General features: G+C 63.8%; 56 protein-coding genes and 1 pseudogene (2 of these 57 running past the window's edge). 30 read left to right on the top strand and 27 right to left on the bottom strand.

Going from position 1 to position 55,444, the window contains the following annotated elements:
• The 8 genes from AC1D1L_RS19295 to pcaQ all read right to left on the bottom strand — a co-directional run.
• On the bottom strand, positions 1 to 801 hold the 5' portion of the coding sequence (locus AC1D1L_RS19295; protein ID WP_477343046.1) for an aldehyde dehydrogenase. The gene continues 645 nt to the left of window position 1, outside the view; the window shows 801 of its 1,446 coding nt (coding positions 1-801); its start codon is at positions 799 to 801; its stop codon lies off the left edge, out of view.
• A 37-nt stretch (positions 802 to 838) separates the two neighbouring features.
• Entirely contained in the window at positions 839 to 1,624 is a 786-nt protein-coding gene (locus AC1D1L_RS19290) for a coniferyl-alcohol dehydrogenase (RefSeq protein WP_477343125.1), read from the bottom strand.
• A gap of 2 nt (positions 1,625 to 1,626) precedes the next feature.
• The gene (locus tag AC1D1L_RS19285; RefSeq protein ID WP_477343045.1) at positions 1,627 to 2,691 is read right to left on the bottom strand and encodes a branched-chain amino acid ABC transporter permease; all 1,065 of its coding nucleotides are present in this window, start codon (positions 2,689 to 2,691) and stop codon (positions 1,627 to 1,629) included.
• The gene (locus tag AC1D1L_RS19280; RefSeq protein WP_477343044.1) at positions 2,688 to 3,584 is read right to left on the bottom strand and encodes a branched-chain amino acid ABC transporter permease; all 897 of its coding nucleotides are present in this window, start codon (positions 3,582 to 3,584) and stop codon (positions 2,688 to 2,690) included. The genes AC1D1L_RS19285 and AC1D1L_RS19280 overlap by 4 nt, the downstream gene beginning before the upstream one ends.
• On the bottom strand, positions 3,581 to 4,309 hold the full coding sequence (locus tag AC1D1L_RS19275; protein ID WP_477343043.1) for an ABC transporter ATP-binding protein: 729 nt from the start codon (positions 4,307 to 4,309) through the stop codon (positions 3,581 to 3,583). Before AC1D1L_RS19275 ends, AC1D1L_RS19280 begins: the two co-directional genes overlap by 4 nt.
• Positions 4,306 to 4,980 carry an ABC transporter ATP-binding protein gene (locus AC1D1L_RS19270; protein ID WP_477343124.1) on the bottom strand — a complete coding sequence of 225 codons (675 nt, stop codon included), beginning with the start codon at positions 4,978 to 4,980 and terminating at the stop codon, positions 4,306 to 4,308. The genes AC1D1L_RS19275 and AC1D1L_RS19270 overlap by 4 nt, the downstream gene beginning before the upstream one ends.
• An 86-nt stretch (positions 4,981 to 5,066) precedes the next feature.
• A complete protein-coding gene (locus AC1D1L_RS19265; RefSeq protein ID WP_477343042.1) occupies positions 5,067 to 6,365 on the bottom strand; it encodes an ABC transporter substrate-binding protein in 1,299 nt (432 codons plus the stop codon).
• 298 nt (positions 6,366 to 6,663) lie between these two features.
• Entirely contained in the window at positions 6,664 to 7,581 is a 918-nt protein-coding gene (pcaQ, locus tag AC1D1L_RS19260) for a pca operon transcription factor PcaQ (protein ID WP_192259466.1), read from the bottom strand.
• Between the two features lie 93 nt (positions 7,582 to 7,674).
• On the opposite strand from pcaQ, the gene pcaD reads away from it, so the two are divergent.
• The 6 genes and pseudogenes from pcaD to pobA all read left to right on the top strand — a co-directional run bounded on the left by pcaD (position 7,675) and on the right by pobA (position 12,552).
• Positions 7,675 to 8,484, top strand: coding sequence for a 3-oxoadipate enol-lactonase (gene pcaD / locus AC1D1L_RS19255; RefSeq protein ID WP_112562046.1), 810 nt, complete (start codon positions 7,675 to 7,677; stop codon positions 8,482 to 8,484).
• Complete coding sequence (gene pcaC / locus AC1D1L_RS19250) at positions 8,477 to 8,890, top strand: 4-carboxymuconolactone decarboxylase (RefSeq protein WP_112562045.1); 414 nt, start codon at positions 8,477 to 8,479, stop codon at positions 8,888 to 8,890. Before pcaD ends, pcaC begins: the two co-directional genes overlap by 8 nt.
• Positions 8,880 to 9,632 carry a protocatechuate 3,4-dioxygenase subunit beta gene (gene pcaH / locus AC1D1L_RS19245; RefSeq protein WP_477343123.1) on the top strand — a complete coding sequence of 251 codons (753 nt, stop codon included), beginning with the start codon at positions 8,880 to 8,882 and terminating at the stop codon, positions 9,630 to 9,632. Before pcaC ends, pcaH begins: the two co-directional genes overlap by 11 nt.
• Positions 9,632 to 10,189 (top strand): annotated as a pseudogene (gene pcaG / locus AC1D1L_RS19240) (protocatechuate 3,4-dioxygenase subunit alpha); the annotation flags it as partial. The gene pcaH and the pseudogene pcaG, both read left to right, overlap by 1 nt.
• A gap of 138 nt (positions 10,190 to 10,327) precedes the next feature.
• Entirely contained in the window at positions 10,328 to 11,380 is a 1,053-nt protein-coding gene (locus AC1D1L_RS19235; protein WP_477343121.1) for a 3-carboxy-cis,cis-muconate cycloisomerase, read from the top strand.
• Positions 11,380 to 12,552 (top strand): 4-hydroxybenzoate 3-monooxygenase, encoded by a 1,173-nt coding sequence (gene pobA, locus AC1D1L_RS19230; RefSeq protein WP_477343041.1) that lies wholly within the window; start codon positions 11,380 to 11,382, stop codon positions 12,550 to 12,552. Before AC1D1L_RS19235 ends, pobA begins: the two co-directional genes overlap by 1 nt.
• 13 nt (positions 12,553 to 12,565) lie before the next feature.
• On the opposite strand, the gene pcaF is transcribed toward pobA, so the two are convergent.
• From pcaF to AC1D1L_RS19215, 3 genes are read right to left on the bottom strand one after another with little or no spacing between them, the layout of a single operon-like run.
• Positions 12,566 to 13,771 (bottom strand): 3-oxoadipyl-CoA thiolase, encoded by a 1,206-nt coding sequence (gene pcaF, locus AC1D1L_RS19225; protein ID WP_477343120.1) that lies wholly within the window; start codon positions 13,769 to 13,771, stop codon positions 12,566 to 12,568.
• Position 13,772: 1 nt separating this feature from the next.
• Entirely contained in the window at positions 13,773 to 14,561 is a 789-nt protein-coding gene (locus tag AC1D1L_RS19220) for a CoA-transferase subunit beta (protein WP_477343040.1), read from the bottom strand.
• Entirely contained in the window at positions 14,558 to 15,415 is an 858-nt protein-coding gene (locus AC1D1L_RS19215) for a CoA transferase subunit A (RefSeq protein ID WP_352583674.1), read from the bottom strand. The genes AC1D1L_RS19220 and AC1D1L_RS19215 overlap by 4 nt, the downstream gene beginning before the upstream one ends.
• Positions 15,416 to 15,524: 109 nt before the next feature.
• Between AC1D1L_RS19215 and AC1D1L_RS19210 the strand changes: the two genes are divergently transcribed.
• The 8 genes from AC1D1L_RS19210 (at position 15,525) to AC1D1L_RS19175 (ending at position 23,195) form a co-directional block, all read left to right on the top strand.
• Positions 15,525 to 16,295, top strand: coding sequence for an IclR family transcriptional regulator domain-containing protein (locus AC1D1L_RS19210; protein ID WP_477343039.1), 771 nt, complete (start codon positions 15,525 to 15,527; stop codon positions 16,293 to 16,295).
• A gap of 283 nt (positions 16,296 to 16,578) precedes the next feature.
• Positions 16,579 to 17,304, top strand: coding sequence for a GntR family transcriptional regulator (locus AC1D1L_RS19205; RefSeq protein ID WP_023815836.1), 726 nt, complete (start codon positions 16,579 to 16,581; stop codon positions 17,302 to 17,304).
• 3 nt (positions 17,305 to 17,307) lie between these two features.
• The gene (locus AC1D1L_RS19200) at positions 17,308 to 18,348 is read left to right on the top strand and encodes an ADP-ribosylglycohydrolase family protein (protein WP_477343038.1); all 1,041 of its coding nucleotides are present in this window, start codon (positions 17,308 to 17,310) and stop codon (positions 18,346 to 18,348) included.
• Positions 18,345 to 19,319: a PfkB family carbohydrate kinase gene (locus AC1D1L_RS19195; protein WP_477343037.1), complete on the top strand. Its 975-nt coding sequence runs from the start codon at positions 18,345 to 18,347 to the stop codon at positions 19,317 to 19,319. Before AC1D1L_RS19200 ends, AC1D1L_RS19195 begins: the two co-directional genes overlap by 4 nt.
• A 38-nt stretch (positions 19,320 to 19,357) precedes the next feature.
• Complete coding sequence (locus AC1D1L_RS19190; RefSeq protein ID WP_477343035.1) at positions 19,358 to 20,413, top strand: ABC transporter substrate-binding protein; 1,056 nt, start codon at positions 19,358 to 19,360, stop codon at positions 20,411 to 20,413.
• Positions 20,414 to 20,479: 66 nt separating this feature from the next.
• Complete coding sequence (locus AC1D1L_RS19185) at positions 20,480 to 21,343, top strand: ABC transporter permease (protein WP_112560252.1); 864 nt, start codon at positions 20,480 to 20,482, stop codon at positions 21,341 to 21,343.
• Positions 21,343 to 22,131 (top strand): ABC transporter permease, encoded by a 789-nt coding sequence (locus AC1D1L_RS19180; RefSeq protein WP_477343034.1) that lies wholly within the window; start codon positions 21,343 to 21,345, stop codon positions 22,129 to 22,131. The genes AC1D1L_RS19185 and AC1D1L_RS19180 overlap by 1 nt, the downstream gene beginning before the upstream one ends.
• Complete coding sequence (locus tag AC1D1L_RS19175) at positions 22,131 to 23,195, top strand: ABC transporter ATP-binding protein (protein WP_477343033.1); 1,065 nt, start codon at positions 22,131 to 22,133, stop codon at positions 23,193 to 23,195. The genes AC1D1L_RS19180 and AC1D1L_RS19175 overlap by 1 nt, the downstream gene beginning before the upstream one ends.
• Before the next feature lie 23 nt (positions 23,196 to 23,218).
• Here AC1D1L_RS19175 and AC1D1L_RS19170 read toward each other — a convergent pair whose 3' ends face one another.
• Positions 23,219 to 24,250: a LacI family DNA-binding transcriptional regulator gene (locus AC1D1L_RS19170; RefSeq protein WP_112560255.1), complete on the bottom strand. Its 1,032-nt coding sequence runs from the start codon at positions 24,248 to 24,250 to the stop codon at positions 23,219 to 23,221.
• A gap of 351 nt (positions 24,251 to 24,601) precedes the next feature.
• Between AC1D1L_RS19170 and AC1D1L_RS19165 the strand changes: the two genes are divergently transcribed.
• The 11 genes from AC1D1L_RS19165 (at position 24,602) to AC1D1L_RS19115 (ending at position 35,903) form a co-directional block, all read left to right on the top strand.
• Entirely contained in the window at positions 24,602 to 26,215 is a 1,614-nt protein-coding gene (locus AC1D1L_RS19165) for an extracellular solute-binding protein (protein WP_352583686.1), read from the top strand.
• Between the two features lie 75 nt (positions 26,216 to 26,290).
• On the top strand, positions 26,291 to 27,151 hold the full coding sequence (locus AC1D1L_RS19160) for a carbohydrate ABC transporter permease (RefSeq protein WP_112560257.1): 861 nt from the start codon (positions 26,291 to 26,293) through the stop codon (positions 27,149 to 27,151).
• Entirely contained in the window at positions 27,148 to 28,107 is a 960-nt protein-coding gene (locus tag AC1D1L_RS19155) for a carbohydrate ABC transporter permease (RefSeq protein ID WP_477343031.1), read from the top strand. Before AC1D1L_RS19160 ends, AC1D1L_RS19155 begins: the two co-directional genes overlap by 4 nt.
• Complete coding sequence (locus AC1D1L_RS19150) at positions 28,104 to 29,195, top strand: ABC transporter ATP-binding protein (RefSeq protein ID WP_477343030.1); 1,092 nt, start codon at positions 28,104 to 28,106, stop codon at positions 29,193 to 29,195. Before AC1D1L_RS19155 ends, AC1D1L_RS19150 begins: the two co-directional genes overlap by 4 nt.
• A gap of 4 nt (positions 29,196 to 29,199) precedes the next feature.
• Positions 29,200 to 30,261, top strand: a complete 1,062-nt coding sequence (locus AC1D1L_RS19145; RefSeq protein ID WP_477343029.1) for an ABC transporter ATP-binding protein — start codon at positions 29,200 to 29,202, stop codon at positions 30,259 to 30,261.
• A gap of 35 nt (positions 30,262 to 30,296) precedes the next feature.
• Complete coding sequence (locus AC1D1L_RS19140) at positions 30,297 to 31,385, top strand: Gfo/Idh/MocA family protein (RefSeq protein ID WP_477343028.1); 1,089 nt, start codon at positions 30,297 to 30,299, stop codon at positions 31,383 to 31,385.
• 35 nt (positions 31,386 to 31,420) lie between these two features.
• Positions 31,421 to 32,335 carry a sugar phosphate isomerase/epimerase family protein gene (locus tag AC1D1L_RS19135; RefSeq protein ID WP_112560262.1) on the top strand — a complete coding sequence of 305 codons (915 nt, stop codon included), beginning with the start codon at positions 31,421 to 31,423 and terminating at the stop codon, positions 32,333 to 32,335.
• Positions 32,336 to 32,406: 71 nt separating this feature from the next.
• Entirely contained in the window at positions 32,407 to 33,588 is a 1,182-nt protein-coding gene (locus AC1D1L_RS19130) for an aldose 1-epimerase family protein (protein ID WP_477343027.1), read from the top strand.
• Positions 33,589 to 33,634: 46 nt separating this feature from the next.
• Positions 33,635 to 34,720 (top strand): fatty acid desaturase family protein, encoded by a 1,086-nt coding sequence (locus AC1D1L_RS19125; RefSeq protein ID WP_112560264.1) that lies wholly within the window; start codon positions 33,635 to 33,637, stop codon positions 34,718 to 34,720.
• Positions 34,721 to 34,746: 26 nt separating this feature from the next.
• Entirely contained in the window at positions 34,747 to 35,061 is a 315-nt protein-coding gene (locus AC1D1L_RS19120) for a MocE family 2Fe-2S type ferredoxin (RefSeq protein ID WP_112560265.1), read from the top strand.
• A gap of 38 nt (positions 35,062 to 35,099) precedes the next feature.
• On the top strand, positions 35,100 to 35,903 hold the full coding sequence (locus AC1D1L_RS19115) for a 3-methyl-2-oxobutanoate hydroxymethyltransferase (RefSeq protein WP_477343026.1): 804 nt from the start codon (positions 35,100 to 35,102) through the stop codon (positions 35,901 to 35,903).
• A gap of 25 nt (positions 35,904 to 35,928) precedes the next feature.
• Here the strand turns inward: AC1D1L_RS19115 and AC1D1L_RS19110 are convergent, their stop codons facing one another.
• Both AC1D1L_RS19110 and AC1D1L_RS19105 read right to left on the bottom strand, forming a co-directional pair.
• Positions 35,929 to 37,410, bottom strand: a complete 1,482-nt coding sequence (locus tag AC1D1L_RS19110; protein ID WP_477343025.1) for an HAL/PAL/TAL family ammonia-lyase — start codon at positions 37,408 to 37,410, stop codon at positions 35,929 to 35,931.
• The gene (locus tag AC1D1L_RS19105; RefSeq protein WP_477343024.1) at positions 37,407 to 38,408 is read right to left on the bottom strand and encodes an ornithine cyclodeaminase family protein; all 1,002 of its coding nucleotides are present in this window, start codon (positions 38,406 to 38,408) and stop codon (positions 37,407 to 37,409) included. Before AC1D1L_RS19105 ends, AC1D1L_RS19110 begins: the two co-directional genes overlap by 4 nt.
• Before the next feature lie 119 nt (positions 38,409 to 38,527).
• On the opposite strand from AC1D1L_RS19105, the gene AC1D1L_RS19100 reads away from it, so the two are divergent.
• Together AC1D1L_RS19100 and AC1D1L_RS19095 are read left to right on the top strand one after the other, a co-directional pair.
• On the top strand, positions 38,528 to 39,961 hold the full coding sequence (locus AC1D1L_RS19100) for a DHA2 family efflux MFS transporter permease subunit (protein ID WP_477343023.1): 1,434 nt from the start codon (positions 38,528 to 38,530) through the stop codon (positions 39,959 to 39,961).
• Between the two features lie 132 nt (positions 39,962 to 40,093).
• On the top strand, positions 40,094 to 40,501 hold the full coding sequence (locus tag AC1D1L_RS19095; RefSeq protein ID WP_477343022.1) for a carboxymuconolactone decarboxylase family protein: 408 nt from the start codon (positions 40,094 to 40,096) through the stop codon (positions 40,499 to 40,501).
• A 215-nt stretch (positions 40,502 to 40,716) separates the two neighbouring features.
• Here the strand turns inward: AC1D1L_RS19095 and AC1D1L_RS19090 are convergent, their stop codons facing one another.
• The 12 genes from AC1D1L_RS19090 to AC1D1L_RS19035 form a co-directional block, all read right to left on the bottom strand.
• Positions 40,717 to 41,604, bottom strand: a complete 888-nt coding sequence (locus AC1D1L_RS19090) for an amidohydrolase family protein (protein ID WP_477343021.1) — start codon at positions 41,602 to 41,604, stop codon at positions 40,717 to 40,719.
• The gene (locus AC1D1L_RS19085) at positions 41,604 to 42,599 is read right to left on the bottom strand and encodes a VWA domain-containing protein (protein ID WP_477343119.1); all 996 of its coding nucleotides are present in this window, start codon (positions 42,597 to 42,599) and stop codon (positions 41,604 to 41,606) included. The genes AC1D1L_RS19090 and AC1D1L_RS19085 overlap by 1 nt, the downstream gene beginning before the upstream one ends.
• 272 nt (positions 42,600 to 42,871) lie before the next feature.
• Positions 42,872 to 43,753, bottom strand: a complete 882-nt coding sequence (locus AC1D1L_RS19080; RefSeq protein WP_477343019.1) for an AAA family ATPase — start codon at positions 43,751 to 43,753, stop codon at positions 42,872 to 42,874.
• 9 nt (positions 43,754 to 43,762) lie between these two features.
• Entirely contained in the window at positions 43,763 to 44,767 is a 1,005-nt protein-coding gene (locus tag AC1D1L_RS19075; RefSeq protein WP_477343018.1) for a xanthine dehydrogenase family protein molybdopterin-binding subunit, read from the bottom strand.
• 1 nt (position 44,768) lies between these two features.
• Positions 44,769 to 46,136, bottom strand: a complete 1,368-nt coding sequence (locus AC1D1L_RS19070; protein ID WP_477343017.1) for a xanthine dehydrogenase family protein molybdopterin-binding subunit — start codon at positions 46,134 to 46,136, stop codon at positions 44,769 to 44,771.
• A 127-nt stretch (positions 46,137 to 46,263) separates the two neighbouring features.
• Positions 46,264 to 46,746, bottom strand: a complete 483-nt coding sequence (locus AC1D1L_RS19065) for a (2Fe-2S)-binding protein (RefSeq protein WP_477343016.1) — start codon at positions 46,744 to 46,746, stop codon at positions 46,264 to 46,266.
• A 60-nt stretch (positions 46,747 to 46,806) separates the two neighbouring features.
• Positions 46,807 to 47,601 carry an FAD binding domain-containing protein gene (locus AC1D1L_RS19060; protein ID WP_477343015.1) on the bottom strand — a complete coding sequence of 265 codons (795 nt, stop codon included), beginning with the start codon at positions 47,599 to 47,601 and terminating at the stop codon, positions 46,807 to 46,809.
• A gap of 15 nt (positions 47,602 to 47,616) precedes the next feature.
• Positions 47,617 to 48,060, bottom strand: coding sequence for an SRPBCC family protein (locus AC1D1L_RS19055; RefSeq protein WP_477343014.1), 444 nt, complete (start codon positions 48,058 to 48,060; stop codon positions 47,617 to 47,619).
• A gap of 113 nt (positions 48,061 to 48,173) precedes the next feature.
• Positions 48,174 to 49,001, bottom strand: a complete 828-nt coding sequence (locus tag AC1D1L_RS19050) for a helix-turn-helix domain-containing protein (protein WP_477343012.1) — start codon at positions 48,999 to 49,001, stop codon at positions 48,174 to 48,176.
• A gap of 161 nt (positions 49,002 to 49,162) precedes the next feature.
• Positions 49,163 to 49,933, bottom strand: a complete 771-nt coding sequence (locus tag AC1D1L_RS19045) for an SDR family oxidoreductase (protein ID WP_435053222.1) — start codon at positions 49,931 to 49,933, stop codon at positions 49,163 to 49,165.
• 23 nt (positions 49,934 to 49,956) lie between these two features.
• Positions 49,957 to 50,955: an ABC transporter permease gene (locus AC1D1L_RS19040; protein WP_112560280.1), complete on the bottom strand. Its 999-nt coding sequence runs from the start codon at positions 50,953 to 50,955 to the stop codon at positions 49,957 to 49,959.
• Positions 50,956 to 50,975: 20 nt separating this feature from the next.
• Positions 50,976 to 51,716 (bottom strand): ATP-binding cassette domain-containing protein, encoded by a 741-nt coding sequence (locus tag AC1D1L_RS19035; protein ID WP_477343011.1) that lies wholly within the window; start codon positions 51,714 to 51,716, stop codon positions 50,976 to 50,978.
• Between the two features lie 522 nt (positions 51,717 to 52,238).
• Between AC1D1L_RS19035 and AC1D1L_RS19030 the strand changes: the two genes are divergently transcribed.
• Positions 52,239 to 53,228, top strand: coding sequence for a sugar-binding protein (locus tag AC1D1L_RS19030; protein ID WP_352583732.1), 990 nt, complete (start codon positions 52,239 to 52,241; stop codon positions 53,226 to 53,228).
• Positions 53,229 to 53,401: 173 nt separating this feature from the next.
• The gene (locus tag AC1D1L_RS19025) at positions 53,402 to 54,184 is read left to right on the top strand and encodes a FadR/GntR family transcriptional regulator (protein ID WP_352584325.1); all 783 of its coding nucleotides are present in this window, start codon (positions 53,402 to 53,404) and stop codon (positions 54,182 to 54,184) included.
• 39 nt (positions 54,185 to 54,223) lie between these two features.
• Here AC1D1L_RS19025 and AC1D1L_RS19020 read toward each other — a convergent pair whose 3' ends face one another.
• Entirely contained in the window at positions 54,224 to 55,162 is a 939-nt protein-coding gene (locus AC1D1L_RS19020; protein ID WP_477343010.1) for an NAD(P)-dependent oxidoreductase, read from the bottom strand.
• A gap of 117 nt (positions 55,163 to 55,279) precedes the next feature.
• Between AC1D1L_RS19020 and AC1D1L_RS19015 the strand changes: the two genes are divergently transcribed.
• Positions 55,280 to 55,444 carry the 5' portion of an NAD-dependent epimerase/dehydratase family protein gene (locus AC1D1L_RS19015; protein ID WP_477343009.1) on the top strand. The gene runs 726 nt beyond the window's last position, so the window shows 165 of its 891 coding nt (coding positions 1-165); the start codon lies at positions 55,280 to 55,282; the stop codon falls past the right edge of the window.

Below are 55,444 nucleotides of genomic sequence, written 5' to 3'. Positions count from 1 at the left end.
GGCGTCGATGTCGGCATCGTCGAGCACGACCAGCGGCGCCTTGCCGCCGAGCTCGAGCAATGCCGGTTTCAAATGCCTGCCGGCAAGTTCCGCGATGATCCGGCCAACCTTGGTCGAGCCGGTGAAATTGACGCGCCTGACCGCGGGATGCGCGACAAGCGCCTCGACGATTGCCGCCGCATCCTTGGGATCGTTGGTGACGACATTGATGACGCCCTTGGGCAGGCCGGCCTCGACCAGCACCTGGCCGATCAGCCGGTGCGTGCCCGGACACATTTCGGAGGCCTTCAGCACCACCGTATTGCCGCAGGCGATCGGCATGGCGATGGCGCGGGTGCCGAGAATGACCGGCGCGTTCCACGGTGCAATGCCGAGGCACACACCGGCCGGCTGGCGGATCGCCATAGCCAGCGTGCCGGGCTTGTCGGAGGGGATGACCTCGCCCGAAATCTGCGTCGTCATGGCGGCCGCCTCGCGCAGCATCTTGGCGGCCAGCATGACGTTGAAGCCGGCCCAGGGACCGGTGGCGCCGGTCTCTTCCATCATCAATTTGGTGAATTCGCCGACCTTGGCATCCATCACATCGGCCGCCTTGGCGAGCAGTGCGCGGCGCTCGCCCGGACCGGTCTTCGACCAGGTCTTGAAGGCAGTGGCTGCAGCTTCGACCGCGGCATTGGCGTCGGTGACACTTGCTGCGGCGGCGCGCGTTGCCAGCTTGCCGGTGAACGGGTCCATCCGCTCGTAGGAGGCAGCACCCGACGCATCCCGTTTGTTGCCGTCGATCAGAAGTCCGATGTCCATTGTTTTCTCCTTAGCTCGCCGTCGAGCGTCGCAAAATTTAAAAGCCGAGCACCTCGGCGTTGATCGATGCTTCAAGGCCGCCATCAACCGGCACGTTGGCGCCGTTGACCCAACGTGCGCCGTCCGAGCACAGAAACAGCACGACAGGCGCGATGTCGCCCGAGGTGCCGGCGCGTCCGACACGGGCGATGTCGCTGTCGACGCGGGCATCGCCGAGCACAGTGCGGAACTGTTTCAGGATCGGCGTCTCGACCGGGCCGGGGCTGACCGCATTGACGCGGATGCCGCGGCTCCTGAACAGGTCCTGATGTGCGGCGCGCATCGTCCACAGAAGGAGCAGTTCCTTGGAGACGGGGTAGCCTTCCTCGTTCTTCACCTGATGGTCGGCGACCACTTTGGCGACATCGGGAAAACCTTCGATGCCGACCATCGACGCCGCGCGGTTGAGGTTGGCGCGCCAGCCATAGCCGGCGATCGAGGCGACGTTGACGATGGCGCCGCCTTCGCGAAGCTTTGGCGCGAGACCTTCCGAAAGTGCGCGCAGACCGTAGAAGTTGACCGCCAGCGTCGACACCGCGCCGGTGTTGCCGGAGAGGCCGGCGACGTTGCAGAGCGCGTCGATGCGCTGCGGCAGGGATGCGACGAGATCATCGACGCCGGCCTTGGACGAGATGTCGGCCTTGACGAAACTGCCGACTGTTGCTGCCGGCTCGCGTACGTCGACGCCGATCACATCTGCGCCAAGTTGGCCGGCGAGCTCCGCCGTACGCGCGCCGATGCCGGACGCGACACCGGTGATGAGAATGGTCTTGCCGAAAAGCATGGTCACGCTTTCTCCCGATGTGCTGTTGCCTGTTGCGATGTTGGCGCGGTGTCGCCGTCGTCGGCATTTGCGGGCAGTCTGACGCGATAGCCGACCGGCAGCAGGCGCAGGCCAAAGCGCTCCTCCAGCGTCCCCCACAGGCCGCGCGGCAGGAACAGCGAAAACAGCACGGCGGTGGCGCCGAGGCCGATCAGATACCAGACGCCGGTGCCGCCAAACCAGGTCTCGATGAGGAAGAACAGTAGTGCACCGAGAATTGCTCCTTCGAAGGTGCCGATGCCGCCGACCAGCACCATGAAGATCATGTAGGCGGTCCACTGGACATTGAAGTAAGTCTTCGGCTGGAAGGTGATCGAAGTCGCCAGCCACAGCGCACCGGCAATGCCGATGCCGAAGGCGGCGAGCACGAACAACAGCCGCTTGGTGCCGGTGACGCGCACGCCGACCGAGGCCGCGGCATCCTCATTGTCCCTGATGGCGCGGATGGCGGCACCCGTGCTGCCGCGCAACAAGCCGAACAGGATGGCGAGCAGCGCGGTCATCGCGGCCAGTGCCAGCCAGTAGATCGTCGCCCGCCTGGCGCCGGCATCGTAGACGTTGAGCGAGATCAGTGACGTCCCGGTTTCGCCTTGCACCAGCCGGTCGAGGTTGACCAGGAGATGGGTGAGCGCGGCGATCACCCACATGCCGATGGCGAACTCGCCATTCCTGAGCCGCAGCATGAACAGCGACATCGGCCAGGAGATCGCGCCGACAATGATCGCCGAGACGAACAGCGAGGCGAACGGGTTGAGGCCGGCATCGGCGAGGCGAATGGCGAAGTAAGCGCCGAGGCCGAAGAACACTTGTTGTCCCACAGAGACCAGGCCGCCGAAGCCGGCCAGCGCATTCCACATCGCAGCCAGGATCACATAGATGAACAAGGCCGTCATGCGGTCAACCGCGCCGGCTGACAGGAAGTGCGGCGCAACGGCGAGCAGCGCGATGATCACGACGACCGCGATCGCCGAGATACGCGAAGCAGGTGTGCCGCGCTCGATCACGGGGGAGGTCGAAACTGCCCTCATGTCGTCTTCCTCGCGGGCAGGCGCAGCAGGCCACGCAGGCCGAGGCCGGACGTGGAGAGCCGGATGAACAACACGATCAGGAAGGCGACATGGCCGCCGATGAGGAAGCCTTGCGGATGCACCTGCGCGCCGAGCGTCTGGGCAAGCGCCAGCACGATGCCGCCGAGAAGTGTGCCCCACAGCGAGCCGGCGCCGCCGATCACCGCCGCCTCGAAAGCGAACAGCAATTGCGGTGGGCCGGTATAGGGATCGAAGGTGGCGCGCATGCCGAGAAAGGCGCCGGCAAGACCGACGGTGACCATGGCGATGGCCGCTGCAAGCGCGCTGGCGCGGCGCGCATCGACGCCGACGAGGCCAGCGGTATCAGGATCTTCCGAGGTGGCGCGGATCGAACGGCCGAGCCTGGTGCGGGTCAGGAACAGCTGCAGCCCGCCAAGCATGACGACAGCTGCGGCGAACATGATCACGGCAAGCTTGCCGACATAGATGCTGCCCGGCCATTCCCAGGAATCGTAGGACAGGCTGCCGATATAGGGCGCCAGCGAACGCGTGTCGGCGCCGAATTGCTCGAACAGCGCATTGTCGATGACGATGGCGAGGCCGAAGGTGGTGAGGATCGGCAGCAGCGCGCCGCCGCGGGCGCTGCGCTCGAGCAGGAAGCGCTGCAGCGCCCAGCCGATCGCCGCCATCAGCGGCAGGACGATGAGCAGGCCGACGAAAGGCGAGATGTGGAATTGCGAGGCGAGCCACCACAGCGCATAGGCCGAAAACACGGCAAGACTGCCATGCGCCAGGTTGATGATGCGCATCACCGAAAACATGAAGGAGAGGCCGCAGGCGATCAGCGCGTAGTAGCCGCCGAGCAGGATGCCCTGGACGATCTGGTTGCTCATGCCGGCACGCCCCCGGCGCTTTTCCGGTGCAGGCCGAAATAGGCCTTCGTCACCTCGTCGCGCGAGACCCCCTTGCTCGAACCCTCGAGCGCCACGCGTCCTTCGAGCATGCAGATGACTTTGTCCGAGATCGAGAGCGCGCGGTTGAGATCCTGTTCGACCAGGATGATCGTCGTGCCGGAACTGATCAGTCCTTGCAGCGAAGCGTAGACGCGGTCGACCACCAGCGGTGACAGGCCGAGCGAGACCTCGTCGAGCAGCAGCAGTTCGGGATTGCTCATCAGCGCGCGGCCGATGGCCGTGGCCTGCTGCTCGCCGCCGGAGAGATGCCCGGTCTTGGCGTGGCGGCGCGGCTTCAGGTTGGGAAAGGTGTCGAGCACTCGTTCCACGCTCCATTCGCCGGGCCGGCCGGCGGTCTTGCCAAGCAGGAGGTTCTCTTCGACGGTCATCTGCACGAACAGCTTTCGTCCCTCGGGCACCAGTGCGACACCCATGCCGACGCGCTTGTGCGACGGCACGCCGGTGATATCGGCGCCATCCAGAAGCACGCGGCCGGCCGTCGGCTGATGCGCGCCGGCGATTGCTCTCAGCAGCGTCGTCTTGCCGGCGCCATTTGCGCCGACCAGCGCCAGCGTTTCGCCGCGCTCGATCGCAAAGCTCACACCGCGCACCGCCTGTAAGAGGCCGTGCCGGACAACAAGGTTCTCGACTGCGAGCAGGCTCATTTCGGGCCTCCACCAAGATAGGCGCGCACGACTTCCGGGTCGGCCATCACCGCCTGCGGCTCGCCGTCGGCGATGATCTTGCCGGCATCCATGCAGATCAGCCGCTCGGCCACCTGCAGCAGGATGTGGACAATGTGCTCGATCCAGACGATGCCGATCTTGCGCCGGCGCAATTCCTTGATGGTTTCGACAAGCTCGCTGGCTTCGCCATCGGTCAGTCCGCCGCCGATCTCGTCGAGCAGAAGCAGCGTCGGTCTTGCCGCAAGCGCGCGGGCGAGTTCCAGCCGCTTGCGGTCGAGCAGGCCGAGCGTCTCGGCGCGCCGGTTGGCGACGCCCAGCATGCCGCACAGTTTCAGTGACGCCAGCGCCTCCTCATAGGCTTCGTCGCGGCCGAGACCCGCGCCATGCGATGCGGCGACGAAGACGTTCTCGAACGTGGTCATGCCACTGAACGGCTTCGGCACCTGGTGCGTGCGCACAAGGCCGAGACGGCAGCGCTGCGTTGCCGGCATCGCAGTCACGTCGCCGCCCCTAAAGGCGACGGTGCCGGCACTTGGCGGAAAGGCGCCTGAAAGCACGCTGAGCAACGTTGTCTTGCCGGCGCCGTTCGGGCCGACAATGCCGACCGCCTCGTCGGCATTCATGGCGAAGTCGATATCGTCCAGCACCACCAGCGCGCCGAAGCGTTTGTGGATGCCGGCGGCGCTGAGGATCACGTTTGCTGAACCGTTCACGATGCGATCCCCGCAACCGTCGATCAGCCGTTGTACGGCTGGAGCTTGGCCTCGACCGGCACCTTCGGGTCGGTGGCGTTCTCGGTCACGACATAGTCGAGCGGGAACTTGGCTCCTTCCTTGGCGGCTACCCATTGCGTGCCGATGATCGGGCCGGGCGAGACATTGGCGACCGGGCCGCTGGTGAAGTCGACCTTGCCGATCATGGTCTCGGTGTTGAGCGTGCTCAGCGCCTTGGCGACCGCTGCCTTGTCCTTGGCGTCGGTGCTCATCTTCAGCGCTTCGAAGCCGGCGTCGAGCAGCGACATCGAAGCGCCGAGCTGCTGCGTCCATTGCTTGCCGCTGGCTGCCTCATAGCCGTCGGCAAGCTCGGCCCCCGAGACGCCGGTCAGCGGCGACTTGTAGGGGAAGGCCTTGTGCCAGTAAGCGGCACTCGAAATCTTGTTGCCGAGATCGCCAAGCGCCTCGATGTCGGACGGGAACAGCCCGGTCTTGGCGACCTGGCAGATCTTGATCTGCTTGATCAGGCCCTGCTGCGCCGCCTGGCGCCAGAAGGCGGCGAAGTCCGGCGGGATCGGGAAGGAGTTGAAGATCTCGACACCTTCCTGCTTGAACAGCGCGATCTGCGAGGAATAGTCGGTGGTGCCGGTCTCGTAGGCGCCGGGATCGACGATGGTGAAACCCTGCTTGGCCAGCAGCGGCGCCAGATGGGCGCGGATGGCGTTGCCGTCGGCATCGTTGGGATACATGACGCCGACCTTCTTGTTGGTCTCGATCAGGTTCCATTGCGAAACATAGGTCCGGAAGAACTCGTCGACGCCGAAGCCGAAATGATAGGTCCACTTGAACGGCGAGGGGGCGTCGGGCTTGGCGCCACGGCCGAAATACCAGGCTTCCCACGGCATGACGGTTGAGAGGCAAGGCACGCCGGCGGCTTCGCAGGCGTCGGCGACCGGATTGATCACCTCGGGCGTGGAGACGGCGAGCATCAGATCAATGGCCTGGTTGTTGATCAGGTCCTTGGCGAGCTGGCCTGCGCGGGAGGGGTCCGATTGCGTATCCTGATCGAGGATTTCCACACTGTACTTCTTGCCGCCGACATCGAGGCCGCCAGCGAGCGCCTTGCGGGCGAGGTCGAGCACATAGCCGTCGGTCTGGCCGAAGCCGGCAAGCGGGCCGGTGCGTGGACTGACAAAGCCGACCTTCAGCGTGTCGGCAGCTTGCGCGAAAGCCTTGCCGCGGCTGAGCGCAAGGGCTGCGCCGCCGGCGATCGATGTGGCGATGAACTGGCGCCGCGAGACGCCGGATTTGCTTGAGGTCATGCTGATATTCCTCCCTTTCCTGACGGTGCCTGGAGGCGACCGCCGGCCTGCTCAAAATCGATGCCGCCCGTTGTTCAGATCGGATATGTCCCGGCTGGCTCCAAGGCGGCAGCGGAACGCCGCCAATGCCGGCAAACGGCACGATTTCGATCCTCCCATTGCCACAGTGCCTTAGGTGTTTGGTTCGGTAAAATGATATTTTGCGGTTTTTTATTAACCCTGGGGTTATGAGAATTGCCCATTCACACAGATCTGTAGGACTGATCTGATCGCTATGCTCAACGCGAGGACGACTGCCTCAGCCGCCTCGGCTGGCTGCCTCGCGGATGGTTTTCAGCAGGATGGCGAAGGCCGGCGAGGGGGCCGTGTCGGTGCGCATCGTCAGCCCGACAGGTCCCTTGGTCTCTTCGGTGTTGACCGGCAGAGCGACGAAGGCGCCGCTGGAGATTTCATTGGCGACGACGCCGGTCGAGATGATCCAGACGGCATCGCTTTGCCGCAGGAAGGCACGGCCGAAGGAATCCGAGACGGTCTCGATTTCGGTCGCCGGCGCGGTCATGCCATTGGTGATGAACAGGCGGTCGACGAACGGGCGGATGACCGATTCCCGGGTCGGCATCAGCACCGGAAACTCATCGAGGCGGGCGAAGATGTCCTGGCCCGGCTGCGCCAAGGGGTGGCCGGCCCGCACCACGAACAGAACCTGTTCGGAATAGAGATGCTCGAAGAAGAAGCCGGTCATGTTTTCCGGTGCCGCCAGCCGGCCGACAACAAGATCGAGCGCGCCGACGCGCAACTGTTCGAGCAGCACGGCATTCTCACCGGTGACGATCTTGATCGCCGCTCCCGTATTTTCACTCAGGAACAGACTCATGGCGAGCGGCATGACCCTGGCCGACACTGTGGGCAGCGCGCCGATGCGGATCGGATGGCGGTTGATGGCGCCGTCCTGGCGGACGGAATCGACGCCACGCTTCAAGGCTGTGATCGCCGTGCCGGCATGACCGAGGAAGATTTCGCCGAGCCGTGTCACCCTTATGCCGCGGCCGTCGCGTTCGACGACTGCGATGCCAAGCGCCTCTTCCAGTTCGCGCAGCGTCTTGGTCACCGCCGGCGGACTGACGTGAAGAAAGTCGGCCGCCCTCGCCACGCTGCCTTGCCGCGCTACCTCAAGGAATGCCTGCAGGTGACGGAACCTTATGCGGCTTTCGGACATGGTTCTCGTAACCTCCCAGTTAATGAAACGGCGCAAAATATCATTTTACCAAACCAAATGCCTTGTGCAATGTGAACACGGAGGATCGAAATCGTGCCATTCGTCAACATTGGCGGCATCACGCTCCACCATCGCAACTTCAAGGCGAATGGGGACGCGCGGCCAGTCGTGTTTATCAATTCGCTCGGTACCGACTTCCGCATCTGGGACGAAGTGGTGTCTGACTTGAACGCTGACATGCCCTTGCTGGTTTACGACAAGCGCGGCCACGGTCTTTCCGACATTGGCGGCATCACCTCGATTGACGATCATGTCGATGATCTCTCCGGCCTCATCGATCATTTCGGGCTGACCAATGTCGTGCTTTGCGGCCTGTCGGTCGGCGGCCTGGTCGCGCAAGGGTTCTATGCAAGGCGCCCCGACATCGTCGAAGGTCTCATCCTGTGTGATACGGCGCACAAGATCGGCACCGCCGACAGCTGGAACACCCGCATAGCAACCGTCGAAAGCAAAGGCATCCAGGCCATCGCCGACGCCGTGCTTAAATTGTGGTTCACCCCGGCCTTCCACACCGACCGCGTCGCCGAGCTTGACGGCTACTGGAACATGATGACCCGGCAAGCCGTCGCCGGTTATATCGGCACCTGCGCCGCAGTGCGCGACGCCGATTTCACCGAGGTCGCTCAGGCTATCGCGGTGCCTACGCTTTGCGTCGTCGGTGACCAGGACGGCTCGACGCCGCCGGACCTGGTTCGCTGGCTGGCCGAACTCATTCCCGGCGCGCGCTTCGAGATCATCCGGGATGCCGGCCACATTCCTTGCGTCGAGCAGCCCGGTGCGCTGACCGCCCTGATCCGAGAATTTCTCGCGTCGCTTCCTCAGAGAAAGCAGACCCATGGATGAAGTGTCCAAGACCACGACCAGATACCGGGCCGGGCTGACGGTGCGGCGCTCGGTGCTCGGCGACCCGCATGTCGACCGCAGCGAGGATGCCGTCACCGATTTCGACCGGCCGTTCCAGGAGCTGATCACCGAGGCAGCCTGGGGGACGGTGTGGGCGCGGCCGGGTTTCAGCAAGCGCGAGCGCTCGATCGTGACGCTGGCCCTGCTCGCCGCACTCGGCCATGATGAAGAGGTCGCCATGCATGTGCGCGCCACCGCCAACACTGGCGCCTCGCGTGACGACATCTGCGAAGCGTTCTTGCATGTGGCGATCTACGCCGGCGTGCCGGCGGCCAACCGCGCCTTCAGGATCGCCAAGGAGGTGTTTTCGGAAATGGACGGAAGCAGGAATGGCCATGCCAGCTGATGCCGGCTCGAACAGGCCCGAGACCGGCGCCTTCTTCCAGCGCGACCGCAACTGGCATCCGCCGGCGCTGACGCCGGACTACAAGACGTCGGTGCTGCGCTCGCCTCAGAAGGCGCTGCTGGCCTTCGACAACACGGCGTCGGAAATCACCGGTCCGGTGTTCGGCCACGCCATTCTGGGCGAACTCGATGCCGACCTCATCCACAATTTCGCCAGGCCCGGCGAGAGCGCCATCGGCGAGCGCATCATCGTCTATGGGCGCGTGCTCGACGAGCGCGGCGTTGGCGTCTCGGGCGCGCTGCTCGAATTCTGGCAGGCCAATGCCGGCGGCCGCTACCGCCACAAGAAGGACGGGTATCTGGCGCCGCTCGATCCGAATTTCGGCGGCTGCGGCCGCACCATCACCGACGCCGATGGCAGCTATGCCTTTCGCACCGTCAAGCCCGGTCCCTATCCCTGGCCGAACGGCCCCAATGACTGGCGGCCGTCGCACATCCATTTCTCGGTGTTCCGCCACGGCTTTGCGCAACGTCTGATCACGCAGATGTATTTCGAGGGCGACCCGCTGATATGGCGCTGCCCGATCGTCGGCGGCATCCGCGACAAAGCCGCCATCGAAACGTTGATCGCCGCCCTCGATATGCAGGCAACGATCCCCTTCGACGCGCGCGCCTACAAGTTCGACATCGTGCTGCGCGGACGCCGCGCCTCGCTGTTCGAAAACCGGGCGGAGGGCAATTGATGGCGCAGGCTCTCACCCGGCTGAAGGAGAGCCCGTCGCAGACGGCGGGGCCTTATGTGCATATCGGGCTGACGCCGAATTTCGGCGGCATTGGCGGCGTCTATGCCACGGACCTTGGCGCGACCATGCTCAACAACAAGACCAAGGGCGAGCGCATTGGTTTGCGAATCCGCGTGCTCGACGGCACCAGCACGCCGCTCCGGGATGCGCTGATCGAAATCTGGCAGGCGGATGCGAATGGGCTTTACAATTCGTCAGCCGAATTACGTGGCGATGCCGATCCGGATTTTCAGGGCTGGGGCCGTCAGCCGACCGACATGGAAACCGGCCTGTGCAGCTTCGAGACGATCAAGCCGGGACGCGTGCCGTATGGCGACGGGCGGCTGATGGCGCCGCATATCAGCCTGTGGGTCGTGGCGCGGGGCATCAATATCGGCCTCCACACACGGCTCTATTTCTCCGACGAGGAGAAGGCCAATGCCGAAGACCCGATTCTCGCCCGCATCGAGCACAGGGTGCGCGTGCCGACGCTGATCGCCGAGCGGCAAGGCAAACGTAATCGGTCTTATTCGCCTGCTAGCGCGTTTCGTCGTTTCCCGCAAMCGCCCAACCGCTCTAGCTATTTTTTCTTGACGCAATTCCGGACGGAAAACCGCTTCACACTTTTCCTGGAATTGCTCTGCGAGACCAGAGACATGACCGTATCGCCCTTCGACCATCCGCTGCTGTCCGGCCTGCTCGGCGACGAGGAGGCGGCGCGGTATTTTTCCGCCGACGCGGAAATCGCCGCCATGCTCGATTTCGAGCGCGCGCTGGCGGAAGCGCAAGCCGAAAGCGGGATCATCGGCAAGGACGCCGCGGCCGCGATCGTGTCTGTCCTGTTGTCCTACAAGCCGGATACGGCGCGGCTACGGGCTGGGGTGGCCAAGGACGGCGTGATCGTGCCGGAACTGGTGCGCCAGTTGAAGGCAGCGGTCGGCGCGCCGCACGATGCAAGCGTGCATTTCGGTGCAACCAGCCAGGATGTCATCGACACTGGCCTGGCGCTTCGGCTGCGCCGCGTGATCGACCATCTCGATCTCTTGCTGATTGAAAACATCGTGCGGCTGACGGCGTTGGAAGAGCGTTTCGGGGGCAGGACATTGGCCGGGATGACACGGATGCAGGTGGCGATCCCAATAAAAGTGTCGGACCGTGTCGCAGCGTGGCGAGCACCGCTACAGCGGCATCAGCAGAGATTGTCGCAACAGTCGCCCCGTTTGCTCGTAGTGCAATTTGGCGGCGCCGCCGGCACGCTGGAAAAGCTCGGCGACAAGGGCCCTGCGGTGCGCGCTGCCCTTGCCGCAAAACTCGGCCTTGGCGACGCACCGCAATGGCACAGCCAGCGCGATGCGCTGGCCGAATTCGCCAGCTTGCTGTCGCTCATCACCGGCGGCCTCGGCAAGTTCGGCCAGGACATCGCGCTGATGGCGCAGGCCGGCACTGAGATCACACTGTCCGTCGGCGGCGGCTCGTCGGCCATGCCGCACAAGCAGAACCCGGTGAAGGCCGAAGCGCTGGTGGCGCTGGCGCGCTTCAACGCCACGCAGCTTTCCGGCGTGCACCAGGCGCTGGTGCACGAGCAGGAGCGCTCGGGCGCGGCGTGGACGCTGGAGTGGCTGCTTCTGCCGCAAATGGCGGTTGCAACCGCGGCTGCACTACGGCTCGCCGCGGAGCTCGCCGGAGAGATCGAAAGCCTGGGGCACTGATGCGCACGAAAATCGTCATTGTCGGCTCCGGTCCGTCTGGCCTGCTGCTCGGCCAACTGCTCAGCGGCATCGGCGTCGAGACGGTGATCCTCGAGCGTTCGAGCCGGGAGCACGTGCTTGGCCGTGTGCGGGCAGGGGTGCTCGAACAGGGCACGGTCGAATTGCTGGAGGAGGCGGGCGCGGCTGCAAGGCTGCATGCCGAAGGCCTGCCGCATGCCGGCATCTCGATTGCCTTCGGCGGCAGCCTGCACCGACTCGACCTGTCGGCGCTGACTGGTGGCAAGCACGTCACCGTCTATGGCCAGACAGAAGTGACGCACGACCTGATGGACAAGCGCGAGGCGGCGGGGCTCACCACGGTCTACGAGGCGGCCAATGTCGCGCTGCATGGTTTCGACGGCGAAGCGCCCTTCGTCACCTATGACAAGGATGGCGTCAGCCTCCGCATCGACTGCGATTTCATCGCCGGCTGTGATGGCTATCACGGCGTCAGCCGCAAATCGGCGCCCGAGCGCGTGTTGAAAACCTTTGAGCGGACCTATCCGTTCGGCTGGCTCGGCGTGCTGGCCGAAGTGCCGCCGGCCGATCACGAACTGGTCTACGCCAATCACGAGCGCGGCTTTGCGCTGTGCTCGATGCGCTCGACCCATCGCAGCCGCTACTATGTGCAGGTTCCGGCCGACGAGCGGGTCGAGGCGTGGAGCGACGACCGCTTCTGGGATGAGTTGCGCCGCCGCCTGCCGGGGCAGACGGCTGCCGCCGTCGTTACGGGCCCGTCCTTCGAAAAGTCGATCGCGCCGCTGCGCTCCTTCGTTGCCGAGCCGCTACGCTTTGGCCGGCTGTTCCTGGTCGGGGACGCCGCCCACATCGTGCCGCCGACCGGCGCCAAGGGGCTCAACCTCGCTGCCAGCGACGTGCGCTATCTCTTTGCCGGACTTCGCGAATTCTACCTGGACAAATCACTGGGTGGGCTCGACGCCTATTCGGCCAAGGCGCTGGCGCGAGTGTGGAAGGCGGTACGCTTTTCCTGGTGGATGACGACGATGCTGCATCGCTTTCCCGATACCGGTGAGTTCGGCCAGCGCATCCAGGAGGCCGAACTCGACTATCTCGTGCATTCGCAGGCGGCGTCGACCGCGCTGGCCGAGAACTATGTCGGTTTACCGTATTGAGGGCGGTGCGATCTCAAACGCGCTCGAGCGCCACTGCGATGCCTTGGCCGACGCCGATGCACATGGTGGCCAGCGCATAACGGCCGCCGCGCTCGCGCAGCTCCAGCGCCGCGGTACCGGTGATGCGCGCGCCCGACATGCCGAGCGGGTGGCCAAGTGCGATGGCGCCGCCATTGGGATTGACGTAGTCCGCGTCCTCGCCGATGCCGAGTTGGCGCAGCACGGCGATACCTTGCGAGGCGAAAGCTTCGTTGAGTTCGATGACATCGAATTGTTGCGGCGTCAGGCCGAGACGGGCACAGAGCTTTTTCGTCGCCGGCGCCGGGCCGATGCCCATGATGCGCGGCGCCACGCCGGCGGCGGCGCCGCCGAGGATCCGGGCGATCGGCGTCAGGCCGTATTTCTTTATTGCTGCTTCAGAGACGATGATCAGCGCCGCGGCGCCATCGTTGACGCCGGACGCATTGCCGGCGGTGACCGTCCCGCCTTGGCGGAACGGCGTCGGCAATTTGGCCAAGGAGTCGACCGTGGTTCCGGCGCGAGGATGCTCATCTTTGGAGACGATGACCGCATCGCCCTTTTTCTGCGGGATCGTCACCAGAGTGATCTCCTTCGCCAGCCGGCCATTGGCCTGCGCGGCGACGGCCTTGTCCTGGCTGCGCACGGCGAACGCATCTTGGTCGGCGCGCGACACCGAAAAATCCTCGGCGACGTTCTCGCCGGTCTCGGGCATGGAATCGACGCCGTACTGTTTCTTCATCAGCGGGTTGATAAAGCGCCAGCCGATGGTGGTGTCGTAAATCTCGGCATGGCGCGAAAAGGCGGTCTCGGCCTTGGGCATGACGAATGGCGCGCGGCTCATCGATTCGACGCCACCGGCAATCATCAATTCGGCCTCACCCGATTTGATGGCGCGGGCGGCGATGGTGACGGCATCCATGCCGGAACCGCAGAGGCGATTGACGGTCGAGCCGGAAACCTCCTTCGGCAAGCCGGCCAGCAGCAGCGACATCCTCGCCACATTGCGATTGTCCTCGCCAGCCTGGTTGGCGCAGCCATAGACGACATCGTCGACCGCCTGCCAGTCGATGCCGGCATTGCGCTCGATCAGCGCCTTCAGCGGGATGGCGCCGAGGTCGTCTGCGCGCACTGAGGAAAGCGAGCCGCCGAAGCGGCCAATCGGGGTGCGGATGTAGTCGCAGATGAAGGCCTCGGCCATGTCATGCAGCCTTTTGTTTTCCGCTTCCCTCATGCGCCGCCTTGGTGCGGGCCTGCAGGTCGCGCAATGTGGTCAGTTCGAGCGCTGTTGGCGCCGGCGTCTCTTCAAGCGCATCGGCAAATCTCACCGTCCAGCCGCAAGTGTCCTGCACCTGTTGGCGCGTCACGCCGGGATGCAGCGACACCACGGTGAATTCCTTGGTCACCGGGTCGGGCTTCCAGATGGCGAGGTCGGTGATCAGCAGCGTCGGCCCTGATGTGTCGATGCCGAGGTGCTGGCGATGGTCGCCGCCGTCGCCATGACCGAAGGAGGTGAAGAAGTCGATCTTTTCGACCATGCCGCGCTTCGATTGCGCCATGGTGATGTAGATCTCCTTCGACGAGGTGGCGATCTCCGGCGCACCGCCGCCGCCGGGCAGGCGGGTCTTGGGATGCGCATAGTCGCCGATGACGGTGGTGTTGATGTTGCCGAACTTGTCGAGCTGCGCCGCGCCGAGGAAGCCGATGGAGATGCGGCCGCCCTGCAGCCAGTAGCGGAACATTTCGGGCACCGAGACGGTGGTGACGGCGGTGTCGCAGAGTTCACCGTCGCCGATCGACAGCGGCAAAACATCGGGCGCGGTGCCGATGGTGCCGCTTTCATAAATTAGCGTGATGTCGGGCGCATGCGTCAGCCGCGCGACGTTGCAGGCGGCCGACGGCGCGCCGATGCCGACGAAGCAGACATCGTCGTTCTTCAAGGCGCGGCTGGCGGCGATGGTCATCATCTCATTGGGGGTGAAGCCGCTCATGCCGCGCTCCTCAGATGTTCGACTCGGGCCGCGAAATCATCGGCCGTGCGTTCGATGACATTGGCCTGCATCCAGGCCTGGAATTTTTCACGGTCGGCGGCGATCTCGTCCCATTCGAGATAGGCGGCGTTGTCACGCGCATAATAGCCGTGCGTGTAGGAGGGATGCGAGCCGCCGGGCACCACCGATATCGCAGCGATGGTCCAGCGCGGCAGCACGGTCAGATTGGGGTGCAGGTCGTCGAAATTGTCGACCACTTCCTCCACCGTCACCACGGCGCGTTTTGCTGCCAGCACCGCTTCCTTCTGGATGCCGACAATGCCTTCGACCAGCACATTGCCCTTTTTGTCGGCCTTCTGGGCGTGGATGAAGGTGACGTCCGGGCGGATCGAGGGAACCGCCGCCAGCACTTCGCCGGTGAACGGACAAGTGACCGACTTGATGTTCGGATTGACGGCGACAAGCCCAGCGCCGCGATAGCCGCGAAACACCGCACAGGGCAGTCCGGCCGCGCCCGCCTCATAAGCGTTGGCCATGCCGGCATGGCTGTGCTCCTCGATCTCGATCGCTCGGGGAAAGCTGTTCTCGATGGCGTCGCGGGCGCGCCGCAGCAGGCCGACGCCGGGATTGCCGACATAGGAGAAGATGATCTTCTTCGCCATGCCCATGCCGATCATCTGGTCGTAGATCAGGTCGGGGGTCATGCGGATCAGCGTGAGATCGCGAAAGCCCTGGCGGATCGCCTCATGCGCCGCCGCCGTCGGGATCAGATGGGTAAAACCCTCGAAAGCGACCGCGTCGCCATCATGCAGATTCTCGGCCACGGCCTCACTGAGCGGCAGGAATTTGACCATCGCAGGAAACTCCAAAAGTTCGTATTGCGAACATTTGTTTTGTATGCAATACATTTACATCAGGTCGCCGCGATGAGTCAATGGCGACGCATTGTTTCGCGGAGGTCGCATGGACGACGAGGGAACGACGCGCGACCATGTCGGTTCGCTGGAACGCGGCCTTGCGGTCATGGAGATCCTTGCCCGGCATCCGGCGGGCTTGACGCTGACCGAGATGGCGGAAGAGGCGGGGCTGACTCGCGCTGGCGCGCGCCGATTTCTGCTGACGCTGACCGCTACCGGTTATGCGACGCAATCCGGCCGGCTGTTTTCGCTTTCGCCGCGCCTGTTGACCATTGTGCGGACCTGGCTTGGCGGCGCTTCGCTGTGGAGCTTCGCGACGCCGATCCTGCGAGAGGTGGCAGGGCAGTTCAACGAGGCCTGCAATGCGGCGGTGCTGTCGGGCGAGGATGTCGTCTATGTCGCGCGCATCCCCGGCCGGCGCATCCTCAGCGTATCGCTCGATGTCGGCACCAGGCTGCCGGCGCATTGCACCTCGATGGGGCGGGTTCTGCTTGCGGGGCTCGCGCCGGACGAACTGAAGGCCTTCCTTGCCGAAGCAAGGATCGAGCGGCGGACGCCGAAGACGATCACCAGCCGCGCAGCCCTCAGCAAGGCGATCGACGCCGCGAGGGCGGGTGGCTTTGCCATCGTCGATGAGGAACTGGAGCTCGGCCTGCGCTCGATCGCCGTGCCGATCTGTGATCGCGCCGGCAAGACCGTCGCGGCGATCAACGTCTCGACCCAATCGGCGCGGTTTTCCGTCGAGGCGATGGAACGGGATGTCCTGCCGGAGCTGGGCAAGGCGAAACGGCGCATCGAAGAATTCTTCTTCGTTTAAGCAGCAGGCTAATCGCCTAAACGCGTACCGCCCTCATTGCCTTGCCGGGCATTTCTCCCCGTTTACGGGGAAGAAAGAGGCTGGCCCCCGCATTGCCGGCTTTATTTCTGAATGTTGGTGAAGTGGCGAAATCGTCGATGAGAGCGCCCCTCGCCCCGTTTGCGGGGAGAGTGCCGGCAGGCAGGTGAGGAGCAGCGCATGCACTCCCAACGAATCCCGTTGACCTCACGTCAAAACTCCAATATTGAACAGGACTATACAGGTTCACTGAACAGGTACCCATATGAAGCGGCGCGCAGTTCAACTGTCTCCCGGCACGGGCAAGCCCGAGCAGATCGCCACCGTTCTCGAACATGAAATCCGCTCCGGCGTGCTTGGCTTCGGCGACCGCCTGCAAAGCGAAAACGAGCTCGTCCAGCGCTTCTCCGTCAGCCGCAACACGGTTCGCAAAGGCCTTGAAGAACTGTCCAGCCGCGGGCTGATCACCACCAAGGTCGGCATTGGTTCCTTCGTCACCTTCGACGGCAAGCCAGTCGATGACAGCATCGGCTGGTCCCGGGCGCTGGCCAATGCCGGCGCCAATGCCGAGACGCGGACGCTGCGGCTGGAAGTGATCGAGGATGCCGATCTTGCCGCGCTACTTGGCATCGAAAGCCCGTTCTTCATCGCCGTCGACCGGGTGCGCACCAATGCCAGCGACGGCCATGCAATCTCCATCGAGCGCAGCCGGCTGCCGCTGTCGCCTGAACTCGAGGATGTGCCGCTGCGCGGCTTGCGCGAAGGCTCGTTGCACCAGACGCTGCGGGCCGCCGGGCTCATTCCCGACCATGGCGAGGAATGGGTCGGGATCGAGATGCTCAACGCCGAGGACGCGGCCATTCTCGGCTGCCCGCAAGGCACGCCCTTCCTGCGCGGGCGACGGCTGACGCGCGCCGCAGACGACCGGCCGATCGAATATGTCACCAGCCTGCTCAACCCGGCGCATTTTGCGCTGCATATGAGGTTTTGAGCGATGCCGGATGCAGCCGACAAGGTCGTTGATCGCGCGCTGGGCGCGCTTGTCGGTGGGGCGCTGGGCGATGCGCTCGGCATGCCGACGCAGCTTTTGTCGCCGGCCCGTATTGCCGAACTCTATGGCCATGTCGAGGATTTCGTCGCGCCTTTCGCCGACCATCCGGTGTCCAAGGGGCTCGTGGCCGGCACCATCACCGACGACACCGAGCAGGCGCTGCTGCTTGGTCGCATCCTTGTCGAGTCCGGCGACCGCTTCGACCATGCGCGTTGGGTCAACGCGCTTCTGGATTGGGAGCGCGACGTCAAGGCGCGCGGCAGCTACGATCTGCTTGGACCATCGACCAAGCGTGCCATCGATGCCATCAACAATGGTGTGCCGGCCGAAGAAGCCGGGCGCAGCGGCGACACCAATGGCGCGGCCATGCGCATCGCGCCTGTCGGCATCATGATGCCGCTGGAGCCGCTCGATGCGTTTGTGGCCAAAGTGGCGGAGACCTGCCGTGCCACGCACAATACGTCGATAGCCATCGCATCGGCTGCCGCGGTTGCAGCCGCGGTCAGTCTCGGTGTCTCGGGCAGCGACTGGCTCGCCGCATCCGGCCATGCCGTTGCCGCCGCACGACTTGGCGCCACTCTCGGCCATTGGGTCACCGGCGGCGACATCGCGGCGCGCATTATCTGGGCGCAGGAGCTCGTTCGGGGCAAGCCGGAGAAAGAAGCAATCAAGCTGATCGCCGACCTGGTCGGCACCGGCGTCGCCAGCCAGGAATCGGTGCCGGCGGCATTCGCGGTGCTGGAGGTCGCGCAAGGCGATGCATGGCGGGCAGCCGTCATTGCGGCCAACCTCGGCGGCGACACCGACACGATCGGGTCGATTGCAGCGGGCATGGCCGGCGCCTGCGCCGGACTGTCGAAGCTGCCGCAGGACCGCATCGCCGAACTGCATGGCATCGACATCGTGCAGGTTCGCGCGCTGGCCGGCGACCTGGTCGCCGCGCGAACCAGGAAGGCCGGACCAGGCAAGGAGGGCGCCGCATGAGCAGGCGGCTCGTCCATGTCGGCAGCGCTGTGGTCGATTATGTCTACGCGATCGACGCCTTACCGGCGGCCGGTACGGAAAAGACCGCAACGAGCTATGCGCGGGTCGCAGGCGGCGGCTTCAACATGATGGTCGCGGCAAGCCGCACCGGCATGAAGGTGGTGTTCGGCGGCCAGCTGGGCACCGGGCCGGACGGGGACTTCCTGCGCGCCGCATTCGCGGCCGAAGGCATCGAGACGCTGACGCCGCCGTCGCCGATCATGGACAGCGGCAATTGCGTCGCGATGATCAGTGGCGACGCCGAACGGACCTTCGTCTCCTGGCCGGGGGCCGAGAGCCGGCTCACGTCGGACATGATGAAGCCGGTCCAAGTCATGGCAAGAGACTGGGTTTTCACCTCGGGTTATACGCTGAGCTACCCGGGCAGCCGCGATGTGCTCGCCGACTGGATCGAGACGCTGCCGGCCGACATTCCTTTCGTCTTCGACCCGACGCCGGTGATCGCAGACATTCCGCGCCGGATCCTGGACAGGGTTCTCGCTCGCACGACCTGGCTGAGCTGCAACACCAATGAGGCCGCGGAAATCGCCGGCGCGGGCGATGCCCAGGCTGTCGCGATCCGATTGCTTGCCGAGCATTGCCCCAGGGCTGAGGGCGTCGTCATCCGTGCCGGCGCGCATGGCTGCCTTGTCCGCATGGCCGACGGCGGCACGCGAACGGTTCCCGGTTTCGAGGTGGAGGCTGTCGACACGAATGGCGCCGGCGACACGCATATCGGCGCCTTCGTCAGCGGCCTTTCGCGCGGCCTGAGCCCTTGTGACGCGGCACGTTATGCCAATGCGGCTGCCGCGCTTTCGGTCACCCGCCATGGCGGGTCGTCGGCGCCGATCGACACAGAAATCCAGGAATTCCTGAGCCAGCGCGGCGAAGCGACAACCGTGCATGGCCGGAAGGAAGCAACTGCAACTTAACAAGCCCATCAACCGGGCAAACAATGAGAGGAACGAACATGCGTATGCCCAGACTGACCGCTTTCCTGACTGCAACCTCCGTCATCGCCTCGGTGCTGGCGGCCAGCGCCGGCGAAGTGCACGTGCTCAACTGGAAGGGCTACGGCGCCGACGAGCCGTGGGCCGTCGAAGCCTTCGAGAAGGCGACCGGCAACAAGGTCATCAACGACTTCTTCAATTCCGAACAGGAAATGCTGACCAAGATCCGGACCAACCCGGGGCTCTACGACGTCGTCATGATCAATGCCGCCTTCAACGACCAGGCGATGGCGGAAAAGCTGATCCAGCCGATCGATGTGTCGAAGCTTTCCAACTATGCCAATATCAGCCCGGACAAAGCGAGCTCGCCGATGCTCGACCATGACGGCAAGGTCTATGGCGTGCCGTGGGTGTGGGGGCTGACAGCGCTTGCCATCAACGAAAGGTCCTTCGACAAGCCGCCGACATCAATCGCCGAAATGTGGAATGCCGCGCATAAGGGCCGTGTAGTCATTCGCGACGACGCCGTCGAGGCGGTCCAGTTCGGGGCCATCGCCACCGGCCAGAATATCAACGACATCAAGGATATGGAGGCGGTCAAGGCGAAGCTGACCTCGCTGATGCCGCAGATCAAGACCTTCTGGAGCTCGGAGAACGACTGGAACCAGATGGTCGCCTCCAACCAAATCGACATCGGCACCTACTGGAGCGGTTCGGCCGACCGCGCCAAGACCCACTTCAAGCTGCCGGTCTCGCTGGTCATCCCGCAGGAGGGCGCCGTCGCCTGGCTCGATGCTTTCTCCATTCCGGCCGGTTCGAAGAATGTCGAGGGCGCCGAAGCCTTCATCAACTACATGATCGACCCGAAATTCTATGTCGAATGGGTCACCAAGGTCGGCGCTCCCGTCTCCGCCAACACCAAGGCGGTGGAAGCGCTGCCGGAGGATGCCTTCAACCGCAAGGTGATGGGCGATCCCGAGGTTGCCAAACGCATCCAGTTCCAGGCGCCGATCACCGACAAACAGCGCGAAGCCTATCTGGCACTGTGGCAACAGCTCAAGGTCGACGTGAAGTAAAGCTTACGTCCCGGCCAGCCGGCGGTTCGCGCCGGCTGGTCTTTCAATCCTGGGAGGAGGGTTACCATGGCAGCGCAGGGTACGTCGCGCAGCGGGCTGAGCTCGGCGCTGCCGCTGCTGGCGCCGGCCTATCTCTGGCTGACGGCGGCGATCTTCCTGCCGCTTTCGGCCATGGTGTTCTTCTCCTTCATGACCGACCTGCCGCTGTCGGGAAAGCCATGGGCTTTTACGCTCGGCAACTATGCCGCCTTCTTCTCGCAAAGCCTTTACCTGACGCTGCTGCTCGCCTCGCTCAGGCTCGGCCTCGAAGTGACGCTGTGGTGCGTCATCATCGGCTATCCTGCGGCCTATGTGCTGGCCAAGGTGCTGAAGGGCCGCAGCCGCGAGGCGATCTTCCTGCTCGTGATCCTGCCGTTCTGGTCGAACGGGCTGGTGCGCATTTTCTCATGGGCGATGGTTTTGCGCGAGGGCGGCATTCTCGACACGGCGCTCAATGCGGTGCTGCCGTTCAAGATCAACATCGATCTGATGTATTCCTACCCGGCCGTCATCATCGGTCTGGTGCACTCCTACGTGCCCTACATGGTGCTGACCTGCTATTTAACGCTGCAAGCAATTGACGACTCGCTGATCGAGGCCGGCCGCTCGCTCGGCGCCTCGCGGTTGCAGGTGCTGAAGCGGGTGATCATCCCGCTGTCGATGCCCGGACTGGTGGCGGGTGCCGCGCTGATCTTCGTGCCGGTTGTCGGCTCTTTCATGGAGCCGCGCATTCTTGGCGGGCGCACCGGCACGTTCTACGGAACGATCATCGAGGACCAGTTCGTCGCAGTCTTCAACTGGCCGCTGGGGGCGGCTTTGTCCTTCATCCTGCTGGCGGTCGTGCTGGTGATCCTGGCGGTTGCCTCGCCGGTGCTCAAGAGGGCCGCGTGATGATGACGACCCGCGTCCTCGAAGGGCTCGGCCGCTTCTATATCGGCCTGCTGCTCACCTTCCTCTATCTGCCGATCATCATCATGGCGCTGATGTCGCTCAACGTCTCGCCGTTCTATCAGCTGCCGTTCGAATGGACGACGGAATGGTACGCTTCGCTATGGCAGAACGACCAGCTCATCGCTGCCACCTGGAACAGCCTGGAGATCGCCGTGATCACCACCATCATCTGCGTGGTGCTTGGCTCGGCAGCATCGCTGGCGCTCTACCGCTACGACTTCCGCGGCAAGAAATTCCTGCAGGCGCTGCTGTTTCCGCCGATCGCCATTCCGTGGCTGATCACCGGCACGGCGATGCTGATCTTTTTCTTCGGCGTCGGCATCGGGCGCGGCCTGTTCGCCATCCTGCTCGGCCATGTGGCGCTGGCGTTGCCCTATGTCATCGTCGTCGTATCGCCCCGGCTGCAGACTTTTGCGCCGGAACTGGAAGAGGCGGCGCGGTCGCTCGGCGCCAATCAGTGGCAGGTCACAGCCCGCGTGACGCTGCCATGGATCATGCCCGGCGTCATCGCCGGCGGCTTGTTCGCGTTTGCCGTGTCGTTCGACCAGTTCGTCGTCTCCTACTTCCTGGCGACGCCGGGGCAGACGACGCTGCCGGTCGAAATCTATGCCGCGATCCGCAAGGGTTTCACGCCCGAGATCAATGCGGTCTCGACCATTATCATTGTCGTGTCGATGGCGCTGATGCTGCTCACGGCGCGCTTCTTCAAATTCGGCGGAGAGAAATAATGGCTGGCGTCCAGGTATCGAATGTGTCGCGCAGCTTCGGGGCGCACAAGGCGCTGGACGATGTGTCCATCGATTTCGCCGATGGCGGTTTTTATGCGCTGCTTGGTCCCTCGGGCAGCGGCAAGACCACGCTGCTCAGACAGATCGCCGGGTTCGATTTCCCTGATAGCGGCCGCATCGCCATCGGCGGTGAAAGTGTGGAACGCGTGCCGGTCGAAAAGCGGCAGATCGGCATGGTGTTCCAGAACTATGCGCTGTTCCCCAATATGAGCGTCGCCGACAATGTCGCCTTCGGCCTGTCGGTGCGAGGCGAGGCCAAGGCGACCATTGCCAGTGAAGTGCAGCGCGCGCTCGATCTGGTGCAACTCGGCAAGCTTGGCGGCCGCCGGCCGCACCAGCTCTCCGGCGGCCAGCGCCAGCGCGTCGCATTGGCCCGCGCCATCGTCACCAAACCGCGCGTGCTGTTGCTCGACGAGCCGCTCGGCGCGCTCGACAAGGCGTTGCGCGTCGACATGCAGATCGAGCTGAAGCGCATCCAGCGCGAGATCGGCATCACCACCATCTTCGTCACCCACGACCAGGAAGAGGCGCTGACGATGAGCGATCGCATCGGCATATTGCGCGACGGCAGGCTGGTGCAGGAAGGGCCGCCGGAGGAAATCTACGACCGGCCGAAGAGCGAATTCGCCGCCACCTTCCTCGGCGACGCCAACATTTTTCGCGGCGACACCACCGGCAATGGCATCCGCTTGGCCGACGGCACGGCGATCGCCGCCGGGGCAGGTGCAAAGCTCGCCGCCGGGGCCAAGGCGAGCTGCGCGGTGCGGCCCGAACGCATCCGCATCGCCACCGATGCGGGGGCGCCGGATGCGGTCAACGCCAACATGCTCAAGGGGCAGGTGTCCAAGCGTATCTTTGCCGGCAATAACAGCACCTATTTCGTCGAGCGGGCCGGCCAGACGCTGAAGGTCATCGTCCAGAACACCGGCATCGAGCGGCTGGCCGAAGGGCAGGACGTGGTGCTTCGCTGGTCGCCGGAGAGCACGGTGCTGATCGCCGGATAGGATCCGGCCAAGCCTTCTACTGCTCAAATCTCCGGGATGTTTTCCCTGAAGATCACCTGCAGCCGGGGCTGGTGCAGTTCGTAGGGCAGGCCTTTCACTGCATGGGTCAGCGTGTTGAGCGCCTCGCGGGCCTCGACGCGCGGGTTCTGGTCGATGACCGCGTCGAGCGTGCCGTCGAGCAGCAGGTCCTTGGTTCCGTCCGTTACTTCATGGCCGAGAAACACGGTCGAATGTTCGCGGCCGCGCTCCTTCAGCGCGCGGGCAATGCCGGTGTTGCCGGCGCCGACATTGTAGATCGCGGCCAGATCCGGATGGCGCTCCAAAAGGGCGGACGCCTCCGAATAGGCTTTCTCGCGGTCGTCGAGCATTTCGCGCATTTCGACGATCTGCAGGTTCGGCGATTCCTCCGTCAGTATGTGGCGGAAACCCATCTCCCGTTCCTCATGGCCGCGATAGGAGAGCGAGCCGGCGAACAACGCCACCTTGCCCGGACGCCCTGATCCCATGAAGCGGTTGAGCAGATAGCCGGCCAGTCGCCCGGCGGCGCGGTTGTCGATGCCGATATAGGCGACCCTCGGCACATGCTGGATGTCGGAGGCGATGGTGACGACCTTGATGTCGTTGGCCGACAGCGAGCGGATCGCCTCGCGCACCGTCGGGTGGTCGAGCGCGATGACGCCGACACCTTGCGTCTGGCCGCGCAAATCCTGCAGCAGGCGGGCGAGCCGGTCCGGATTGAACCCTTCAATGGTGGAGACATGGACGTCGAGATCGGGCCGCGCCTGCGCCTGCGCCTCGATGTGGCGATGCAGCATCTTGATGAAGGAGTTTGTGCCGGCCGGAAGCGCGAAGTCGAGCCGGATGACGTCGCCGGAGAAGGCGCTGCGCGGCACCGGGCTGTTCGAATTTTCCGCGATGTAGCCAAGCCGCTGTGCCGTCTCGAGCACGACTTCGCGGGTGCGCGCCCGAACGCCGGCACGGTTGTTGAGCACACGGTCGACCGTGGCCGGGGAGACACCGGCTTCCCGGGCTATGTCTGTCAGCGTGGACCGCACTGTCGATCACCTCAGCAAAAGCATCAAAATCGCGCAACCCGGACTCGGATGACGGTTCATCGCTGTCCGCGATTCTGATGGGAAATGATGTAACCGGCCTTAGCCGATGCGCAAGCCATTGCGCTAAACCAAATCATGCGGCCCAGCCGCGCGTGTGAGGCGAGCCGCATTTTCCCATCAAATACAGGCATCGAGAGGGGTGACTGCTGATCGGTGTAAGGCATTTTCTCTCCCTGTATGCGATGTTATGATGTTTTTTGATTATTTATGATGTTGACAGCCTTTGCATAGTGCCGTCAATATCAATCATCGGAGCCATGGAGGAACAAGGCTCTGAGGGAGGAGTTTTCAATGTCTGATTTGATCCGCATGTCGCGGCGCCGTTTGCTGGCGTCCGGTGGAAAGGCGGCCGTCTTCGTGGCCGCGGCAGGTATCGCCCCGCAATTCATTCGCCCCGGCCGCGCCTTTGCGGCCGACGCGCTGGCGCCGGGCATGATCGGCGGCCCGACCGGCTTCGACGGCGCCGAGCGCTATCAGTATGGCGCCGACACGCCGGAAGGCCGCGCCATCGAGGCGGCCAAGGCGCTGAAGGGCGCCGGCAAGGCACCGGCCAAGATCGTGCTCGGCCTCTCGGATGGCTCGATCGGCCAGCTGACGCAGCCGTTCCCGGCCGGTGCGCCGTCGATCAAGGATCTGTGGGAAAAGGAAACCGGCATTCCGATCGAAATCGTCGGCCTGCCGAACGGCCAGGAATTCACCAAGACGATGCAGGACATCTCCACCAAGGGTGGGGCCTACGACATCTACTCGACGGAATGGAACCGCCTCGGCGACCTCGCCGAAACCGGCGGCATCGCCAAGCTCGACGACTTCGTCGCCCAGTACAAGCCGGAGTGGGACGACCCCAAGACCGGCTATGTCGACGGCGCCAAGGGCGTGTCGCTGCTCAACAAATATCGCGGTTCGACCTATGGCGTGTCGCTGGACGGCGACTTCCAGACCTGGGTCTACCGCACCGATCTGTTCGGCGACGAAGCCGAGAAGAAGGCGTTCAAGGACAAATACGGCTACGATCTGGCGCCGCCAAAAACCTGGAAACAGCACGGCGACATCGCCGCCTTCTTCCAGCGCCCGGACAAGGGCCTGTTCGGCTCGACCGACCTGCGCAACCAGGGCTGGGGCTACACCAACTGGTATCAGCGCTATGTTTCGATGGCGTCGCCCAACCAGTTCCTGTTCGGCGAAGACGGCAAGCCGCTGATCAATTCCGAACAGGGCATTGCCGCCACCAACGAATACATCGCCTCGCTGGCGCATCATTCGCCGGATGCGATCTCGTGGGGCTGGCCGGAGCAATATGGCAATTTCGCCAAGGGTGGGGCGGCGATGACCTGCGCCTTCTCCAATCTGCCGAAATTCCTCGACAATGCCGGCAACAAGGATTCGGCTGTCACCGGCAAGATCGGCTCCATGCTGCCGCCCGGTCGCGAGATCGGCGGCAAGCTGATCAGCCGTTCGGTGCTGTGGTTCTCGCTGACCGGCATGGTCTCATCGCAGTCGAAAAACCAGGAGGTCGCGTATCTCCTGCTGCAATGGCTGGGCTCCGCCCGCATCTATGCCTGGATGACGGCCAATCCGGGCGGCTATTTCGATCCGTTCCGGCTGTCGGACTTCTCCGATCCGCTGGTTCGCCAGACCTATCACGCCTACCACATGGACGTGGTGCGCGAGACGGTCGCCCGCACCGTGCCGACCATCAACTATCCGGGTGCCACCGCCTTCCACAATGCGCTGGACGAGAACCTGATGGCATCGCTGACCAAGGCCAAGACCGCAGAGCAGGCAATGGCCGACACCGAGAGCGAGTGGAAGAAGATTGCCCGCCGCATCGGCGAGGACAAGCTTCTCGAAGCCATCAAGACCAACAAGGAGGCCTGGCCGACCGTTCTCGATCCGATCAGCTGATCCGGGATCAAAAGGGAGGGGAGGGGCTTGTCGCTCCTCCTCTCCGCTAAACGACGCCACCAGCAAAGCAGCCAGATGAAGCGTTCCGCTCCCTTCGAGATATTCCGCTATGCCGCGATTGCCGCGGCCATGGCGGTGACGTTGATCCCGATCCTGTGGATGGTGTCGATGGCGTTCAAGCCGATCGCCGAATGGTCGGCAACCGGCGCCGAGCTGACATGGTGGCCGAAAAACCCGACGCTCAGCAATTTTCGCTTCGTCTTCGGCGAGTCCACCAACAATCTGATCGTCGCGCTTGACCGCAACGCGCTGAAACCGATCCTGTCGTCGCTGCTGTCGGCCACGTTCGGAACAGCGATCGCCATGTCGGCCGGTACCGCAGCCGCCTACGGGCTGTCGCGCTTCGGCTCGGGCCAGAACCTGCCGCTGGCGCTGATCCAGCTCAGGCTGTTTCCGCCGATGGCGGTGATGACGCCTGTCATGATCATGTGGGCTTTCCTCAATTTCACCGACAGCTGGTGGGGGCTATCGCTGATCTACGGCATCGTCACGCTGCCGTTCGCCTTCTGGCTGATGAAGACCTTTTTTGACGACATGCCGCGCGAGATCGAGGAAGCGGCCTTGGTCGAGGGCTGTTCGCGGTGGCGCGTCTTCACCCGCATCACGCTACCGATGATGCGCGCTCCGCTGGCGAGCGCAGCGCTCTTCGTCTTCATCCTCAACTGGTCGGACTATCTGATCGCGCTGCTGTTGACGACGCGCGAATGGGTGACGATCCCCGTCTACATGGCCTCGCTGTCATCCTCGATGACCGGACAGCTCTACGGGGCCAAGGCGGCGCTCGGCCTGATCGCCGCGGTACCGCCGGTGATCATGGGCATCGCCATCCAGCGCCATCTGGTGCGCGGCCTGACCTTTGGGGCGCTCAAGCAATGAGCGCGGTGACCGCAACGATTTCGGAGGACGACATGGACGCCGTCCAGGCAAAGCCGGCCCAGCGGGACGATGGCGCAAAACTCGGCTTTCGGCTGACGCTGCCGGCGCAGATCCTGGTGCTGTTCATCGCCGTCTTCCCGCTGCTGATGCAGCTCTACATCAGCCTGACCGACTGGTCGCCGCTGTCGGGCCTCGGCTGGTGGAGCGCCTGGTCGATGTGGAACAGTTTTGCCAACTACACCGACCTTGCCGCCGATGCGCGCTTCTGGAGCGCGCTGAAGCGCACGGCCATCGTCATGATTGTTTGCGTGCCGGTGGAATTCCTGCTCGGGCTGGCGCTGGCAACGCTGTTTGCCGACGAGTTTCCGGGCAAGCGCATCTTCTATTCGATCCTGCTGATGCCGATGATGGTGGTGCCGGCGGTGGCCGGCTACATGTTCTTCATGCTGTTCCAGTCCGGCGGCCCGGTGAACGACATCTTGTCGTCGCCCACCGGTTCTCCGGTGACCATTGCCTGGCTGTCGGACCCGACGCTGGCGCTGTTTGCCGTCATGGTCGCCGACATCTGGCAGTGGACACCGCTGATGTTCCTCATCCTGCTCGCCGGCCTGGTTGGCGTGCCGGAGGACCAGATCAAGGCTGCGACATTGCTTGGCGCCAATCCGTGGCAGCGCTTCGTCACCATCGTGCTGCCGAAGATGAAGACGATCATCATCATCGCGCTGGCGATCCGGGTGATCGAGAACTTCAAGATCTTCGACACGCTCTACATCATGACCGGCGGCGGTCCCGGCGTCGCCACCGAAACCATCTCGGTCTACATCTACAAGCTGACCACGCAGGACCTGATCTGGGGTTATGTCGCGGCGATCGCGCTGGCCATATTGATCGTGCTGTCGATCGCAGCGGTGTTTGCCATGAAGCGCATGGCGCGTACAGCGGAGATGCCGGCATGAGCGCCATCCATTTGCAGAACCTGGTCAAGAAATTCGGCGACTTCACCGCGCTGAAGACCATGGATCTGGCCATCGCCGACGGTGAGTTCATGGCGCTGCTCGGCCCCTCGGGCTGCGGCAAGTCGACGACGATGAACATGATCGCCGGCATGGAAGAGCCGACCGGCGGCAAGATCCTGTTTGGCGAGCGGGACATGGCCGGCGTGCCGATGGGGCGGCGCGGCGTCGGCTTCGTGTTCCAGAATTATGCCATCTTCACCCATATGACGGTGCGCCAGAACCTCGGCTATGGACCGAGGATGCGCGGCGCGGCGCGAGCCGAGATCGACCGCCGCGTCGGCGCCATTGCCGAGATGCTGCAGCTGACGCCGCTGCTCGACCGCAAGGCCGACCGGCTGTCGGTCAACATTCTGCAGCGCGTGGCGATTGGCCGCTCGGCGATCATGGAGCCGGCGATCTTCCTGCTCGACGAGCCGCTGTCCAATGTCGACGCCGCCTTCCGGGCCGTCATGCGCACCGAGCTGAAGCAGTTGCAGCGCCAGTTCAAGCAGACCATGGTCTATGTCACCCACGACCAGCTCGAAGCGATGACCATGGCCGACCGCATCGCTGTCATGGACCATGGCGTGCTGCAGCAGGTCGGCACGCCGCTCGAGGTCTACAACAATCCGGCCAATCTGTTCGTCGCCCGCTTCATCGGCGCGCCGGGCATGAACCTGCTCAAGGGCTGGCTGGCGGAAAGCGACCGCGGCCTGATCGTCGACCTCGGTCCGCTGGGCGCCACGCCACCGCTGCCCGACGATATCGCCGCTTCCGTGCGCCGAGCGCGCGGCGAAGTGTTTTACGGCTTTCGTCCGGAGCAGGTGACACTGGTACAGCGTGGCCCGGGCCTGTCGATGCCGGTGACCTTCGTCGAGCGGATCGGCGCGCGCACTATCGTCCATCTCGGTGAGGGTGAGAGCGCCGTGAAGGCGGTGTTCGACAATGATGTCGGCCTGGCGATCGGGCAAATCGCCATCCTCGCGCCGGCCGCGCAGTCGGTGCGCATCTTCGACGCCGCCACCGGCCGCGCCATGAAAGCGGACTGAGACCATGGCCGACATCGTCTTCCGCAATGTGACCAAGCGCTACGGCAAAACACTCGCCGTCGACGACGCCTCGTTCACGGTCAACGACAACGAGTTTTTTTGCTTTTTCGGTCCGCCGCTGTCGGGCAAGTCTACAATCCTACGCTTGGTGCTTGGGCTGGAAGCGCCTGATACGGGCGAGATCCTGATCGGCGGCAAACCGGTCAATGCGGTGTCGCCGGCCGAGCGCAACGTGGCCATGGTGTTCCAGAATCTGGCGCTGTTCCCGCATATGAGCGCGCTCGACAATGTGCGCTTCCCGCTGGTCGAACGCGGGGTCGCCGAACTCCAGATCAAAAAGCGCGTCGCCGATGTCGCCGCCAAGCTGCATATCGGTCATATCCTGCACAAGCCGCCGGCGCAGCTTTCGGGCGGCGAGCGGCAGCGCGTAGCGATTGCGCGTGCGTTGGTGCGCGATCCCAATGCCTATCTGATGGACGATCCGATCTCGGCGCTCGACGCGCGGCTGCGCGAGGAGACGCGCGTCGAGCTGAAGCGCATCCAGCGCGAACTCGGCAAGACGTTGATCTACGTCACGCACGACCAGGAGGAGGCGATGTCGGTCGCCGACCGCATCGCCATCCTGGAGAACGGCAAGATCAGGCAGATCGGCGCGCCGGCCGAAATCTACGACCGCCCAGCCAGCACCTATGTGGCGCGACTGCTCGGTTCGCCGATGATGAACATCCTGAAATCGGTGCGCGGCGCCAGCGGCGTCGAGGCGGCGGAAGGCACGATCCGCATCGCTGATAAGGCTGCTCCAACCGATGCCGTCGAGATCGGGCTCAGGCCGGAAGACATCAAGGTCGGGCCATGGGTGGATGGGACGTCAAGCCGTCCGGCGCGGGTGTTCGAGGTCGAGCCGCTGGGCGGCTATACGGTGGTGACGCTGGCCGCCGGGCAGGCACGGCTGCGGGCGCTGCTGCGCGGTCAGCCCGACATCAGGCCGGATGCAATGGTGGCGATATCCTGCGAGCCGGCCCGCGTGCATTATTTCGGACAGAGCGGGGGAGCGCTGGCACGTTGACGGCGACGCTCAGAGAAGAATTTCGGGAGGACCAGATGACAAACAAGGGCTTTGAGCCGGACGTGAAGGTCCGCACGAAGGAATACAGAATCGGCTGCGTCGGCGCCGGCATGATCATGGCCGAATGCCATCTGGCTGCCTACAAGGAGGCCGGCTTTCCTGTGGTGGCGATTGCCTCGCGCACCAAGGCCAGCGCCGAGAAAGTCGCCAAGCGCTGGAGCATTCCGACCGTCCACGACACGCCGGAACAGCTGATCGAGGACACAAATGTCGAGATCATCGACCTAGCCTTTCCGCCGGACCAGCAGCCGGCGCTGATCCGCCATGCGCTGAAGCAAAAGCACATCAAGGCGATCCTGGCGCAAAAGCCGCTGGCGCGGTCGCTCGAGGATGCGATCGAGTTGCGCGACGCGGCGGCCAAGGCCGGCAAGATCCTCTCGGTCAACCAGAACATGCGCTACGACCAGTCGATGCGTGTCCTGAAGCAGATCATGGACAGCGGCGCGCTGGGCGACATCGTCTTCGCGCAGATCGACATGCACGCCATCCCGCACTGGCAGACTTTTCTCGAGGACTATGACCGGCTGACGCTCGCCAATATGAGCGTGCACCATCTCGACGTGCTGCGTTTTCTGTTTGGCGATCCCGACGAGATCACGACTCTGACGCGCAAGGACCCGCGCACAAAATTCGACCATTCCGACGGCATCACCGTGTCGACGCTGCGCTTTCCCTCCGGCGTGCTCGCGGTGTCGCTGGAAGATGTCTGGTCCGGTCCGCGCCAGGATGGCTACAAGGACGACCAGCACATCAATTGGCGCGTCGACGGCACCAAGGGTGTCGCCAAGGGCACGATCGGCTGGCCGACAGGCTCCGCCTCGACGCTGACCTACGCCTCGACCGAAACCACCGACGGCAAATGGGTGACGCCCAGCTGGGACACGATGTGGTTCCCGCATGCCTTCATCGGCGTCATGGAGCAGCTCCAGCACGCGGTGAAGACCGGCACGCCGCCGGCGCTCTCCGTCGCCGACAACGTCAAGACCATGGCGCTGGTCGAAGCCGGCTACCGCTCGATCGACAAGGGCCGCACGGTCAAGCTTTCCGAAATCTCGACAAACTGAATCAACTGAATCGCTTACAGGGAGGACTTCACACCATGATGCAATCCGGGATTTTTACGGGGTACTTCCCCTACGGGCTCGAAGAGACGGCGAAGAAAATTCGCGGCCACGGCTTCAACACCGTACAGCTCGACCTGCACTTCAAGGATATCGACCTGTCGGCCGGCCAGATCACCAAGGACAAGGCCAAGAAAGTCCGCGATACATTTCGTGCCTACGACCTGCCGATCTGCTGCATCTCGGGCTACACCAATGTCATTCATCCCGACCTCGCGCACCGCAAGGCGAATGTCGATCGGCTGAAGGAAATCATCCGCAACGCCCGCCAGCTCGGCTCGGCCTATGTGATCTCGGAAACCGGCACCTACAACACCGAGAGCGAGTGGATGAGCGATCCCAAGAACAAGTCCGAAGAGGGCTTTGAAATGTGCCGCAAGGTGATCGCCGAACTGGCGCAGGAAGCCTACGACCACGGCTCGATGTTCCTGCTCGAAACCTACGTCAACAATGTCGTCGGCTCGGTCGAGGAAACGGTGCGCATGTTCGCGCAGGTCGACCATCCCGGTCTCGGCCTGCTGATGGACCCGACCAACTATTTCGAAAGCCACAACATCGACCAGATGGACAAGGTGCTGAACCAGGTGTTCGACACGCTGGCCGACAAGGTCAAGATTGCGCACGCCAAGGATGTCGCGCGCGCCGGCGACGACAAGAGTGAGAAGCACGCCGATATCGGCGATGATGACGCGCTCGCCTCGCACACCTTCCGCGGCGTCGGCGAGATGGTGCTCAACGCACCGGGCACCGGTTCGCTCAACTACGATCTCTATCTGCAGCGCCTGGCGCAGAAGAACCCGAACATCCCTGTCATCATCGAGCATCTCTCGGAAGACGATGTGCCGAGGGCGAAGAAATTCCTCGACGACAAGTTCCGCGCCAACGGCCTTTGACACCAACACCCCTTGCGTCGCCGCTTTGCGGCGGCGCATCGCCACAGCGAAGTGAGAGAAGCGGCCGGCACATGGTAGAGCTTTACGGCAAGACGCTTTCGCGCCGGCAGGTCAGCGAACGTTCGGGCATGCTGTCGCAATTTGCCGGCGTGCGGCTGATGACACTTGGCGACGGCGTCGAACGCGGCATCCGCATGCTCGAATTCCGCACCGGCTCGGGCCTGCGCTTCACGGCGCTGGTCGACCGGGCGCTCGATATCGCCGATTGCGATTTCAGGGGCCAGGCGATCGGCTGGCATTCGCCAAGCGGGTTCCGTCATCCCGGCCTGCACGACTATGAAGGCGAGCAGGGACTTGGCTGGGCGCGTTCGTTTTCCGGGCTGCTTTTGACCTGCGGTCTCGACCATATTCTGGGCCGCGATGAAGTGCCGGCCGACACCTACAACTATCCCGGCAAGAAGAGCGTGGTCCATTCGCTGCATGGCCGCATCGGCACCATTCCGGCGCGGCTGACCGGTTATGGCGAGGCCTGGGACGGCGACCGCTGCGTGCTGTGGGCCGAGGCGATCGTCCAGCAGGCGACGGTGTTCGGCGAGGATCTGCATCTGTTGCGCCGCATCGAGGCCGATGTCGGCGGCAACGAGATCCGACTTTCCGATCGCGTCGTCAATCACGGCTTCAACCGCACGCCGCATATGTATTTCTACCACATCAATGTCAGCCATCCCTTGCTCGACGAAGGGTCGCGCTATCTGGCACCGATCAAGGATGTCGTCTGGGCCGGACATGCCGGCGAGCGCTACGAGGCGCAGCAGGTCGGCTACCGCACGATGCCGGCGCCGCAACTGGGGTTCAGCGAGCAGGTCTGGCAGCATGAAATGGCCGCCAATGCCACCGGCGAGGTGCCGGTGGCGGTGGTCAACGACCGGCTCGGCCTCGGCTTCGAAGTGGTGACGCGCAAGGACCAGCTGCCTTGCGCCTATCAGTGGCAGAATTTCCAGGCCGGACAGTATGCGCTGGGCATCGAACCCTCGACGCATCATGTGCTCGGCAACCTTGCGGCGCGTGAACGCGGCGAGATGATCTGGTTGGAGCATGGCGAAAGCCGCTCCTACGATGCGGTGTTCCGCGTTCTCGACGGCGCCGATGAGATCATCGCTGCAGAGCGCCGGATTGCTGCCATCGCGCAGCAGCCGCGCGAGGATTACCCGAAGCCGTCGGGCAATTTTCCTGGATTGGCGGGCAAGGCATGACCGGGATGCAAAACTTCGGCTGGCGGGCCGGAAATCGGAGGTCGATGTGACGGAGAAAAAGCGCGACTACAGCCTGGTTGGCGAAAGCACGCGGCGGGCGATCGAGACCGGTCTGGCCTCGGCCGAATGGTATCACACCGATGTCTCGCGCAAGGCGATGAAGGAGCTGATGCAGCGTTCGGACGGCCCGGCGATCCGTGACACCATCATCTGGATCGTCGCCATACTGGGCTCTGCTGCCGGCGGCATCTGGTTCTGGGGCACCTGGTGGTGCGTGCCGTTCTTCTTCGTCTATGGCTTGCTCTATGGCTCCTCCAGCGACTCGCGCTGGCACGAATGCGGTCATGGCACCGCATTCAGGACGCGCTGGATGAACGATGCGATTTATCAGATCGCCAGCTTCATGGTGGTGCGCAATCCGGTGACCTGGCGCTGGAGCCATGCCCGCCACCACACCGACACGATCATCGTCGGCCGCGACGCCGAGATCGCGGTGATGCGGCCGCCGGACCTGCTGCGCGCCGCCCTTGCCTTCACCGGCATTCTCGATTTCCGCTATTCGCTGCCGACACTGGTGCGCAACGCCTTCGGCAACATCTCGCCCGACGAGAAAAGCTACATCCCCGAGATGGAGCAGCCGAAGGTCATCACCGCCGCACGCTGGCATGTCGCCATCTACGTCGCGACCATCGCGCTGGCGCTCTATATGTGGTCGTTCCTGCCGCTGATGATCATCGGCCTGCCGCGCCTCTACGGCAGCTGGCACATGGTGCTGACCGGCCTGCTGCAGCATATCGGTCTGGCCGACAATGTCGTCGACCACCGGCTCAACACCCGCACCGTCTACATGAACCCGATCAGCCGCTTCATCTACTGGAACATGAATTACCATGTGGAGCATCACATGTTCCCGATGGTGCCCTACCATGCGCTGCCCCGGCTGCATGAGCTGATCAAGCATGATCTGCCGGAGCCCAACCCGTCGATGTGGCATGCCTATCGCGAGGTCTGGCCGGTGATGCTCAAGCAGCTCAAATACGAGGACTATTTCCTCAAGCGTGAACTGCCGGCGACTGCGCGGCCCTACCGGGGTGAATTCCACGACTTGAACATGTCGGCGGCGGCGGAATAGGCTTCCGATCTCAGCAGGAGAGAAAAATGGCTGACTGGGTTGAAGCGTGCGCCGTCGACGCTGTCGACGAAGAGGATGTCATCCGCTTCGATCATGGCGGTCGCAGCTTTGCGATCTATCGCTCGCCCGATGACGAATTCTTTGCCACTGACGGGTTTTGCACCCATGAGAAGACGCATCTGGCCGACGGGCTGGTCATGGACGACATCATCGAATGCCCCAAGCACAATGGCCGCTTCAACTACAAGACAGGGGCCGCCAAGGGCGCGCCTGTCTGCGTCAATCTCAGGACCTATGCAGTTAAGGTCGAGGCTGGCAAAGTGATGATCGACATCAGCTGACCGGCCTGCAGTAGCCGCAACACAAGGAAGCAAGATCGATGAGCCGGAAAAGACCGACGGTGGCGGATTTGCGCGCCATGAAGGGCAAGCGCCAGTTGACCATGCTGCGCGTGATGACGATGGACGAGGCCGAGGCCGCCGAGCGGGCAGGGGTAGACATCGTCTCGGTGCCGCCGGAGCTGGTGCTCAACCCGCAATACCGCGATGCGGCGCCCAGCCTGTTCACCATGCCGGGCGAGAATTTTTACGAGATCGGCACGGCGGACGATTTCCTGCGCTGGGCCTTCCGGCTCTACAAGGCCGGCGCCGACGCGGTCTATTGCAGCGCCGGCTTCGCCACCGTCAAACGGCTTGCCGACGATGCCATCCCCGTGATCGGCCATGTCGGTCTCATTCCGTCGCGTGCGACCTGGACCGGGGGTTTCAAGGCCGTCGGCAAGACCGCCGACACCGCCATGCAGATCTTCGAGGCGGTGAAGCAGTATGAGGCCGCCGGCGCCATCGGCGCCGAGATTGAGGTGGTGCCGGTCGAGGTGGCCAAGGCAATCTCGGAGCGGACCTCGCTGATCATGCTGTCGATGGGCGCGGGCACTGGCTGCGATGCGCAATACCTGTTCGCCGACGACATACTCGGCCAGAACAGGGGCCACATGCCGCGCCATTCCAAGGTCTATCGCAATTTCGCAGCCGAATATGACCGCTTGCAAGCAGAGCGGGTGGCGGCGTTTTCCGAATATGTCGCCGACGTCAACAGCGGCGCTTATCCGGAAGACAAGCATGTGGTGCGCATGGACTCGGCCGACCTCAGCCAATTCATGAAAAGGGTGGATGAAAAGGCCTGAACTCGCCGATCTGGCCTGGTCGCTGTTACGCCCGCCAACCACCGTTGGCGAGCGAGGCGTAAAGCGGCTCGGCGTCCGGGCCGAGCGGCCTGTCTTCCCTGAGGCTCGCCACGTGCGCGCGCACCGCCGCATGGATGACTCCTGTCGCCGGCGCCAGCGTCAGGCCTTCGCGCAAATCGACCGCCTGTGCTGCCGCCATCAGCTCAAAGGCGATCAACCGTCTCCACAGGCCGATCATGCCGGCGCATTTCGTAACAGCGAGCAGCGTCTGCGTCGCATGGTCCTCGACGCCTTCCGAGACCGGCAGGAAGTCGAGCATTACGGGATTGGCCTTGTGGCGGATGGCGGCGAGGATCGCCGTGACTGTCTTTTGCAGCGGCACGAAGCCGGCGGACGCGCCGCCGATTGGCGACAAATATTTGGGCAGGCCGTTGCGGCCGGAGCCGGTGAGTTGGACGAAGCGTGCGGCCGTTGCGGCTGAGGCCTGCGCGATGGCGAGGCCAAGCGTCTCGAAAGCGAGTGCCATCGAGGCGGTGTGGAAATTGCCTGTCGACAAGACCAAATTGTCCTCTCCGAGTACCAGAGGATTGTCGGCGGCGGCGTTGAGCTCGATTTCTACCGCAAGCCTTGCATTGTCGATCGCCTGGATCAGCGCGCCGTGTATCGACGGCATGCAGCGGACCGAAAGCGGATCCTGCAAGGTGGTGGGCTGCGGCTGCTCGTCGCGGGCAAGCAGATCGCGTAGCTCCTTTGCCGCAAGCTGCTGGCAGGCCGCCGGACGCGCCAGATGCAGACGCGGATCGAGGATGGTGCGGTTGGCGCCAAGTGCCTCCATCGTCAGTGCGCCGGCTTGCTGCTGTTGTTCAAAGGCTGAGAGGGCATCAGCGAGCGCCAGTGCGCCGGCGCCCGTCGAGACCGCCGAAGCATTGATCAACGACAGTCCGTCTTTGGGCGCCAGGCTGACCGGCGCCAGCCGCGCCATCATCAACGCCTTTGCGGAAGGCATGCGCCGGCCTTGGTAGTCAGCCTCGCCCTCCGCAATCAGCGTACGGGCTATCGCGGTCATCAGCAGCAGGTCGCCGGCGCCGATTGAACCTAGAGACGGCATCACAGGATGCACGCCCGCATTGAGCGCGTCGACAAGGGCGGTCAAAACAGCCGGCGAAATACCCGAACCGCCAACCGAGAACATCGCGGCGCGCGCCAGCATTGTCGCCCGCACCGCCTCTTGCGGCAGCGGCTCGCCGACAGCGCCGCTGCGGCCTTCCAGCAGCTGGCGCTGGAAGGCACTGGCATCGCCTTCGACCGTGGTGCCGAGATTGGCGCCGAGCCCGGTGTTGAGGCCGTAGATCTGCTGGCCGGACGCTGCGGCCTGGTCAAGCACTTTGCGGGCTTTGTCGAGCCTCTCGATGATGCCGGGCCCGACCTCGACCTTGCGGCCGCCACGGGCGACGGCCGCGACATCCTCGACGCTGATGCCGGCGCCGCTGAGGACGAGCGCGCTCATGCGAAGCGCAGCCTCTGGCCTATGCCCTTGTCTGTGGCCTTGGCCAGCATTGCCTTGCCCAGCGCAATGTCGGACAGCGACAGGCCGCGATGCCAGAACAGGATCGTCTCGTCGTCGCTTTCGCGCCCGGCTTTCAGGCCGGCAGCGATCTGGCCGAGTTCGGCATGCAGCGTCTTTTCGCTCAGCCGTCCGGTCTCGACATGGGCGCGCAGCGAGCCGAACTTGCCGCCCTTGCACTGGCCCCAGTCGTCGACGACCATTTTCTGCATGATATCGGTCAGCGATAGCTCCACCGCGCTCATCGTGCCGTAGGGCACGACGAGAGCGCCGGGTTTGATCCATTCGGTCTTGAGGAGCGGCTGCGGCTCGGGCAGGCGCGAAGCCTCGACGACGATGTCGGCGCCTTTGACGCAGCTCTCCCAGTCGGCGACCGCCGTGACCGGTTTGCCGAGATCGGCGGAGAGTTTGGCGGCAAAGCCGTCGCGGCTTTCCGGGCGGCGCGAATGGACGCGGATCTCGTCGAAATCAAAGAGATGATCGAGCAGGCGCACGTTCCAGTAGGCGGTGCCGCGCGCGCCGATATGGGCTAGCACCTTCGAGTTCTTGCGCGCCAGATGCTTGGCGCCGATGGCGGTGATGGCGCCGGTGCGCATGTCGGTGATGACGGTGGCGTCAAGGATGGCGCGCGGCGTGCCGGTGCGCGGATCGAACAGGTTCAAAATGCCGAATTCAGAGGGCAGGCCGTGCAGATAGTTGTCGACATAGTCGCCGACGATCTTCACGCCGGCCGCATCGAGCGGCGCGACGTAGCCGCGCAGCACGTTGAAATGGCCATGGAAAGCCGGATCGGCTTCGAGATGGACGCGTGGCTCGATGACCGTCTGGCCATTGCCTTGCGCGACCAGTCCGGCCTCGACGGCGGCGATGATTTCGCCGTCGGTCATCTCAAGGGCTTCGATATCGAGGGCATTGAGGTAGTCGATATAGATCGGCTTCATTTATGCGCGCACTTTCCTCCGTCGACCCGTCCATCCCATAGCAGGCCTCGGGCTGACACGGAAGTTTGTTGGCTAGGCTCTGGACTGGGCGAGCCATATGCTGTTCAACGCGGTTCGTCATGACTGCCGTTCCCGACAGCGAAGCCTCCACCGAGACCGCCAGCAATGCGCGGCGCGTGGCGCTGATCGTCGCCATCGCGTTTTTCATGCAATTGCTGGATTCGACGATCATCTCGACCTCGCTGCCGCAGATGGGAGAATCCTTCGGCGTGCCGGCGGTGGCGATGAGCATCGGCATCACCGTCTATATGCTGACCATGGCGGTGTTCGTGCCGCTGTCGGGCTGGCTTGCCGACCGCTTCGGGGCGCGCAACATCTTCCTGCTGGCGATCGTGCTGTTCACGCTGGCCTCGCTCGCCTGCGGCTTCTCGCAAAGTCTCCCTCAATTCGTCGCCGCCCGCGTCGTGCAGGGCCTGGGCAGCGCGCTGATGACGCCGGTCGGGCGTATTCTCGTGCTACGCAATGCGCCGAAGTCGGAGCTGCTCAATGCCACGGCGCTGATCACCTGGCCGGCGCTGTTCGCGCCTGTCGTCGGGCCGGTGCTCGGCGGCTTCATCACCACCTATCTCTCCTGGCACTGGAATTTCTTCATCAACATCCCGCTTGGGCTGATCGGGCTGGCGCTGGTCGCCCGGTTCATTCCAAGCGATCGCGAGGCCGATCCCAAGCCTTTGGACTGGCCGGGATTTTTCCTGACATCGCTGGGGCTCGCGCTCCTGCTCTATGGCCTGGAACGCATCGCGCATCCCGAGGATGGCGCCTTGCCGACGGTGCTGCTGGTTGCCGCCGGCATCGTCATCGGCTGGCTGGCGGCGCGGCACCTCCGGCGCGCGCCGCATCCGCTGCTCGATCTCTCCGCGTTCAAGGTGTTGACCTTCGCCATCTCGACGCTCGCCGCCGGCACCATCTTCCGTGTGGCCATCAACGCCACGCCGTTCCTGTTGCCATTGCTGTTCCAGGTTGGTTTCGGGCTTTCGCCCGTCGATGCCGGCCTGATGATCCTGGCCTATTTCCTCGGCAATCTCGGCATGAAGACGGTGACGACGCCGACGCTGCGGCGCTTTGGTTTCCGTTCGGTGATGGTCGTCAACGGCCTGATCGCCTCGGCCTCGATCATGGCCTGCGCGGCGATCTCGCCTGAGACGCCGCAGGCGCTGGTGGTGGCGCTGATGCTGATCGCCGGCTTGTCGCGCTCGATGCAGTTCACCGCGCTGAACACGCTGGCCTTCGCCGACATCGACGCGGCGCAGCGCAGCTCGGCGGCGACGCTGTCTTCCATGCTGCAGCAAATAGCGATGCTGTTCGGTGTCGCGGTGGCGGCGGCGATACTCAACCTGTCGCAGATCATGAGGGACCGGCCGGCGCTCGACCTCGTTGATTTTCGCATCGCCTTTGTTGTTATCGGCACCATCGGGCTGGTGGCGGCGTTGCGGTTCCTCGTGCTGCCGCCCGGTGCGGGCGCCGAAGTTTCGGGCCACGCTGCGCAGGGTTGACGTTCAGACATTCTCAGCTGTGGAATAATTTGTTGCCGGAACGGGCAAAATTCAAAGTGCGGCAAATGGACTAGCGGCGTTTGCTCACGACCTGATTCATCCCGTTCGCAGACCCAGATGAAAGGAACCGCCATGGCCGCCACAAAACTTCTCAGCGACGCCGAGGTCGAGAAAATCCTGGTCGCCAAAGCGGTGTTCGACGACATCCGCGCCACCCGCAAGTCCGACTTCGTCAACAATTTCTGGCGCGGGTTGGCCAATGATCCGGCCTTGCTGAAACGGACATGGGAACAGGTGAAGGTGGTGATGGCCACGGAGAGCGCCATCGATCCGCTGACCAAGGAGATGATCTACATCGCGGTCTCGACCGCCAATGGCTGCTCTTACTGCGTCCATTCGCACATGGCCGCCGCACGCGCCAAAGGCATGACCGATGCGCAGCATGGCGAACTGGTGTCGATTATCGGGCTGGCCGGGCAGACCAACCATCTGGTGACGGCGATGCAGATCCCGGTCGATCCTGAGTTTAAAGTGAAGTGAGGCGGCGGCGCGCCCTTACCTTCTCCCCCTGTGGGAGAAGGTGGCCTCGCGAAGCGAGGTCGGATGAGGGGTGTTGGAAGGATCGCGACCTTTGAGAACTAAGCGATTGAAATCCCTTGATCTTGTCACGTCTAGTTTCTTCCAGCACCCCTCATCCGTCTCGGCGCTGCGCGCCGATCCACCTTCTCCCACAGGGGGAGAAGGGGAGGTCCGTGCTACACCGGCCGATAAACCTTCTCAGCCGTGTTCCAGAAAATATCCGCCTCGGCAGCCGGCCCGTGCTTCGCCACTGCCGCGCGGTGCGCCTCGATCAGCTCGGCGTGGCTGGTCCACAGTTTCTCGATCGGGAAGTTCGAGCCGAACATCAGGTGGTCGCTACCCAGAATGTCGATCGCATTGTCGACGATGTAGGCGATCAGATCCGGGTCGTTGCGGTGCACGAAGGTGCCGAGTCCCGACAGCTTGGCGTAAAAATTCGGCGCGGCTGACAGCGTGCGCAGGCCGGCTTTCCAGGCTTCGGTCGTTTCCGGCTCCATGCCGATCAGCATGCCGGCATGGGTGAGGATGAAATTGGTCTGCGGGTTCTCGCCGACCAGCGTCAGCCCGTCCTTCATCTGGGCGGGAAAGAGCTGGAGGTCGAACGACAGGCCATAGTCCTTCAGCCGCGCCACATTGGCCCGCACCTTTGGGTCGGTGACCTGGTCGGCCGAGGCGGCGAAGCGGAAGGCCGGCGTCTCATGCCAGTGCAGCTGCATGCGCACGCCGCGCAGCAGGGGGTATTCCATCAGCCGGTCGATCTGGTGCCGGACGTCGTCCACGGTCATGTCGGCATAGCCAACAATGGCATGCGGCCAGCCGGTTTCATGAGCAGTCTTCTGCAGGAAGGCGACCTCTTTTTCGAAATCCTCCTTGGCCCAGTTGGTCTGGACATAGACCGCCTTTTCGACGCCGGCGCCTTTCTGGTCGTCTAGAAACTCCGTGATCGGATAGTCGCGGCGGATCGGCTCGTACGGCCCGAAGATGCGCGGCACCATCGGACCGACCAGCCAGGGCTGATCCTGCTGGCGCCAGATGTGGAAATGCGCGTCGATGGCTTTCTGCATTACGAAACCCTTTTCCAGAGTATCGACGTCGCCGGGGCGGGGCGGCCGAGCGACAGGATGAAATCGGTGAGGCTGTTCAGCGACGATCCGTCGATAAGATCGTCAAGGTCGGGCAGGATTGCGCGCAGTGCTGCCGTCGCAGGCTGGAAGCGCGGATCGCCGGCCAAAGGTGTGGCCAGCGACAGCCGGAAGGCGCGAGCGCTCAGCCGTCGGATCGCAGTCTCGAGCTCGGCATGGTCGCCGCGCTCCAGCGCGTCGGACAAGATGACGACTGCGGCCCCACGCGCGAATGCAGAAAAGCGCGGCACCGAGAGAAAGGCGAGCAGCGTCGGCCCCATGCGCGTGCCGCCGTCCCAATCGTCGACCAGTGCGGCGGCGCGGGCCATCGCCTGGTCACGATCACGGATGCGCAGTGCCGAGGTGATGCGGGTGAGCCGCGTGCCGAAGGTGAAGATTTCCGCGCGGTCGGCGCCTTGCACACTCGCATGCGCCAGTTTGAGATAGTCGGCAGTATGCAGCTTCATCGAGCCGGAGATATCGATCAAGAGCAGCAGCTTGCGCGGCACGGTTTGGCGGCGGCGCAGCTGCGGCGAGGGGATGTCGCCATCGGCACTGACGATTTCGCTGAGCGAGCGGCGCAGGTCGAGCGTGCCGCGCGAACGGGTGCGCATGGTGCGGAAGGAGCGGCGCGCGGGCAGCGCGGAAGCGAGCTTGCGGCGGAAGGGGCCAAGGCCATCATCGTCGCGCTGGAAGTCGCGGCTGCTCAGCTGTTCGATCGCCGACGACAATTCGCCACCTTTCTCCTGGCGCGTGGTCTGGTTCTTTTCCTCACGCTTGCCGTGATCGTCCTTGATGCGGGTTTCCTCGTCCTCTTCGCCTGCGATCGAGGGTCTGGCGTCGCCATAGAAATGGCTGCGGAAATGCGCGTCGAATTCGCCGCGGCGGTCGGGTGGCGGCGCCAGCGTGGCAAGGGCGGCCTCGCGGATATCGACCATGGAGCGCGGGCCTAGCAGGGTGACCGCTTGCATGAAGCTGGTCGCTTGTTCCGGGGCGATGACAAAGGCGTGGCGGCGCAGCAGCTGGGCAAAGTGGAGCAAGGGCGCGGCCGCTCGGGGTAAGCCCTCCTCGCCCCGTTTACGGCGAGAGGATGCCGGCAGGCAGGTGAGGGGCAGCGCCACCTTCTGCCCATCGTGGCGCCGCCCCTCATCCGCCCCTTCGGGGCACCTTCTCCCCGTAAACGGGGCGAAGCGGTCGTTGAGGTCCCGGCTCACGCCAGCGCCTCCTCGACAATCCGGCCAAGCTCCGGTGCGATAGAGGATAGATCCTCCTCGTCCTTGATCAGCACGCCGATGGCGCGGCGGAAGGCTTCCGGCCACGGGCTGCCGCCCTTCTCCAATATGGTGGCGGCGTTGGCCCACTCTACGGCCTCGGAGATGCCCGGCGGCTTGGCGAGCGGGCGGCCGCGGATCTCCTGCACGGCATTGGCGACCGCACGCGCGGTGGCCTCGGCGACACCCCCGGCGCGCAGCATGATGATCTCGGCCTCGCGCTTTGCGTCGGGATAGCCGATCCAATGATAGACGCAGCGCCGGCGCAATGCTTCGGCGAGTTCGCGGGTGCGGTTCGAGGTCAGGATGACGATCGGCTGCGCTTCGGCGCGGATGGTGCCGCGCTCCGGGATGCTGATCTGGAAATCGGAGAGGAATTCGAGAAGCAGCGCTTCGAATTCATGGTCCGAGCGGTCGATCTCGTCGACCAGCAGCACGCGCTGGTCGGGCGCCCGCAGCACCTGGAGCAACGGCCGGGCGATCAGGAAACGGTCGTCATAGATGTCGATCTCATGCTCGCCGGCATGGCGGATGGCGAGCAGCTGGCGCTGGTAATTCCATTCGTAGAGCGCATGCGCGGCGTCGATGCCTTCGTAGCATTGCAAGCGGACCAGATCGCGCCCGAGCACTTCTGCGATCGCCTTGGCGGCTTCGGTCTTGCCGACGCCGGGCGCGCCTTCGAGCAGCAGCGGCTTGCCCAAGCGGATCGCCAGGAAAATGGCGGTCGCAAGGCTGTCGTCGGCGAGATAGCGCGAGGCGGCGAGCTGCTGCGCCACCGCCTCCGGTGAGGTCGCTGCAGTCTCCGCATTCACCTCCGGCATTTCCTGTCCTCAGTTCGCCGCCTGCGCCTTGAGCGCGCGCAGAATTCGCTCGGGCGTGATCGGCAGCGTGTCGATGCGCACGCCGACGGCGTCGAAGACGGCATTGGCGACCGCCGGTATCTGCGGGTTGGCGCACATTTCCCCCGGCCCCTTGGCGCCATAGGGCCCGTCGGCGGACGGTCGCTCCAGCACGATGATCTCGGTCTCGGCGAGGTCGCCCGGTCCCGGCATCAGATACTGGTTGAAGTCGATGCCGCCATGGTCGCGGTTGGGATAATACGGCTCGGTGGTTTCGTAGAGCGCATGGCTGATGCCCATCCAGGAGCCGCCGACCAGTTGCTGCTCGACCATTTTCGGGTTGAGCGCGCGGCCGATCTCGAAAATGTTCTTCACCGTCAGCACGGTGACTTCGCCGGTTTCGTCATCGACCTCGACCTCGGCCACGGTGCAGGCATGGGCGTAGCAAGTCGACGGCTTCATCGCGCCGGTTTCCTTCTCCGGATAGGAGCGCGGGATCAGGAACATGCCGCGTCCGGAAATCGAGCGGCCGCGCTTGAAATGCGCCGACAGCGCGACATCGAAGATCGAGATCGATTTCTGCGGTGCGCCCTTGACCAGGATGTTGCCCTCGCCATCCGTCTCGAGGTCGGAGGCGTTCACTTCCAGCTCTTCCGCCGCCACTTCCAGCATCACCTGGCGGGCTTCCTTGGCCGCCTGGATGACGGCATTGCCGGCGCGATGCGTGCCGCGCGAGGCGAAGGTGCCCATGCAGTGCGGACCGGTGTCGGTATCGGCGGTGTCGATGATGACGCGGTCGGTGGGCACACCTATCGTCTCGGCGCAGATCTGCGCCATGATCTGCTTCAGGCCCTGACCGAGATCGACGGACGACAGCGTGACCATGAAATTGCCGGTCGGCGTCGAATGCACCAGCGCCTGGGTCGGATCGCCGCCGAGATTCATACCTGTCGGATAGTTGATCGCGGCGACGCCGCGTCCGCGCCGGATCGCCATCTCAGGCTCCCTTCTTGTAGGAGGACATCGCCATGTATTTTTCGGCCACCGGCCAGTTGGCGGCGCGCGAGGCCTCCTGCATGCACTCGATCAGGGCCGCGCCTTCGGTCGGCTGGCGATGCGCCTTCATGTCGCCGTCGCGATAGGCGTTGATGAAGCGGAATTCGAGCGGGTCCATGCCGATCAGCCGCGCCAGCTTGTCCATCTGCACCTCCAGCGCAAAATCGCCGATGGTGACGCCGAAGCCGCGCATGGCCGAGGAGGGCGTGCGGTTGGTGTAGACGCAGTAGGTGTCGATCCACACATTGGGGATCGTATAGGGCCCGGGATAGTGCGCAGCACCCTTCTGCGCGCCATAGGGCGAGTGGCGCGAATAGGCGCCGGCGTCGGTGTAGCCGGTGACTTTGCGCGCGACGATGCGGCCGTCCTTCATCACGCCGTCCTTGATGACGACCTTTTCGGCCGCGCGCGGTGACGAGATCTGCATTTCCTCCTCACGGCTGTAGATGAAACAGACCGGTCGTCCGGTTAGTTTGGCGCCGAGGATGGCAATCGGCTCGACGATGACATCGACCTTGCCGCCAAAGCCGCCGCCGACCGTGCCGCCGACGAAATGCAGCTTCGAGCCCGGCATCTGCAGGATGATCGAGGCGTTATCGAGGGTGAAGAACATCGCCTGCGTATTGGTGTAGCAGGTGAAGCGGTCATTGCCGTCGGGCACCACGACGCAGCCGGTGGTCTCGGTCGGCGCATGCTCGATCGGCGAGGACTGGTAGCTCTGCTCGAGGATATGATCGGCCTCGGCAAAGCCCGCCTCGACATCGCCGAAGCGCACCTTGCGGCATTCGCCGCTGTCATAGAGATAATAGTTCTGACCGTGGTATTCGTTGACCAACGGTGCGCCGGGTTTCAGCGCTTCCTCCATATCGAAGACGGCCGGCAGCACTTCGTAGTCAACCTTGACCTTGGCGGCGGCTTCCTGCGCCGCGCGTTCGGTCTCGGCCAGTACGGCCACCACGGCCTCGCCCTTCCAGCGCACCTTGCCATCGGCCAGCACCGTCTCGTCCTCCGGGCCGATCTGGATCAGGATCAGGATGGTATAGACGTTGTGCGGCACGTCCTTGGCGGTGAGGATTTTCACCACGCCCGGATGCTTCTCGGCTTCGGAGGTGTCGATCGAGCGAATACGGGCGTGATGGTGCGGGCTGCGCACCATCTTCAGGTGGAGCATGCCAGGGAAATTGCGGTCGGCGAAATAGGCGGTCTTGCCCGTGACATGGCCCGGCGAATCCAGCCGCGGACGCCCCTGGCCAATCTCGTGCAGGCCGTCCTTGCGCTGATCGGCGAAATAGCTCTTGCGCAGTTCCATTCTCTTGGTCCCCTCAGAGCATGATGCCGAAAAGTGTGAAGCGGTTTTCGGACGACATCATGCTCTATCTCTTTGATTTAGAGCCGGATTCAGATTTCAGGTCGATTCGACCTGAAATCATCCGGCTCTAGGCGGCGTTCTGCGAATTGGCGCGCGCCGCGGTCAGCACCGCCTGGATGATCGGTTCGTAACCGGTGCAACGGCAGATGTTGCCGGACAGCGCCTCGACGACATCCTCGCGGCTCGGATTGGGCGTGTGGTCGAGCAGCACCTTGGCAGCCATGATCATGCCCGGCGTGCAGAAGCCGCATTGCGTGGCGAAGGCGTTGAGGAAGGCGCGCTGCAGCGGATGCAGAACGCCGGCTTCAGCGAGGCCCGATGTCGTGGTGATCGTCGCGCCGTTGCAGGTTTCGGCCAGCGTTAGACAGGAGAGTTTTAACTCGCCGTCGATGATGACCGAACAGGCGCCGCACGTGCCCTGATGGCAGCCGCCCTTCGGCGAGGTGTCGCCGATTTTGTCGCGCAGCGCATGCAGCAGCGTCGTGCCGCTCTCGACGAATTCGGCCTTCTCGCTGCCGTTGAGCGTGAACTGAACCGGAACCTTTGCCATGTTTTCCTCCCAGCGCGCCTGCCCGATTGATCGGACAGACGCGCGCCCCCCTAGCGGTGGTTAAGTAAGCAGCAGACGACCGAGATGGACCGGCAGGACCTCGGCGCGATACCAGGCGCTGGCGATCGGATCGGTGATCGGCGAAGTGCCTTCACCTGCCGCAGCCAGCGCTGCTGCGATGCCGTCCCGGTCAAGCCGTTTGCCGATCAGCGCCTTTTCCGCCGCGCGTGCACGCATCGGCCGGTCGGCCATGCAGCCGAGCGCGATCCGCGCCGAGGATATGGCGCCGTCGCCGGCCTGTTCGAGCGCGGCGGCGATGCTCAGCACCGAGACGCCCTTGGGCTTCACGCGCGACACTTTCAGGAAGCGGAAGCTCTCGGCCTTCGGCAGCGCGAAGCTGACTGAGGTGACGATGGCGTGGTTGTCGTCCCGCTTGGCCAAAAAATCCCCAATCGGCAATTCCCTATCATCGGTGCTGACCGTCGCATCCAGCGCCAGCAGTGTGACGGCGAAATCGCCGTAGGGCGCCGGCGCAAACAGATTGCCGCCGACCGTCGCCATGTTGCGGATCGCGGGGCCGCCGACCGCGCGCGCCGCTTTGGCGATGGCGCCGAGCTGCGGATGGCGGGCGATCGCCGCCATGGTCACCGAGGCGCCGATGCGGGCCTTGCCGCCGGCGATCTCGATGGCCGAGAGCGAGGGATCGGTGGAGCGGACAAGGCTGGTGACGGAGACATCGCCTTCATTGGTGGCGCGCACGACCAGCGTGCCGCCGCCGAGATAGCGTGTGCCGGACGCCTTCAGCGCTGCGTTGGCGTCCCTGACGGTCGGAAAGGTCTGGAGGGCAAGTGCCATGGCAGGCTCCTTGGTTCAGCTTTCGCCGGAAAAATGGCTCTTCAGCGCATTGAAGCCGCCCTGGAAGACATTGGCGCCCATGCCGGCGGCGATCTTATCGGCCTCTTCGGGCGCGGCGTCGAAGCTGGCGGTCCATTCGGCGTAGGTGCGGTCGCCGTCGGTCACGCGGCGCAATTGCAGCGTCGCCTTGTGGTTGGTCAGCGGCTGCGGCGTCTCCAGGATGGAGTAGCTGACAATGAAATTCTCTTCGGAGAAGTCGAGCAGCTTTTCGCGAATACGGGCGCCACTGGCGAGCTCGAAATTGCGCACGCAGCCGATGGTGCGGGCGTCCTTGCCGTCCTCGATATGGCTTTCCACCATGCGCGGATGCCAGCCCGGCAGGCCGTTGAAGTCGCGTATGCGCGCCCAGACCTTCTCGACAGGCGCGTCGATGACGCTGGATATGGTGACATCAACCATGAACTCGTTCCCTAGCAATCGAATTTGCATTCAAGGGTAGGGCGGCGGGCGCTCCGGCGCTTATCAATGGGTCTTGCGGCCCTATCAAGGAGTCTGAAAAACGAGCGGCTTGCTCAGGCCATGGCCCGCGCTGCCTCGCGGTAAAGCGTCGGCGGCACTCCGACATGGTCGCGGAAGAAGCGCGAGAAATTGCCTTGAGTGGTGAAGCCGAGATTGCAGGCGACCGAGATCAGCGGCTCCTGCGACCACTGCAATTGCCGCACGGCTTCCTCCATGCGCAGCGTGTTCCAATAGACATTGGGCGTCAGATTGGTCTGTTCCTTGAACAATGCGAAGAAATGCGGCCGCGACAGGCCAACGCTGCGGGCGACGTCATCGAACGAAATACGCTCGCAGACATTGGCCTTCATCAGCTGGATCGCCTTGCGGACGCGGAAATCCTGCATGGTGTTAATGCGGATGCGCGCCTCTTGCGGCGCCGAAGCGTCGGCGGCGTCAAGCACGCTATCGATGAAGCGCTCGATCTCGTAATTGGCGATGTCGTCGACGCTTTCATTGTCGCTCAGATGATCGAGCAGATTGGCGGCGGCCTGGTGCAGCCAGGGTTCGAGCGTGATCGAGGCCTGTGCAAACAGCGGCGCCGACGATGGCAGGTCGCGGCGCCGGCGCGCCCAGTCGGGATCGATGTAGAAGGCGAGGAACAGGCCGGGCCTGCCATTCTGCGACAGGACATGGCTGTGCGGCTGGTAGGAGTTGATCCCGGCAGCGGTACCGGGTCCCAACGCCACCGTCTCGCGGCCGATGGTCATCTCGCCCGCCGTGCCTTCCAGCCAGATGATGATATGTGCCTCGACATGAGCATGGGTGACGAAGTCGCTGGCGACATTCAGGACAGAAACATGTCCGAACCGGCCCCAATAGAGCCTGATCGCGTCCGTCATGGGTATATCCTCCCGCAGACGACTGGCCTCCCTTCGCCTGCACCCGGGATTGTGCGGCTGAGTTCGGGCTCCCGTCAAGGCGCGGGGCCAAAGCAGCCGTGTGCTGCCATGCGCGGCAGCGGATTTTCAGACTGAGCGATAGGGTTTTGCCAAGGGGTGCCTCAAACCGAGGCCGTCATGCCGCCGTCGACATAGAGCGTGTGGCCGTTCACGAAGGATGATGCGTCCGACGCCAGGAACACGGCGGCGCCGATTAGCTCGTCGACATAGCCCCAGCGGCCGGCGGGCGTGCGCTTTTCCAGCCAGGCGGAGAATTCCTGGTTGTCGACCAGTGCCTGGTTCATCTCGGTGCGGAAATAGCCGGGCGCAATGGCGTTGATCTGAAGCCCATATTTCGCCCAGTCTGTGCACATGCCCCGAGTCAGGTTGCGGATCGCACCCTTGGTTGCCGTATAGGGCGCGATGTTAGGCCGGGCGAGTTCGCTCTGCACCGAGCCGATGTTGATGATCTTGCCTTTTCCGCGCGCGATCATGTTGCGGGCGACTGCCTTGCCGGCGTGGAAGGCGCCGGAGACATTGGTCTTGAACAGCCGCTCCCACTGCTCCTCGGGAAAGTCCTCGAGCGGGGCGCGAAACTGGATGCCGGCATTGTTGATCAGGATGTCGATCGGACCGATCTCGGCCTCGATGCGGGCGACATCCGCATCGACGGCGCGAAAGTCCGTCACGTCGAAGGTCGAGGCGTGCGCCGTGAAGCCGGCATCGCGCAAACCTGTCACTGCGTTCGCGACCTTGCCGGCATCGCGGCCGTTGAGCACGACACTGGCACCATGCTCGGCAAGGCCGCGCGCCAATGCGAGGCCGATACCTTGGCCGGAGCCGGTGATCAGCGCCAGCCGGCCGCTAAGGTCGAACAGGGATTTCGATGTCAAAGCAATGGTTTCCAGCGGAAGGTTCAGTCATTGCGCCTGAAGTTGCGGATGCGGTCGAACAGCACCGCAAGCAGGATGGCGCCGCCGATGAACACACCTTGCCAGAAGGCATTGATGCCGAGCAGGCCAAGGCTGTTGCGGATCACTTCGATGAGTGCTGCACCGACTATGGCGCCGAAGGCCGTGCCGACGCCGCCGGCCAGATTGGCGCCGCCGATGACGGTGGCGGCGATCACCTGCAGTTCCATGCCGGTGCCGAGATTGGTGGTGACGGCGCCCAGCCACCCAGTCTGGACGATGCCGGCAATGCCGGCCGCCAGCGCCGAGATCATATAGACGGCAACCTTGATCTGCTTGACGGGAACGCCGGTCAGCGTCGCCGCGTGCTCATTGCCGCCAATGGCAAAGATGTGCCGGCCGAATTTGGTCCAGCGCAGCGTGAAGCCGGTGATCAGCGCCAGAAGGATCATGTAGAGCACCGGATTGGCGATGCCGAACACCCAGGCGCCGCCGCCCAGCGCCAGAAGCTTGTCGTGATCCGGGCCGAACTGGAAGACGACGGTGTTGTTGGAGGCGACCATGGCAAGGCTGCGCGCGATCGACAGCATGCCGAGCGTCACCACGAAAGGCGGAAAGCCGAGATAGGCAATCAATATGCCGTTAAAGGCGCCGATGGCGAGCGCGGTGGCGATCGAGGCGAGGATGCCGATTTCGATCGAATAGCCGGCATGCATGGTGACGGCCAGCACCATCGACGACAGGCACAGCACCGAGCCGACCGACAGGTCGATGCCGCCGGTGATGATGACGAACGTCATGCCGAGCGCAATGATGGCGACGAAGGTGATGTTGCGGGTGATGTTGTAGAGGTTTTTCTGCGTCGCAAAGGCGTCGGTGGCAAACGACAGGAAAATGCAGGCGAGGATGACGGCGATCACCACCCAGAAGGTCTGGCTGGCGAACATGCGCGAGAAAAAGCTGTGCTGTTTCTGCGCGATCGTCTGGTCAAGCGTGACTGCCATTGTCGATCTTTATCCCCTAATCAGACCTGTTCGATCGCGCCAGTGATCAGCCCGGTGACTTCCTCGGGCGAACTGGATGCGATCCTCTTGTCGGCGACTTTCCTGCCGCGCCGCATGACGATGACGCGGTCGGCGACGTCGAAGACGTCGGGCATGCGGTGGCTGATCAGCACCACAGCGATGCCCTGGTCGCGCAGATGGCGGATCAGGTTCAGCACTTCGGCGACCTGGCGGACCGAAATCGCCGCCGTCGGCTCATCCATCAGCACGATCTTGGCTTGCGACAACATGGTGCGGGCGATGGCCACCGCCTGGCGCTGGCCGCCCGACATCTGTTTGACCAGGTCGCGCGGCCGCGTCTCCGATTTCAGTTCGGCGAAGATCTGGCCGGCGCGCTTGTACATGGCGGCATAGTCGAGGATGCGAAACGGGCCGACACCCCGGCGCAATTCGCGGCCGAGATAGACGTTTGCGGCGGCGGTCAGATTGTTGCACAGCGCCAGATCCTGGTGGACGATCTCGATGCCGTGCTGGCGCGCCTCCACCGGCTTGTGCAAGGTCAGCTCCTTGCCGTCCATCTGCATCGAGCCGTGGCTCGGGCGGAAATTGCCGGCGATCATCTTGACCAGAGTCGACTTGCCGGCGCCGTTGTCGCCCATCAGCCCGACAACCTGGCCCGGCTCGATGGACAACGAGACGTCGTTGACCGCCTGGATGGCGCCGAAATGTTTCGAGATGTTGGTGAGTTCGAGAACCGCCACCAGCCTTCTTGCCTCCCCGTGACTTGGATCTGGGATGACGTTTGGTTGAAACGTCATCCAGATCCAACACTTTGTTGTTGGAGCATGATCTCTTCCGAAAACCGGTTCCCACTTTTCGGGATCATGCTCAGACCGCCGGTTCTGCCCGCGGCCTCGCTCGCCCAGCTCCTCCCGGGACAGCGATGTTGAATTCCATTTACGCAAATGACTGCACGGGCGTCAATCGGCAGGCGGAATCTAAAAATCCGTTTTGTAGGACAAATACCATTGACGTTGGCCACAAGCCGATATTAGCTGGAGGGCGGAGGAGTAACCTGCCGACCCCGTGCCGGTTTGGGTGTGGGATCAGCAGGAATGCATCGGTGCCAGCCGGCCTCTTTTCGAACCGGCTGACCGAAATGAAATGCTTATCGACCTGGCTTGCCGACAAGAGCGCTCGCATAGCGACCCTCTGTCACCGTATTCCGGGTTGGTTCGTGTGGCGGGCACGTCGTGTCCGTCTGTTTCCAAGGGAGGACTGACATGAGGAAAACAGTTTTGCTTGCCGCCGTCGCCGCCATGGCGCTGGGCGCCGGGCCGGCTTTGGCCAAGAAGCAGCTCGTCATCGTGGTGAAAGGTCTCGACAATCCGTTCTTCGAGGCCATCCACCAGGGCTGCGAGAAGTGGAACAAGGAAAACGCCAGCTCGGAGTATGAATGCTTCTACACCGGCCCGGCGTCGACATCCGACGAGGCCGGCGAGGCGCAGATCGTGCAGGATATGCTGAGCAAGGCCGACACGGTGGCGATGGCGATTTCGCCGTCCAACGCGCCGCTGATCGCGCAGACGATCAAGACCGCCAATCCGACGATCCCGATCATGACCCTCGACGCCGACCTGGCCAAGGAAGATGCGGCACTTCGCAAGACCTATCTCGGCACCGACAACTATCTGATGGGTCACAAGATCGGTGAGTACATCAAGAAGGGCAAGCCGAACGGCGGCACGATCTGCACCATCGAAGGCAATCCGGCGGCCGACAACATCCTGCGCCGCGCGCAAGGCATGCGCGATGCGCTGTCGGGCAAAGAAGGCCTGGCGGCACTCGCCGGCGAAGGCGGCTGGACTGAAGCCGCCGGCTGCCCGGTGTTCACCAATGACGATGGCGCCAAGGGCGTGCAGGCGATGACCGACATCCTCGCCGCCAACCCGAAGCTCGACGCCTTCGGCATCATGGGCGGCTGGCCGCTGTTCGGCGCCCCGCAGCCCTATCGCGACCTGTTTGGGCCGCTCAAGGACCGCATCGCCAGCAATGATTTCGTCATCGGAGCCGCCGACACGATCGGCGACGAGGTGGCGATCGCCAAGGACGGGCTGGTGACCGCGCTGGTCGGCCAGCGGCCGTTCGAAATGGGCTACAAGGCGCCGTCGGTGATGATCGATCTCATCGAAGGCAAGGCCGTCGCCGATCCGGTGTTCACCGGCCTCGACGAATGCACCAAGGATACGGTCGACACCTGCATCCAGAAATAGTCGGCGATACCGGGGCGTCCTTTGAGGGCGCCCCGTCATTTTCCTCAGGGACAAGGACAGGCAACATTGTCGGGGCGGCAGCTCCGGCTTTGACGGGCTCATGCGTCTTGCTTTCGGCGAAGGGCACGGACAATTCCGGACGGTTTCCCTGCGACAAATTGCCGATGCCGACGATGCCGGACGACATACCAAGAAGGCGATCCGCCAGGATAGATGCGCCGGCCGGCCCGGTTGCCACCGCTGTTCGACGACCGGATACGGCCTGGCCCCCCGGCTCCAGTGTACACGCCTCGCTGGCGAACGAGATCGGGCTTCGGATCGTGCGCGGCGATTATCCGCCAGGCGCCATCCTGCCAAACGAAGCCAAATGGGCGGAGATGTTCAACGTCAGCCGCTCGGCGGTGCGCGAAGCCATCAAAATGCTGATGGCCAAAAGCCTGCTGGCTTCACGGCCCAAGATCGGCAGCTGGGTCGAGCCCAGGGAACGCTGGAACCTGCTCGACCGCGATGTGCTGGCCTGGTATGCGACCGGGCCGGACCGGGAGGCCTTCCTGCGCACGGTGCAGGAGTTCCGTCACATCATAGAACCGGAAGCCAGCGCCTTTGCCGCGATGCGACGCAGCGACGAGCAGATGGCCGAGATCAGCCAGGCCTGCCGGGAAATGGGCGAGGCGCTAAGCCTGCAGCAGCGTATCCGCGCCGATACGCGCTTTCATCTCACGATCCTACGCGCCTCCGGCAACGATCTTTTGGTGCCGCTCGGCGTGCTGATCGAATCGGCGCTCGACCATCTCTTCGTCTTCACGACCATACAGGTCAGCGACCAGCAGCACGCCCAGAAGCTGCACGAAGCGATCGAGAAGGCCATCCGCCTGCAGCGGCCCGACGCGGCCCGCAACGCGGTGCGAAAGTTGCTGGCCAATACGGATGAGGGGATCGGCAAGGCGCGGCGGTGAGGCAGCGCAATCTCTCCCACACCGGAGGAGATCGGCTGATCAGATCGTCTGCTTCTTGCCGTCCTTGCTTGGCATGAGATCGACGCCGTTCACCTTGGCGATATGCGTGGCCAGCATCGGCACGAACTGCTCGGCCGGCCCGGTAGCGTGGGCGCCGGCGAAGGAATTCTTGGTGGCGTTGCCGAGCGGATTGGCGATACCGGCCGCACCCGCCATGGATTCCAGATAGGTCAGGTCCTTGAACGCGTTGGCGATGGTGAATTTATGCGCGTCGCGGTCGCCTTCCAGCGTCCAGCGCATGAAGGTCTGGTAGAAGCCGCAATCCATGCGGCCGTTGCGGATGACGCTGTCGAAGCGCGGCGGCGATATGCCGACCTTCTCGGCCAGCGCCAGCGCCTCGGAATAGATCGCGGCGTAGCCCAGCGAGATGAAGTTGTTGAGCAGCTTCATACGGTGGCCGTCGCCGGTGTTGCCGATATGGACGATGCGCCCGGCCCAGGTTTCGATGACGGGCTTCACACGCGCAAAGAGCGCGTCGGGCGCGCCGACCATGGCGTCAAGCGTGCCTTCCCAGGCTTCCTTCGGAGTGCGGCTCAGCGGCGCGTCGACAAAGTCGACGCCGATCTCCTTGAGTTCCGCCGCCAGCGCCACGGTCGAGACCGGATCGGAGGTCGAGCAGTCGACGACGACCGAGCCCTTCTTCAGGCCCTCCTTGAGGCCGCCGGGGCCGCGGATGATGGCTTCGACCTCGCGCGAGCCGGTGACGCAGATGAAGACGATATCGGACGCCGCCGCCACGTCGCGCGAGGTTGCTGCTTCCTTGGCGCCGCGGCCTAGCAGGTCTTCCGCCGGCTTGCGGTTCTTGCGGCCAAGGAAGGTCAGCTTATAGCCCTTGTCGACGATGTTCTTGGCGATGCCGTGCCCCATCAGGCCAAGGCCGATGAAGCCGATCTTTTCGCTCGCGGCAGTCGTGGTCATGTCTTGAAGTCCTGTTGCAATGATTGATATCTGGCGCCGCCGTTTTGCCGGCGAGGGCGGTTGCGGAATGCCATATTGTCTGACAATACACAGGAATCCTAGGCATTGGAGGCGAAAATGACGAAGCGGATCATGTTCACCGGCGGCAGTGGCAAGGCCGGGCGCCATGTCGTGCAATATCTGGTCGAGCAGGGCTGCCAGGTGCTCAACATCGACACCAAACCGCTCGACAATCCCAAGGTGCGCACGCTGATCACCGACATCACCGAGAGCGGCCAGGTG

It is taken from the genome of Mesorhizobium sp. P2_D6, from assembly GCF_056404315.1.
This window is presented reverse-complemented; position numbering and strand designations above follow the sequence as displayed.

Bases quoted from the DNA above. Each gene is read 5' to 3' on its own strand.
- AC1D1L_RS19185 (WP_112560252.1), top strand. From the start codon at position 20,480: ATGGCAGCGCAGGGTACGTCGCGCAGCGGGCTGAGCTCGGCGCTGCCG.
- AC1D1L_RS19215 (WP_352583674.1), bottom strand. From the start codon at position 15,415: ATGGTCAAATTCCTGCCGCTCAGTGAGGCCGTGGCCGAGAATCTGCAT.
- AC1D1L_RS19155 (WP_477343031.1), top strand. From the start codon at position 27,148: ATGAGCGCGGTGACCGCAACGATTTCGGAGGACGACATGGACGCCGTC.
- pcaH (WP_477343123.1), top strand. From the start codon at position 8,880: ATGCCAGCTGATGCCGGCTCGAACAGGCCCGAGACCGGCGCCTTCTTC.
- pcaC (WP_112562045.1), top strand. From the start codon at position 8,477: ATGGATGAAGTGTCCAAGACCACGACCAGATACCGGGCCGGGCTGACG.
- AC1D1L_RS19085 (WP_477343119.1), bottom strand. From the start codon at position 42,599: ATGGTCGATATCCGCGAGGCCGCCCTTGCCACGCTGGCGCCGCCACCC.
- AC1D1L_RS19265 (WP_477343042.1), bottom strand. From the start codon at position 6,365: ATGACCTCAAGCAAATCCGGCGTCTCGCGGCGCCAGTTCATCGCCACA.
- AC1D1L_RS19100 (WP_477343023.1), top strand. From the start codon at position 38,528: ATGACTGCCGTTCCCGACAGCGAAGCCTCCACCGAGACCGCCAGCAAT.
- AC1D1L_RS19105 (WP_477343024.1), bottom strand. From the start codon at position 38,408: ATGAAGCCGATCTATATCGACTACCTCAATGCCCTCGATATCGAAGCC.
- AC1D1L_RS19120 (WP_112560265.1), top strand. From the start codon at position 34,747: ATGGCTGACTGGGTTGAAGCGTGCGCCGTCGACGCTGTCGACGAAGAG.
- pcaF (WP_477343120.1), bottom strand. From the start codon at position 13,771: ATGGCCGAGGCCTTCATCTGCGACTACATCCGCACCCCGATTGGCCGC.
- AC1D1L_RS19070 (WP_477343017.1), bottom strand. From the start codon at position 46,136: ATGGAACTGCGCAAGAGCTATTTCGCCGATCAGCGCAAGGACGGCCTG.
- AC1D1L_RS19055 (WP_477343014.1), bottom strand. From the start codon at position 48,060: ATGGTTGATGTCACCATATCCAGCGTCATCGACGCGCCTGTCGAGAAG.
- AC1D1L_RS19290 (WP_477343125.1), bottom strand. From the start codon at position 1,624: ATGCTTTTCGGCAAGACCATTCTCATCACCGGTGTCGCGTCCGGCATC.
- AC1D1L_RS19135 (WP_112560262.1), top strand. From the start codon at position 31,421: ATGATGCAATCCGGGATTTTTACGGGGTACTTCCCCTACGGGCTCGAA.
- AC1D1L_RS19160 (WP_112560257.1), top strand. From the start codon at position 26,291: ATGAAGCGTTCCGCTCCCTTCGAGATATTCCGCTATGCCGCGATTGCC.
- AC1D1L_RS19060 (WP_477343015.1), bottom strand. From the start codon at position 47,601: ATGGCACTTGCCCTCCAGACCTTTCCGACCGTCAGGGACGCCAACGCA.
- AC1D1L_RS19140 (WP_477343028.1), top strand. From the start codon at position 30,297: ATGACAAACAAGGGCTTTGAGCCGGACGTGAAGGTCCGCACGAAGGAA.
- AC1D1L_RS19210 (WP_477343039.1), top strand. From the start codon at position 15,525: ATGGACGACGAGGGAACGACGCGCGACCATGTCGGTTCGCTGGAACGC.
- pcaQ (WP_192259466.1), bottom strand. From the start codon at position 7,581: ATGTCCGAAAGCCGCATAAGGTTCCGTCACCTGCAGGCATTCCTTGAG.
- AC1D1L_RS19130 (WP_477343027.1), top strand. From the start codon at position 32,407: ATGGTAGAGCTTTACGGCAAGACGCTTTCGCGCCGGCAGGTCAGCGAA.
- AC1D1L_RS19095 (WP_477343022.1), top strand. From the start codon at position 40,094: ATGGCCGCCACAAAACTTCTCAGCGACGCCGAGGTCGAGAAAATCCTG.
- AC1D1L_RS19080 (WP_477343019.1), bottom strand. From the start codon at position 43,753: ATGCCGGAGGTGAATGCGGAGACTGCAGCGACCTCACCGGAGGCGGTG.
- AC1D1L_RS19025 (WP_352584325.1), top strand. From the start codon at position 53,402: ATGCCGGACGACATACCAAGAAGGCGATCCGCCAGGATAGATGCGCCG.
- AC1D1L_RS19090 (WP_477343021.1), bottom strand. From the start codon at position 41,604: ATGCAGAAAGCCATCGACGCGCATTTCCACATCTGGCGCCAGCAGGAT.
- AC1D1L_RS19280 (WP_477343044.1), bottom strand. From the start codon at position 3,584: ATGAGCAACCAGATCGTCCAGGGCATCCTGCTCGGCGGCTACTACGCG.
- AC1D1L_RS19145 (WP_477343029.1), top strand. From the start codon at position 29,200: ATGGCCGACATCGTCTTCCGCAATGTGACCAAGCGCTACGGCAAAACA.
- AC1D1L_RS19150 (WP_477343030.1), top strand. From the start codon at position 28,104: ATGAGCGCCATCCATTTGCAGAACCTGGTCAAGAAATTCGGCGACTTC.
- AC1D1L_RS19195 (WP_477343037.1), top strand. From the start codon at position 18,345: ATGAGCAGGCGGCTCGTCCATGTCGGCAGCGCTGTGGTCGATTATGTC.
- AC1D1L_RS19040 (WP_112560280.1), bottom strand. From the start codon at position 50,955: ATGGCAGTCACGCTTGACCAGACGATCGCGCAGAAACAGCACAGCTTT.
- AC1D1L_RS19075 (WP_477343018.1), bottom strand. From the start codon at position 44,767: ATGGCGATCCGGCGCGGACGCGGCGTCGCCGCGATCAACTATCCGACA.
- AC1D1L_RS19180 (WP_477343034.1), top strand. From the start codon at position 21,343: ATGATGACGACCCGCGTCCTCGAAGGGCTCGGCCGCTTCTATATCGGC.
- pobA (WP_477343041.1), top strand. From the start codon at position 11,380: ATGCGCACGAAAATCGTCATTGTCGGCTCCGGTCCGTCTGGCCTGCTG.
- AC1D1L_RS19275 (WP_477343043.1), bottom strand. From the start codon at position 4,309: ATGAGCCTGCTCGCAGTCGAGAACCTTGTTGTCCGGCACGGCCTCTTA.
- AC1D1L_RS19030 (WP_352583732.1), top strand. From the start codon at position 52,239: ATGAGGAAAACAGTTTTGCTTGCCGCCGTCGCCGCCATGGCGCTGGGC.
- AC1D1L_RS19220 (WP_477343040.1), bottom strand. From the start codon at position 14,561: ATGAGCGGCTTCACCCCCAATGAGATGATGACCATCGCCGCCAGCCGC.
- AC1D1L_RS19285 (WP_477343045.1), bottom strand. From the start codon at position 2,691: ATGAGGGCAGTTTCGACCTCCCCCGTGATCGAGCGCGGCACACCTGCT.
- AC1D1L_RS19235 (WP_477343121.1), top strand. From the start codon at position 10,328: ATGACCGTATCGCCCTTCGACCATCCGCTGCTGTCCGGCCTGCTCGGC.
- AC1D1L_RS19115 (WP_477343026.1), top strand. From the start codon at position 35,100: ATGAGCCGGAAAAGACCGACGGTGGCGGATTTGCGCGCCATGAAGGGC.
- AC1D1L_RS19065 (WP_477343016.1), bottom strand. From the start codon at position 46,746: ATGGCAAAGGTTCCGGTTCAGTTCACGCTCAACGGCAGCGAGAAGGCC.
- AC1D1L_RS19205 (WP_023815836.1), top strand. From the start codon at position 16,579: ATGAAGCGGCGCGCAGTTCAACTGTCTCCCGGCACGGGCAAGCCCGAG.
- AC1D1L_RS19200 (WP_477343038.1), top strand. From the start codon at position 17,308: ATGCCGGATGCAGCCGACAAGGTCGTTGATCGCGCGCTGGGCGCGCTT.
- AC1D1L_RS19110 (WP_477343025.1), bottom strand. From the start codon at position 37,410: ATGAGCGCGCTCGTCCTCAGCGGCGCCGGCATCAGCGTCGAGGATGTC.
- AC1D1L_RS19175 (WP_477343033.1), top strand. From the start codon at position 22,131: ATGGCTGGCGTCCAGGTATCGAATGTGTCGCGCAGCTTCGGGGCGCAC.
- AC1D1L_RS19165 (WP_352583686.1), top strand. From the start codon at position 24,602: ATGTCTGATTTGATCCGCATGTCGCGGCGCCGTTTGCTGGCGTCCGGT.
- AC1D1L_RS19020 (WP_477343010.1), bottom strand. From the start codon at position 55,162: ATGACCACGACTGCCGCGAGCGAAAAGATCGGCTTCATCGGCCTTGGC.
- AC1D1L_RS19190 (WP_477343035.1), top strand. From the start codon at position 19,358: ATGCGTATGCCCAGACTGACCGCTTTCCTGACTGCAACCTCCGTCATC.
- AC1D1L_RS19050 (WP_477343012.1), bottom strand. From the start codon at position 49,001: ATGACGGACGCGATCAGGCTCTATTGGGGCCGGTTCGGACATGTTTCT.